Origin of the sequence: Mesorhizobium sp. IMUNJ 23232 (assembly GCF_044326205.1) — a bacterium.
Lineage (GTDB): Bacteria > Pseudomonadota > Alphaproteobacteria > Rhizobiales > Rhizobiaceae > Kumtagia.
Window position 1 is genome coordinate 227897 of the sequence record NZ_JBIRCY010000001.1, and the last position, 55219, is coordinate 283115.

58 protein-coding genes, 1 other RNA gene and 2 pseudogenes (2 of these 61 cut by a window edge) are annotated in these 55219 nt (G+C 63.9%); 20 read left to right on the top strand and 41 right to left on the bottom strand.

Annotation, left to right across the window (positions count from 1 at the left end):
- The 13 genes and pseudogenes from ACH196_RS01060 to tolQ form a co-directional block, all read right to left on the bottom strand.
- On the bottom strand, nt 1–227 hold the beginning of the coding sequence (locus tag ACH196_RS01060) for a branched-chain amino acid ABC transporter permease (protein WP_396644157.1). The gene continues 646 nt to the left of window position 1, outside the view; only the first 227 of its 873 coding nucleotides appear in the window; its start codon is at nt 225–227; its stop codon lies off the left edge, out of view.
- The gene (locus ACH196_RS01065; RefSeq protein ID WP_396644436.1) at nt 224–556 is read right to left on the bottom strand and encodes a hypothetical protein; all 333 of its coding nucleotides are present in this window, start codon (nt 554–556) and stop codon (nt 224–226) included. Before ACH196_RS01065 ends, ACH196_RS01060 begins: the two co-directional genes overlap by 4 nt.
- Before the next feature lie 135 nt (nt 557–691).
- A pseudogene (locus ACH196_RS01070) lies at nt 692–1786 on the bottom strand (AMP-binding protein); the annotation flags it as partial.
- 161 nt (nt 1787–1947) lie between these two features.
- Nucleotides 1948–3192, bottom strand: a complete 1245-nt coding sequence (locus ACH196_RS01075; RefSeq protein WP_396644159.1) for an ABC transporter substrate-binding protein — start codon at nt 3190–3192, stop codon at nt 1948–1950.
- A gap of 906 nt (nt 3193–4098) precedes the next feature.
- Nucleotides 4099–6042, bottom strand: a complete 1944-nt coding sequence (gene ftsH / locus ACH196_RS01080; protein ID WP_396644161.1) for an ATP-dependent zinc metalloprotease FtsH — start codon at nt 6040–6042, stop codon at nt 4099–4101.
- Nucleotides 6043–6150: 108 nt separating this feature from the next.
- Nucleotides 6151–7527, bottom strand: coding sequence for a tRNA lysidine(34) synthetase TilS (gene tilS / locus ACH196_RS01085; protein ID WP_396644163.1), 1377 nt, complete (start codon nt 7525–7527; stop codon nt 6151–6153).
- Nucleotides 7528–7673: 146 nt separating this feature from the next.
- Nucleotides 7674–8678 (bottom strand): tol-pal system protein YbgF, encoded by a 1005-nt coding sequence (gene ybgF, locus ACH196_RS01090; protein ID WP_396644164.1) that lies wholly within the window; start codon nt 8676–8678, stop codon nt 7674–7676.
- A 159-nt stretch (nt 8679–8837) separates the two neighbouring features.
- A complete protein-coding gene (locus tag ACH196_RS01095; protein ID WP_396644166.1) occupies nt 8838–9209 on the bottom strand; it encodes a hypothetical protein in 372 nt (123 codons plus the stop codon).
- 88 nt (nt 9210–9297) lie between these two features.
- Complete coding sequence (gene pal, locus ACH196_RS01100; protein ID WP_396644168.1) at nt 9298–9801, bottom strand: peptidoglycan-associated lipoprotein Pal; 504 nt, start codon at nt 9799–9801, stop codon at nt 9298–9300.
- Between the two features lie 225 nt (nt 9802–10026).
- Nucleotides 10027–11337: a Tol-Pal system beta propeller repeat protein TolB gene (gene tolB / locus ACH196_RS01105; RefSeq protein WP_396644170.1), complete on the bottom strand. Its 1311-nt coding sequence runs from the start codon at nt 11335–11337 to the stop codon at nt 10027–10029.
- Between the two features lie 23 nt (nt 11338–11360).
- Nucleotides 11361–12575, bottom strand: a complete 1215-nt coding sequence (locus ACH196_RS01110) for a TonB family protein (protein ID WP_396644172.1) — start codon at nt 12573–12575, stop codon at nt 11361–11363.
- 7 nt (nt 12576–12582) lie between these two features.
- A complete protein-coding gene (tolR, locus tag ACH196_RS01115; RefSeq protein ID WP_396644174.1) occupies nt 12583–13041 on the bottom strand; it encodes a protein TolR in 459 nt (152 codons plus the stop codon).
- A gap of 10 nt (nt 13042–13051) precedes the next feature.
- Nucleotides 13052–13768: a protein TolQ gene (tolQ, locus tag ACH196_RS01120; protein ID WP_396644176.1), complete on the bottom strand. Its 717-nt coding sequence runs from the start codon at nt 13766–13768 to the stop codon at nt 13052–13054.
- Nucleotides 13769–14119: 351 nt separating this feature from the next.
- Between tolQ and ACH196_RS01125 the strand changes: the two genes are divergently transcribed.
- Nucleotides 14120–14803 (top strand): acyltransferase, encoded by a 684-nt coding sequence (locus ACH196_RS01125; RefSeq protein ID WP_396644177.1) that lies wholly within the window; start codon nt 14120–14122, stop codon nt 14801–14803.
- Nucleotides 14804–14824: 21 nt separating this feature from the next.
- On the opposite strand, the gene ybgC is transcribed toward ACH196_RS01125, so the two are convergent.
- Complete coding sequence (gene ybgC, locus ACH196_RS01130) at nt 14825–15292, bottom strand: tol-pal system-associated acyl-CoA thioesterase (RefSeq protein WP_396644178.1); 468 nt, start codon at nt 15290–15292, stop codon at nt 14825–14827.
- A gap of 51 nt (nt 15293–15343) precedes the next feature.
- Between ybgC and ACH196_RS01135 the strand changes: the two genes are divergently transcribed.
- Complete coding sequence (locus tag ACH196_RS01135; RefSeq protein ID WP_396644179.1) at nt 15344–16594, top strand: glycoside hydrolase family 5 protein; 1251 nt, start codon at nt 15344–15346, stop codon at nt 16592–16594.
- A 20-nt stretch (nt 16595–16614) separates the two neighbouring features.
- On the opposite strand, the gene ACH196_RS01140 is transcribed toward ACH196_RS01135, so the two are convergent.
- Nucleotides 16615–17541, bottom strand: coding sequence for a metallophosphoesterase (locus tag ACH196_RS01140; RefSeq protein WP_396644180.1), 927 nt, complete (start codon nt 17539–17541; stop codon nt 16615–16617).
- Nucleotides 17542–17703: 162 nt separating this feature from the next.
- Between ACH196_RS01140 and ACH196_RS01145 the strand changes: the two genes are divergently transcribed.
- On the top strand, nt 17704–17856 hold the full coding sequence (locus ACH196_RS01145; protein WP_396644182.1) for a hypothetical protein: 153 nt from the start codon (nt 17704–17706) through the stop codon (nt 17854–17856).
- A gap of 87 nt (nt 17857–17943) precedes the next feature.
- Nucleotides 17944–18804, top strand: a complete 861-nt coding sequence (locus tag ACH196_RS01150; RefSeq protein ID WP_396644438.1) for a hypothetical protein — start codon at nt 17944–17946, stop codon at nt 18802–18804.
- A gap of 125 nt (nt 18805–18929) precedes the next feature.
- Here the strand turns inward: ACH196_RS01150 and ruvB are convergent, their stop codons facing one another.
- The 9 genes from ruvB to ACH196_RS01195 form a co-directional block, all read right to left on the bottom strand.
- Nucleotides 18930–19970: a Holliday junction branch migration DNA helicase RuvB gene (ruvB, locus tag ACH196_RS01155; RefSeq protein WP_396644183.1), complete on the bottom strand. Its 1041-nt coding sequence runs from the start codon at nt 19968–19970 to the stop codon at nt 18930–18932.
- A 37-nt stretch (nt 19971–20007) separates the two neighbouring features.
- Nucleotides 20008–20724, bottom strand: a complete 717-nt coding sequence (locus ACH196_RS01160) for a hypothetical protein (RefSeq protein ID WP_396644184.1) — start codon at nt 20722–20724, stop codon at nt 20008–20010.
- Between the two features lie 25 nt (nt 20725–20749).
- Complete coding sequence (locus ACH196_RS01165; protein WP_396644185.1) at nt 20750–21130, bottom strand: RNA ligase; 381 nt, start codon at nt 21128–21130, stop codon at nt 20750–20752.
- 237 nt (nt 21131–21367) lie between these two features.
- Entirely contained in the window at nt 21368–21988 is a 621-nt protein-coding gene (gene ruvA / locus ACH196_RS01170) for a Holliday junction branch migration protein RuvA (RefSeq protein WP_396644186.1), read from the bottom strand.
- Nucleotides 21989–22032: 44 nt separating this feature from the next.
- Entirely contained in the window at nt 22033–22545 is a 513-nt protein-coding gene (gene ruvC / locus ACH196_RS01175; RefSeq protein ID WP_396644187.1) for a crossover junction endodeoxyribonuclease RuvC, read from the bottom strand.
- 68 nt (nt 22546–22613) lie between these two features.
- Complete coding sequence (locus ACH196_RS01180) at nt 22614–23150, bottom strand: DUF1465 family protein (RefSeq protein ID WP_396644188.1); 537 nt, start codon at nt 23148–23150, stop codon at nt 22614–22616.
- A gap of 352 nt (nt 23151–23502) precedes the next feature.
- Complete coding sequence (locus tag ACH196_RS01185) at nt 23503–23886, bottom strand: hypothetical protein (RefSeq protein WP_396644190.1); 384 nt, start codon at nt 23884–23886, stop codon at nt 23503–23505.
- A gap of 165 nt (nt 23887–24051) precedes the next feature.
- Nucleotides 24052–25710 carry an acyl-CoA synthetase gene (locus tag ACH196_RS01190; protein WP_396644191.1) on the bottom strand — a complete coding sequence of 553 codons (1659 nt, stop codon included), beginning with the start codon at nt 25708–25710 and terminating at the stop codon, nt 24052–24054.
- Between the two features lie 74 nt (nt 25711–25784).
- The gene (locus ACH196_RS01195) at nt 25785–26417 is read right to left on the bottom strand and encodes a pyridoxamine 5'-phosphate oxidase family protein (protein WP_396644192.1); all 633 of its coding nucleotides are present in this window, start codon (nt 26415–26417) and stop codon (nt 25785–25787) included.
- Nucleotides 26418–26608: 191 nt separating this feature from the next.
- Between ACH196_RS01195 and ACH196_RS01200 the strand changes: the two genes are divergently transcribed.
- A complete protein-coding gene (locus ACH196_RS01200) occupies nt 26609–27526 on the top strand; it encodes a LysR family transcriptional regulator (protein WP_396644193.1) in 918 nt (305 codons plus the stop codon).
- Here ACH196_RS01200 and ACH196_RS01205 read toward each other — a convergent pair.
- A complete protein-coding gene (locus ACH196_RS01205) occupies nt 27483–28658 on the bottom strand; it encodes an OpgC family protein (protein WP_396644194.1) in 1176 nt (391 codons plus the stop codon). The genes ACH196_RS01200 and ACH196_RS01205 overlap by 44 nt on opposite strands.
- A gap of 157 nt (nt 28659–28815) precedes the next feature.
- Nucleotides 28816–29586 (bottom strand): sulfite exporter TauE/SafE family protein, encoded by a 771-nt coding sequence (locus tag ACH196_RS01210; protein WP_396644195.1) that lies wholly within the window; start codon nt 29584–29586, stop codon nt 28816–28818.
- 168 nt (nt 29587–29754) lie between these two features.
- Between ACH196_RS01210 and ACH196_RS01215 the strand changes: the two genes are divergently transcribed.
- Together ACH196_RS01215 and ACH196_RS01220 are read left to right on the top strand one after the other, a co-directional pair.
- Nucleotides 29755–30411, top strand: a complete 657-nt coding sequence (locus ACH196_RS01215; RefSeq protein ID WP_396644196.1) for a thiamine phosphate synthase — start codon at nt 29755–29757, stop codon at nt 30409–30411.
- A 3-nt stretch (nt 30412–30414) separates the two neighbouring features.
- Complete coding sequence (locus tag ACH196_RS01220) at nt 30415–31425, top strand: tetratricopeptide repeat protein (RefSeq protein ID WP_396644197.1); 1011 nt, start codon at nt 30415–30417, stop codon at nt 31423–31425.
- A 169-nt stretch (nt 31426–31594) separates the two neighbouring features.
- Here ACH196_RS01220 and ACH196_RS01225 read toward each other — a convergent pair whose 3' ends face one another.
- The 3 genes from ACH196_RS01225 to ACH196_RS01235 all read right to left on the bottom strand — a co-directional run bounded on the left by ACH196_RS01225 (nt 31595) and on the right by ACH196_RS01235 (nt 34035).
- The gene (locus ACH196_RS01225) at nt 31595–32431 is read right to left on the bottom strand and encodes an amino acid ABC transporter permease (protein WP_396644439.1); all 837 of its coding nucleotides are present in this window, start codon (nt 32429–32431) and stop codon (nt 31595–31597) included.
- A gap of 38 nt (nt 32432–32469) precedes the next feature.
- A complete protein-coding gene (locus tag ACH196_RS01230; RefSeq protein ID WP_396644198.1) occupies nt 32470–33261 on the bottom strand; it encodes a transporter substrate-binding domain-containing protein in 792 nt (263 codons plus the stop codon).
- A gap of 180 nt (nt 33262–33441) precedes the next feature.
- The gene (locus ACH196_RS01235; protein ID WP_396644199.1) at nt 33442–34035 is read right to left on the bottom strand and encodes a L,D-transpeptidase; all 594 of its coding nucleotides are present in this window, start codon (nt 34033–34035) and stop codon (nt 33442–33444) included.
- A gap of 85 nt (nt 34036–34120) precedes the next feature.
- On the opposite strand from ACH196_RS01235, the gene ACH196_RS01240 reads away from it, so the two are divergent.
- The 3 genes from ACH196_RS01240 to ACH196_RS01250 all read left to right on the top strand — a co-directional run bounded on the left by ACH196_RS01240 (nt 34121) and on the right by ACH196_RS01250 (nt 35827).
- Entirely contained in the window at nt 34121–34804 is a 684-nt protein-coding gene (locus tag ACH196_RS01240) for a response regulator transcription factor (RefSeq protein WP_396644201.1), read from the top strand.
- A 61-nt stretch (nt 34805–34865) separates the two neighbouring features.
- Nucleotides 34866–35321 carry a cyclic nucleotide-binding domain-containing protein gene (locus tag ACH196_RS01245; protein ID WP_396644203.1) on the top strand — a complete coding sequence of 152 codons (456 nt, stop codon included), beginning with the start codon at nt 34866–34868 and terminating at the stop codon, nt 35319–35321.
- A gap of 26 nt (nt 35322–35347) precedes the next feature.
- Nucleotides 35348–35827 carry a GNAT family N-acetyltransferase gene (locus ACH196_RS01250; RefSeq protein WP_396644205.1) on the top strand — a complete coding sequence of 160 codons (480 nt, stop codon included), beginning with the start codon at nt 35348–35350 and terminating at the stop codon, nt 35825–35827.
- 25 nt (nt 35828–35852) lie between these two features.
- On the opposite strand, the gene ACH196_RS01255 is transcribed toward ACH196_RS01250, so the two are convergent.
- Both ACH196_RS01255 and ssrS read right to left on the bottom strand, forming a co-directional pair.
- Nucleotides 35853–36659 carry an exodeoxyribonuclease III gene (locus ACH196_RS01255; protein WP_396644207.1) on the bottom strand — a complete coding sequence of 269 codons (807 nt, stop codon included), beginning with the start codon at nt 36657–36659 and terminating at the stop codon, nt 35853–35855.
- Nucleotides 36660–36752: 93 nt separating this feature from the next.
- A non-coding RNA gene (gene ssrS, locus ACH196_RS01260) (6S RNA) lies at nt 36753–36909 on the bottom strand.
- 121 nt (nt 36910–37030) lie between these two features.
- Between ssrS and ACH196_RS01265 the strand changes: the two genes are divergently transcribed.
- The 7 genes and pseudogenes from ACH196_RS01265 to ACH196_RS01295 all read left to right on the top strand — a co-directional run bounded on the left by ACH196_RS01265 (nt 37031) and on the right by ACH196_RS01295 (nt 42642).
- Nucleotides 37031–37864, top strand: a complete 834-nt coding sequence (locus ACH196_RS01265; protein WP_396644208.1) for an AAA family ATPase — start codon at nt 37031–37033, stop codon at nt 37862–37864.
- A gap of 624 nt (nt 37865–38488) precedes the next feature.
- A complete protein-coding gene (locus tag ACH196_RS01270) occupies nt 38489–38932 on the top strand; it encodes a GNAT family N-acetyltransferase (RefSeq protein WP_396644210.1) in 444 nt (147 codons plus the stop codon).
- 41 nt (nt 38933–38973) lie between these two features.
- The gene (locus tag ACH196_RS01275; RefSeq protein ID WP_396644211.1) at nt 38974–39675 is read left to right on the top strand and encodes a hypothetical protein; all 702 of its coding nucleotides are present in this window, start codon (nt 38974–38976) and stop codon (nt 39673–39675) included.
- The gene (locus tag ACH196_RS01280; protein WP_396644213.1) at nt 39672–40079 is read left to right on the top strand and encodes a hypothetical protein; all 408 of its coding nucleotides are present in this window, start codon (nt 39672–39674) and stop codon (nt 40077–40079) included. Before ACH196_RS01275 ends, ACH196_RS01280 begins: the two co-directional genes overlap by 4 nt.
- A 4-nt stretch (nt 40080–40083) precedes the next feature.
- The gene (locus ACH196_RS01285) at nt 40084–41274 is read left to right on the top strand and encodes a VWA domain-containing protein (protein ID WP_396644215.1); all 1191 of its coding nucleotides are present in this window, start codon (nt 40084–40086) and stop codon (nt 41272–41274) included.
- 107 nt (nt 41275–41381) lie between these two features.
- Nucleotides 41382–41783 (top strand): peptide-methionine (R)-S-oxide reductase MsrB, encoded by a 402-nt coding sequence (gene msrB, locus ACH196_RS01290; protein WP_396644217.1) that lies wholly within the window; start codon nt 41382–41384, stop codon nt 41781–41783.
- A gap of 58 nt (nt 41784–41841) precedes the next feature.
- A pseudogene (locus ACH196_RS01295) lies at nt 41842–42642 on the top strand (MBL fold metallo-hydrolase).
- Between the two features lie 4 nt (nt 42643–42646).
- Here the strand turns inward: ACH196_RS01295 and ACH196_RS01300 are convergent.
- The 4 genes from ACH196_RS01300 to ACH196_RS01315 all read right to left on the bottom strand — a co-directional run bounded on the left by ACH196_RS01300 (nt 42647) and on the right by ACH196_RS01315 (nt 44605).
- Nucleotides 42647–42991: a hypothetical protein gene (locus ACH196_RS01300; protein ID WP_396644218.1), complete on the bottom strand. Its 345-nt coding sequence runs from the start codon at nt 42989–42991 to the stop codon at nt 42647–42649.
- Between the two features lie 23 nt (nt 42992–43014).
- Nucleotides 43015–43419 carry a hypothetical protein gene (locus tag ACH196_RS01305; protein ID WP_396644219.1) on the bottom strand — a complete coding sequence of 135 codons (405 nt, stop codon included), beginning with the start codon at nt 43417–43419 and terminating at the stop codon, nt 43015–43017.
- 146 nt (nt 43420–43565) lie between these two features.
- Nucleotides 43566–43748 carry a 50S ribosomal protein L32 gene (rpmF, locus tag ACH196_RS01310; RefSeq protein WP_006203806.1) on the bottom strand — a complete coding sequence of 61 codons (183 nt, stop codon included), beginning with the start codon at nt 43746–43748 and terminating at the stop codon, nt 43566–43568.
- 149 nt (nt 43749–43897) lie between these two features.
- Nucleotides 43898–44605 carry a biosynthetic peptidoglycan transglycosylase gene (locus tag ACH196_RS01315; protein ID WP_396644228.1) on the bottom strand — a complete coding sequence of 236 codons (708 nt, stop codon included), beginning with the start codon at nt 44603–44605 and terminating at the stop codon, nt 43898–43900.
- 151 nt (nt 44606–44756) lie between these two features.
- Here ACH196_RS01315 and ACH196_RS01320 point away from each other — a divergent pair, with 151 nt between their 5' ends.
- Nucleotides 44757–45692 carry a polyprenyl synthetase family protein gene (locus tag ACH196_RS01320; protein ID WP_396644230.1) on the top strand — a complete coding sequence of 312 codons (936 nt, stop codon included), beginning with the start codon at nt 44757–44759 and terminating at the stop codon, nt 45690–45692.
- A 7-nt stretch (nt 45693–45699) separates the two neighbouring features.
- Here ACH196_RS01320 and ACH196_RS01325 read toward each other — a convergent pair whose 3' ends face one another.
- Complete coding sequence (locus ACH196_RS01325; RefSeq protein WP_396644232.1) at nt 45700–46113, bottom strand: hypothetical protein; 414 nt, start codon at nt 46111–46113, stop codon at nt 45700–45702.
- 239 nt (nt 46114–46352) lie between these two features.
- Here ACH196_RS01325 and ACH196_RS01330 point away from each other — a divergent pair, with 239 nt between their 5' ends.
- A complete protein-coding gene (locus tag ACH196_RS01330) occupies nt 46353–48683 on the top strand; it encodes a response regulator (RefSeq protein WP_396644234.1) in 2331 nt (776 codons plus the stop codon).
- A 23-nt stretch (nt 48684–48706) separates the two neighbouring features.
- On the opposite strand, the gene ACH196_RS01335 is transcribed toward ACH196_RS01330, so the two are convergent.
- The 4 genes from ACH196_RS01335 to ACH196_RS01350 form a co-directional block, all read right to left on the bottom strand.
- The gene (locus tag ACH196_RS01335) at nt 48707–49612 is read right to left on the bottom strand and encodes a lytic transglycosylase domain-containing protein (protein WP_396644236.1); all 906 of its coding nucleotides are present in this window, start codon (nt 49610–49612) and stop codon (nt 48707–48709) included.
- A 4-nt stretch (nt 49613–49616) separates the two neighbouring features.
- Nucleotides 49617–50870 (bottom strand): flavodoxin-dependent (E)-4-hydroxy-3-methylbut-2-enyl-diphosphate synthase, encoded by a 1254-nt coding sequence (gene ispG / locus ACH196_RS01340; protein WP_396644238.1) that lies wholly within the window; start codon nt 50868–50870, stop codon nt 49617–49619.
- 111 nt (nt 50871–50981) lie between these two features.
- Nucleotides 50982–51452: a RidA family protein gene (locus ACH196_RS01345; protein ID WP_396644240.1), complete on the bottom strand. Its 471-nt coding sequence runs from the start codon at nt 51450–51452 to the stop codon at nt 50982–50984.
- Nucleotides 51453–51468: 16 nt separating this feature from the next.
- A complete protein-coding gene (locus ACH196_RS01350) occupies nt 51469–52908 on the bottom strand; it encodes an FAD-dependent monooxygenase (protein ID WP_396644242.1) in 1440 nt (479 codons plus the stop codon).
- A gap of 76 nt (nt 52909–52984) precedes the next feature.
- Between ACH196_RS01350 and ACH196_RS01355 the strand changes: the two genes are divergently transcribed.
- Nucleotides 52985–53623 carry a TetR/AcrR family transcriptional regulator C-terminal domain-containing protein gene (locus ACH196_RS01355; RefSeq protein ID WP_396644244.1) on the top strand — a complete coding sequence of 213 codons (639 nt, stop codon included), beginning with the start codon at nt 52985–52987 and terminating at the stop codon, nt 53621–53623.
- On the opposite strand, the gene ACH196_RS01360 is transcribed toward ACH196_RS01355, so the two are convergent.
- Nucleotides 53620–55219, bottom strand: the 3' portion of a protein-coding gene (locus ACH196_RS01360) for an MFS transporter (protein ID WP_396644246.1). The gene runs 29 nt beyond the window's last position; 1600 of the gene's 1629 nt are visible here — the last part of the coding sequence; the start codon falls outside the window, past its right edge — the gene reads right to left on this strand; its stop codon occupies nt 53620–53622. The two genes, ACH196_RS01355 and ACH196_RS01360, sit on opposite strands and share 4 nt — an antisense overlap.

Below are 55219 nucleotides of genomic sequence, written 5' to 3' on the forward strand. Positions count from 1 at the left end.
ATGACGATTGCCGCGACCACGGCGGCGCCCAGATATTGCCAGACGAACCGCGGCTCGCGGCCCATCACTGCATGGGCGATATAGGCGCCGACCATGAAGAAGCTGCCATGCGCGAAATTGAAGACGCGCAGGATGCCGAAGACCAGCGTCAGCCCGGCCGCGACCAGAAAGACGGCCATGCCGAGGACAAGGCCGTTGAACGCGGCGAATGCCAGTTGCGTCGTCATCGCGCGGCGCCTCCCGGCCGCGGCGCTGTGATGGAAGATTTGCCGGCGAGCAGCTTCAGCTCGGATTTCTGCACCTTGCCGATCGAGTTGGTCGGCAGCCTTTCTAGGATATGCAGCTCTTCCGGCCATTTCTGCTTGGCAAGGCCGATCCTGCCGAGGAAGCCCTGCATATCCGCGAAGGTAAAACCGGCCCCGTCCTTGAGCTCGACGAAGGCAACCGCCCGTTCGCCTGTCCGCTCATTGGGAACGCCGACCACCGCCACCCGTTTCACCGCTTCGCATTCGAGCAATGCGTTCTCGGCCTCGAGCGGGCTGATGTTCTCGCCCATGCGGATGATCAGCTCCTTGCGCCGCCCCGTGATCTCCAGGAAGCGCCCGTCGACGACGCGCCCGATATCTCCGGTGCGGAAGAAGCCATCTTCGGTGAATTGCTCGCGCTCGTCGTCCGTCTCGAGATAGCCAACGAACGTGCTGCACGAGCGGGCGATGATGTCGCCCTCGGCGCCTTGCGGCAGATCTTTGCCATGCGTGTCGACGATCCGCACTTCCGCATCGATCTCGCCGTCCGTGGTCTGGCCATAGCCTCTGTCCTCGCGCGTCCGCACGCCGGGACAGATGATCGGCGATTCGGACGAGCCATAGGCGCGGGAGATGACCGCGTTGCGGAATCGGTCGGCGGCTTGCGCGATCAGCGCCGGCGGCACGCTGGCGCCGCCGCAGACAAAGCGGCGGAGCGAAGGCAGGGTCGTACCGGCAGCCTGCGCGCTGCCGACCAGGCCCTGAAGGAACGGCGTCGCCCCGGCGCAGAATGTCAGGCCTTCACCGTCGATCAGTTCGACCGCCACGGCCGGGTCCCACGATTCCAGCAGTCGGGCGGAGCAGCCGGTGAAGAAGGGAAGCTCGAAGGCATAGAGCGAGCCGCCGATATGGCCGACGGGAGAGGCGACCAGCAGCCGGTCGGCCTCGCCGAGCTCCCAGAAGGCGGCAGCCCTCAGAACTGTCGCATGCGCCGTGTAGTGGCTGTGCAGCACGCCTTTCGGCCTTCCCGTGGTGCCCGAGGTGAAGGTAATTGCCTTGACGCTGGCGGGATCGACCGCCGGCATGTCGACGATGGAAGGCTCCGCGAGAAGGTCTTCATAAGTTGTGCTGGCCTGCGAACCGCCGCGCACGGAATAGACGTCGATGGTCTGGCCGGTCTCTTTCAGCGCCCGTTGCAGCAGCGCCGCATAGTCGAAGCCGTTAAAGCTGGCCGGCTGGAACAGCATCTGGCAGCCGGTTTGCGACAGGATGAAGCCGAGTTCGCGCTCGCGGTACATCAGCAGCAGCGGCGTCAGCACATAGCCCTACAGCGCGCAGGCAAGGCTGATCACGCAGGCTTCCGTCCAGTTCGGCAACTGGAACGCGACCACGGAGCCCGGCCGAAGGCCGCGCCGGTAGAGCGCGCTGCCCAGCCTCATCGCCCTTTCCTGCAACTCGATGCGCGTCAGCCCTTCCTGGCTGTCGGAGACGATCAACCGGTCCGGTGCCTCCGCGACGCGCCGGCGCATGGCGTCGGCCATTGTTTCCCGTGTCCATTCGCCGGAGGCGAGATAATGCTCCACTCGATCAATTTCCGGCGGCAACACCCAGCCGGACTCCGTCTTCCTGCGCACGATCGGCTACCTCTGCGGGAACGGGAAGGGTGCGCAAATGCACGCCTTTCCCGTTCGAAGGATGGGCGCTAGTCGAACTTGATCGCTACGCCCGGCGTGGCCGGGCCGACCAAATCAGTGCCGTCCGCCTTGTAGAAGTCGGCCACCTTCCAACCCATCTCGCTGTCGTCCGGAGAGAGTTTTACATAGTTCACATCAGTGATCGCCTGATGGTCTTCGGCGCGGATCGTCAGCTTGCCCTTCACCGAATCGAAGCTCAGCCCCTCCAGCGCACCGATCAGCGCGGCGGTCGACAAATCGTTCGACTTGGCAGCCGCGGCCGCGACGGCGGCAATCGCTGTATAGCCCATGCCGACGAAGCCGTCGGGGAACTTGTCGCCGGTCTGCTCGACATATTGCTGGAGAACGTCTTTCGCCACCGGATTGTCCGGATAGGCGCCGAAATACCAGTGGTGGCCGCTCCAGTAGTTTTCCGGCAGGCGGCGACCCAGCGCCTTCGCCACCTGGAAATCGCTTCCGGAGGTAACGAACACCTTGGCTTGCGCGCCCAGGCCCAACTGCCCCGCCTGTTGCACGAAGCCGACCTCGTCGCCGCCGCCGACACCGACGAAAACCCCTTCCACGCCGGAGCTAAGCAGGGTCGATATGGCATTGCGGAAGTCGGTGGCGCCGAACTTGACGACGACCGGCTCGTCGATCGTCACCTCCGTCTTGTTGATCTCGCGATAGTATTTCGGCAGCCGTGCCTTAAACGTGGCGATGGTCGACCGGCCGATCTCGGCATCCGGGATGATCGCCCCCCATTTCGTCACTTGCGGATATCTTTCGGCCATGAGGCGGGCAACAGCCGAGATGCGCATGGCCGAATAATCGGTCAGCCGGAAATAGTTCTTGTGAAAATCCTGATGGGTCAGGTTGTTGCCGTGGGAAGCGGCATTTAGCAGGAAGCAGTTCATCTCTTCGGCAATGCCGCTGATGGCGAGCGCCACCGGGCTGGACAGCACGCCGGCAAAGATGTTGACGCCGTCTCCGGCCAGTTCGCGCACAGCCGCGACGGCCGTGTTGGGCGTCGACTGGTCATCGCGCGCGACGATCTCGATCTGCCGGCCCAGTATGCCGCCCTGGGCATTGAGCTTTTTGGCGGCGATCTCCATGCCCAGCAGTTGCGGCTTGCCGAGAATGCCCGCGGCACCCGACAGCGTCGTGATGCAGCCGATCCTAAGCGGTCCACTCTGGGCGATGGCAGGCATGCCGCGCAAGGCCGCCAGCGCGCCGATCGATCCGCCGAGCATGGTCCTCCGGTTGATTTTCATTGCTCCTCCCTTTCCCTGAAAGCATCACTGCTCGTATCGAGCATTCCACATCATGGCGACACGGATCAAGAGGCAAAGCGTGATTCGAAAGATTATCCCGTGAAGTTACTGACTTCTCCCATCACGAAGGAGAGAAAGATGTTCACCATATGGGATATCGACACGGCTGAGGGTTGCAAGTGGCAAGACTTCGCCCGGATCGAGTATCCGCGCGCCGCACGATGCTGTCGGCTCAAGGCGCAACCGGCGAGGAACCGGGCTGGAGTGGCACGGGAACGGGCACCGAGAGATTCGGGACACATTGAATCTGGAACGCGGGCAAGGCTGACGGTCCAGGTCCGGCATCGGCGGACCGTGTTCGGATGCCGATGATTGGAAGGATGTCAGCCGCAAGCACGCAGAGCACGTCCCGCAATCCCGGCAGCCGGTCAAACGGTTCGGCGTAGCAACCCCGGCCCTATTGTCCGGGCATCATCCGAGATGGCGACCGTTACAGGCAGGTCCTATTTCAGGGGCTGCAAGATTACGGCAGGTCTTTCCTGTGAGCGGGCATCGGAGATGATTATGGCGGCTATGCCTGCGCGCCTTCCGATCTCGTTGGCTACCCATTTGATCGACTCGGACGCCGAGCCAAAACACAATCAACGATAAGTTGCCTGCCACTGTCCGTTGGACAGGAAGATGGATGCGGATCGCCACATGCGTTTACGACCCGATGCGGGAAGAAGCGAAACTGCCTCGAAAGACCGGCCCCCCGACGGGTTGCATCTGGCGTGAAAAATCACCGTGCCACCGGCACGGCGAATTCGCTACGCGAACCGGTCCTGCCCTCCGCTACGGCTCCGGGCGTTCGTCGCTTCAATCGACAAATCGTTGTCGATTGATCGGCCTTCGGCCGACCGCTCCTCACCCCTGCGGCTGGGGTTCCATGCCGCCTTCGGATTCCTCGCCGCCCTTCTTGCGGCGGCCGCCGGTGGCGCCGGCCTTCGGCACGGCCGAGCCACGCGAAGGCGGCGTATCGTCGCCAAGGTCGCGCGACGGCTTCTGCCCGGCGATCAACTGCTTGATCTCGTCGCCGGACAGGGTCTCGTATTCGAGCAGACCCTCGGCGATCGCGATCCACGCCTTCTTCTGCTTGGTGATGACCTGCGTGGCAAAGGTATAGGCCTCGTCGATCAGCCTGCGCACTTCCGCATCGATGATCTGCGCGGTCTCTTCCGAAACGTTCTGCGTGCGCGCGACGGAGTGGCCGAGGAACACTTCTTCCTGGTTGTCGCCATAAGCAACCCGGCCGAGCTTGTCCGAAAAGCCCCATTGCGTGACCATCGAGCGGGCAAGTTTTGTCGCCTGGCTGATATCCGAGGACGCACCCGAGGTGATGTTCTCCTTGCCGAACTTTATCTCCTCGGCTACGCGTCCGCCCATCATGATGGCAAGCCGCGACACCATCCATTTGTAGCTGACCGAATAGCGGTCGCCTTCCGGCAACTGCATCACCATGCCCAGCGCCCGGCCGCGCGGAATGATGGTCGCCTTGTGCAGCGGATCGGCCGACGGCACGTTGAGCGCCAAGATCGCGTGGCCTGCCTCGTGATAGGCGGTCTTGGTCTTCTCTTCCTGCGTCATGGCCGAGGAGCGGCGCTCCGCGCCCATCATGATCTTGTCCTTGGCGTCTTCGAACTCCGCCATAGTGACCAGGCGCTTGTTGCGCCGCGCAGCCATCAGCGCCGCCTCGTTGACGAGGTTCATCAGATCGGCGCCGGAGAAGCCGGGCGTGCCGCGCGCCACGGTCTTGAGGTCGACATTCGGTGCCAGGGGAACGTTGCGGACGTGGACCTTGAGGATCTTCTCGCGGCCGATGATGTCAGGGTTCGGCACCACGACCTGGCGGTCGAAGCGGCCCGGACGCAGCAGCGCCGGGTCGAGCACGTCCGGACGGTTGGTGGCGGCGATCAGGATGATCGACTCGTTGGATTCGAAGCCGTCCATCTCGACCAGCAACTGGTTCAGCGTCTGCTCGCGCTCGTCATTGCCGCCGCCGAGGCCGGCGCCGCGATGGCGGCCGACCGCGTCGATTTCGTCGATGAATATGATGCAGGGCGCATTCTTCTTGGCCTGGTCGAACATATCGCGGACGCGGCTGGCGCCGACGCCGACGAACATCTCGACAAAGTCCGAACCGGAAATGGTGAAGAACGGCACGTTGGCCTCGCCGGCGACCGAGCGCGCGAGCAACGTTTTGCCGGTGCCGGGAGGGCCGACCAGCAACACGCCGCGCGGAATCTTGCCGCCCAGGCGCTGGAATTTTTGCGGATCGCGCAGAAACTCGACGATCTCCTCCAGATCCTGCTTGGCTTCGTCGACGCCGGCGACGTCCTGGAAGGTGACACGGCCATGCGCCTCGGTGAGCAGCTTTGCCTTCGACTTGCCAAAGCCCATGGCGCGGCCCGACCCGGACTGCATCTGGCGCATGAAGAAGATCCAGACGCCGAGGATGAGGATCATCGGCAGCCACGAGATCAGCATGCTGACAATGCCGCCCGAACCTTCGGTCTCGGGGCGGGCGGTTATGGTGACGCCCTTCTCCTCAAGCCGCGAAACCAGCGTCGGGTCGCCCGGCGAATAGGTCTGGAAACCGGCGGAATTGTCGGAATAGGAGCCGGTGATGCGGTCGCCGACGATGGTGACGGTCTTGATGCGGCCCGACGAGAGATCTTTCAGGAAATCCGAATAGGCCACTTCGGAAGTAGCCCCGCGCGCTGCCGGCCCGGTCTGGAAGAGATTGAACAGCGCGATAAGCAGTACGGCGATGATCGCCCACAGCGCGAGGTTGCGATAATTCGGATTCATCAAGCGTCCCGTTCACGCCCGACCGTGGGCATGCGTCCAGAGTGATATGAGGTCCCTCGTAACATAGGGAGAGCGGGCCATATTGCCAAGCAAAACCCCTCCAAGCGGTTAAGCTCGCCCGACATTGTGACCAGCGCATGGCGGGTCAGGAATTGGCGGCGCGCCTATGAGGGCCGAAATGGCGCGAGCAAGATCGATGTCGAAGGAGGGAAGGAACCGCGCATGGAGCGATGGGACAGGCGTAGCGTTCCAGCGACTTGTGAGATCGGCAGTTAAACTACGCATCTCCGCGGAATTCTCGCCATCATGCAAAAATACAGGCTGGGATGCTCTCGCAAGGCGGATCAGGCTTTTAGGCGCGCCGTGACGCTCCTCGATCTTGCCTAGTGAAGTGCCGCCGGCCGGTGCAACCGACGCCTCGTCCGGCGATCCGACCGCCGAAATGCGAAATCGCCCGTCCCAGATCATGCCCTCGCACGCCGGCCCGGGTTCAGGCAGTGCGCGCCCTTCGCGGCAGAACCAGACACCGTCGCGCCGGGAGGCGACGAGCGTCCGCGACAAAGTAGCGCGATGCGGCGGCTCGGAGATGCGGGCGGCCAAAGCGGCGGTTCGTTGTAAATCTGACAGATGCGGCATGCCGCCGGCAACGGCCAACAGGACGCGCAGCGCATGAATGGCCGCCTCCTCATCATCGTGGCGCAGAAAGCAAGGATCGAGATGGAGTAAGCCCGGTTCGGCCTCTCTGGCGAAGCGGGAGATCAGGGCCGCGGCACGGCAGCCGAGTTTTTCGCGCAGCGCCGCATTTTCGCGGGCGACGTGAAGAAGCGCTTCGATGCTCGAACCCGCTCCCTGCCAGCCGGTCAGTTCCAACCGGATTCGGACCCGCTCGGACCGCAGGTCGACATTGCTCGGATCGTCGATCCAACCGATGGAATTCTCCCGCAAAAAGTCGCGCAACGTCTCGCGGCGTGTGTTCAGAATTGGCCGTGCGATCCAAACCTTTCCGTCGAACAGCGTCACCGGCGCCATGCCCGCAAGACCCATGCCGTCGCCACGCTGCCGGCGCATGAACACCGTCTCCGCCTGGTCATCAGCGGTATGGGCGGTGAGGACCATGTCGGTGCCGGCATCCTCGGCGGCCGTTGCAAGGAGGCGATAGCGCGCCTCGCGCGCCGCGGATGCGATGCCGGTCGCAGGCTTCGGTCCGACCCAGCGCAAGGTGCGGTGCTCGACACCCAGCCGTGCAGCCAGTTTCCCAACGGCCAATGCTTCATCAGCGGCTTCCGGCCGCAACCGGTGATCGACGGTCACAGCGACAAGACGCACGGGAATGGCGGCAATGTCCATAAAACTCTTGAGCAGCAAGAGCAGCGCCGTTGAATCGCTGCCGCCGGAAACCGCGGCAATGACAGCGGAACGGTTTTCAAATCCGCATCTGGAAATTGCTTCGAACGGTTCGCCCGGCGGGCTTAGAGCAGTTTGCATTCAAGTCGATTCATTATGCCGGCGATGGTTTGGGCCAAGGTCGAGGGCTTCGTCGCAGGTCGGGCTGGCGGCCCGGACAAGACGAAGCCAGAAGGATTTGGACCAAACCGGCCCGGCAGAATGGGTCGACCTGAATGCAAACTGCTCTAGCACGCAGCGAGCGCCTGTTCCTGTTTCACGCGCTCCTTGAGCGCCGAGGAGATGTTGGGATAACGCTTTCCGACCTCGCTGAAGGTGGCGCAGGCGACTTCGCGCTGGTTCAGGCCGACAAGCGAGATGCCGAGCTTCAGCAGCATGTCGGGGGCCTTCTTTGACTTGGGATAGGCCTTGCTCGCAGCCAGGAAAGTTTCGGCCGCGTCGCGGTACTTCTTCTGGCCGAGCAGCGACTCGCCCAGCCAGAAATGCGCATCGGCGGTGCGCTCGTTCTGCGGGAAGCGCTCGATATGATCGCGAAAGCCGGTCTCGGCGGTCGAATAGTCGCCGGACAGGATGAACTGGTAGGAATTCCGGTAGAGTTCCTCCGGATCGTCGGTCGGCGGCAGCGCCGCCACGATCGACCCGCCGCCCTGCTTGGCAGCGGGCGCATCATTGCCCGCGGCGGGTGCCGCAGTGTCCGCCGGCGCAGGTTCGACGGAGCGCACATTGCCGTTCTTGTCGACGGTAATCGTCCCGAAGGTCTTTTGCGGCGCGCCGAGATTGGGATCGGTGGCGTTGGTCGTGTCGTTTTCGATGACGCCGGCGACGCTGTCCTCCGCGGGTTTGTCCTCCGCCGCCGGCGTATTGCCGGCGACCGCGCGGTTCGACTTGCCGGAGGCATCCGACTTCTTCTCGAGTTCCTGGAAGCGGAACTCGTTGTCTTCCTGCATCTTCCGGATCTGCTCCTGCAACTGCAGGATCTGGAAGTTCAGCTCCTCCATCGTGCCGTTCAGCGAGCGGATCTGCTCTTCTAGGGCCACCACGCGCGGGTCGGAGGCCTGCGCCATCTGGTAGCTGCCATCGGCCGGAAAGGCATCGAAGACACCGGGCAGCCCGGCGGCCGGGCGCTGCACGGCAACGCCGTGATCGGCAGCGGCGACGTCGCGCGCCTCGACGGCGGCAACCGAAAGGAGCATCGCGGCAAGCGTGCCGCTCAGGATCGATCGAAAATACATGGGCGTCTCATGGCTGATAAAGGCTGCGGGTTCAGCGGACCGCAGGAACGACGCAAAACGTTTCCGATGCGGCACGCATCGGCCTTTTATCAGGCCGCGAGACTTCGGCCAAATTTTGTTTCGCGCTTCACGACTTGATGAACCCGCTCCAGACCGGGCTCAATGCGCGTCGATGGCCGGCAGGTCGAGGTGCTGCTCGACCCGCCGCATGCGCGCTTCGAGTTCGCTGATCAGCACGCCATGGCCGATCACCGAGCTATGATATTCCATCACCGCGCGGCGCAGCCCGACGATCTGGTCGCCCAGTTCCTTGCGCGTCTTCTTGTCTTCGGCCTGCAAAGTGGCGATGTCGGAGGCGACGTCGGCGCGCAGCGAATGCATTTCCGATCGCAGGTCCGCCCCGAGTTCCGCCAAGTCCTGTTTTGTCGCCATCACGGCGCGCATGTCACCCATCTCTGAACGCATGTCGCCGATTTCCGCACGCATGTCGCGGAGCAGACGCAGGATGAGATTGTCGGGTTCGTCGCTCATGTGGCTTTCATACCACACTGTTGCATAAGCGCAAACGGCGGCCCGGAGGCCGCCGCTGCATGCTCGCCGAGCATGATTCGAAGGGCGATTAGCTTCCCGCTCCGCTCAGCGTCGTCACGGCGCGGCGGTTCTGCGACCAGCAGGAAATGTCGTCGCAGACCGCGACCGGGCGTTCCTTGCCGTAGGAGATCGTCTTCAGGCGGCCGCCGGCAACGCCCCTGGAGATCAGGTAATCGCGCGTCGCGGCGGCGCGGCGGGCGCCCAGCGCCAGGTTGTATTCGCGCGTGCCGCGCTCGTCGGCATGGCCTTCGACGACGATCGCGTAGTTACGGTACTTGTTCAGCCACTGCGCCTGCTTAGCCAGGGTCTGTTGCGCGTCGGCGCGGATGGCGGACGAATCGGTGTCGAAGAAGATGCGGTCGCCGACATTGACGGTGAAATCCTGCGCCGAGCCGGGCGTCGCCGCGCCCGCGCCAAGGCCGAGTTCGGCCGCACTGTTCGGCGTCTTCTTGGAGGCGCAGCCGGCGATGGCGAGCGTCGCGACCAGCGCGATCATGACAGGGTTCGTGGTGAGCTTTGCGATGCGGAGCATCCCGCCTCTCCTTAACATTCGAGTGAAATCATTGAGCGTTGAGTAACCACGTTTGGGTTAACCGTCGCTCAAGGGACATGGTTAACGCTCTCTTGCACGCCGCCGTCCTCGGCTTGCCGTTCCCCGTCACAAGTCGCCCGCACGCTGGGCGGAAATGCGACGAAAACGCGGCGAGGTCATGAAACTTCGCCGCGTCGAGACCAAATGCAGGCCGTGTTCGACAGCCTATTCCAGCAGTGGCGACCAGGCCGGATCGGATGCATAATTCTTGGTCGGGATCGCCTGCTCGTTGCGGCCGGTGAGATCGATCGAGAACAGCCGCGGCCCGCCGGAGCCGGCCGCTTCCTTGAAGAACATGATGTAGCGGCCGTTCGGCGCCCAGGTCGGCCCCTCCTGCTGGAAGCCACTGGACAGGATGCGCTCGCCCGAGCCGTCGGTGCGCATCACGCCGATTTGGAACTCACCTCCGGTCTGCTTGGTGAAGGCGATCAGGTCGCCGCGCGGCGACCACACCGGCGTCGAATAGGAGCCGCCGCCGAAGGAGACGCGCGTCTGGCCCGAGCCGTCGGCGCCCATCACATAGATCTGCGGCTGTCCGCCGCGGTCCGAGGTGAAGACGATCTGCGAGCCGTCCGGCGAATAGGAGGGCGAGGTGTCGATCGAGTTGGAGTTGGTCAGCCGCGTCGTCGTGCGGCTGCGCAAATCCATGGCGTAGATGTTGGAATTGCCGTCGTCGCGCAGCAGGCTCATGATCACCTTCTGCCCGTCCGACGAGAAGCGCGGCGCAAAGGTCATGCCCGGAAAATTGCCGACGAGTTCGCGCTGCCCGGTCTCGATCTGCAGGAGATAGACGCGCGGCTGGCCGCTCTCATAGGACATGTAGGTGATTTCCTGCCGCGTCGGCGAAAAGCGCGGCGTCAGCGCTATGGAACGGCCGTCGGAGAGGTAGCGCACATTGGCGCCGTCCTGGTCCATGATGGCGAGCCGCTTCTTGCGGTCGTTCTTGGAGCCCGATTCGTCGATGAACACGACGCGCGTATCGAAATAGCCTTTTTCGCCGGTCAGCCGCTCATAGATCGCATCGGCGATGATGTGGGCGACGCGGCGCATATTGGCCTTCGACGAAAAGAACTGTTCGCCGATGAGTTGCTGGCCGGCAAAAGTGTCCCACAGTCGGAATTCTGCCTTCAGGCGGCCGTCGGCCTCCTCGCTGACACGGCCGGTCACCAGCGCCTGGGCGTTGATGACCTTCCAGTCCTCGAAGCGAGGGGCGGCGTCCGGGTTGGAGATCTTTTCGATGAAGGCGCCCTTGTCGATCGGCGCAAACAGTCCGGAGCGCTGCAGGTCGGCGGCGACGATCTGCGAGATTTCCGATCCGGTTCCATCGCCCGACAGGAAATCGGTGATGGCAATCGGCAACGGCTCGACCACACCCTTGTTGACGTCGATCACGACCTCGGCCCGCGCCGGCGCCAGGGCGGCCACCGCGCAATAGAACAATGCGCTGCCGACAAGGACCGCCTTTACAAGTTTCATCATCGGCTCTTTGCCTCTTCGGTTCATAGGGAGAGCATTTCGCTGGGGTCGAAATTGACCACCAGATCAGCCCAAAGGTCCGCCTTTCCGGGAGGAACATTGAGCCCGTCCCGGTCGCATTTCATCATCGCGCGGATGGCGCTTTCGTCGAAGGCGCGGTTGCCGCTCGATTTTTCGACGACGGGCCTGCCGTCCAGCTTTCCGTCGGGCGTCAACTTGGAGCGGATCGTCGCGCGAAGGCCGGCGCCGTCCTCCATACCGATCGGCAATGCCCAGCAGCCGCTGAGTTGCTCCTTCAACGCGGCTTCCTCGCTATTCGAAAGCTTCCCGCCGGTCGTCTTCTTGCCGCCCAAAGCTGATGGCGCGGCAGAACGCTTGGCGCCGCCCCCCTTGTTTTTCTGCTCGTTGAGCAGTTCATTGATCTTGTCTTCAAGCCCGGTTTCATCGGACTGCGGCCTGGCCGCGGCCTCCTGCACCGGCTTCTCTGATGTTTTGCGGTCGGGCGCCTTAGGGGTCTGTGCCTCAGCCGGGCGCGGACGTGCCTGCGGCGCCGGCGCGGAATTGGGCAGTTGCACGCTGTCCTCGGCGGGCGCAGGTTGCTCAGCGATCGCTTCGGCGATGGCGTCGGGCTTGGCTGGCTCGATCGCCGCGACCTTCTGCTCCGGCTGTTCAGCTGGCTTGGGTTCCGGCTGTTTCACGGGCACCGGTTCTGGCTTGGGCTCCGGCTGCTTGACCGGCTCGGGTTCCGGCTGCTTGACCGGTTCCGGCTTCGGCTCGGGTTCCTTCACCGGCTCCGGCTTTACGTCCTGCTTCGGCGCCGGCACCGGAGCGACCTCCGTGGCAGGAACCGGCTTCGGCTCCTCCTTCGGCTTCGGGGTCTCTTCCGGCTTGGGTTTTGCCACCGGTTTTGGCGCCGGCTTGGCCGCTTCTGCGGTTTTCACAGGCGTCGGTTTGCCGTCGGGCGTCGGCGGATTGTCGGTATCGATGTCGTTGTCGCCGACCTTCTGGGCGTCGGCCACGACATCGGGACGCGTGCTCGGCGTCGGCGCGGCCTTTTCAGCCATCGGCGCCTTCTCGTCGCCCTGCTGGCTTTGCGTCACTTCCGAAAGCGGTACGATGTCGACCGGCAGCGCCTCGACGTCGGCGACCTTGAGCGGCGCGGGCGCCGACAGTGTGAACAGACCGAACGTCAGCAGCGCCGCGTGCAGGACAATCGAGGTTGTAAGGCCGGCCTTCATTCCAGACTCAGGTGCCCTGTTCCGGCAGGCTGACCAGACCGATGTTCTTGAAGCCCGCAGAGCTGATAACCGCCATGACCTTCATCACCGTGCCGTAGTCGGCCATCTTGTCGCCGCGGATGAAGATGCGTTCCTCGTAACCCGTCTTGGCGATCGCCTGCAGCTTCGGCACCACCTCCTCCATCGGGATCTCCGTTTCCTGGAGATGGATCTGGCCGGACTGGTTCACCGAAATGGTGATCGGCTGCGTCTCGGCGTTCAGCGCCTTGGCCTGCGTCTCCGGCAGGTCGATCGGCACGCCGACGGTGAGCAGCGGCGCCGCCACCATGAAGATGATGAGCAGCACCAGCATCACGTCAACGAAGGGCGTGACGTTGATTTCCGACATCAGGCCGTGATGGCGTCCGCGCCGCCTGTGGCCGCGCCCGCCCCGTCCAGCCCGTGCCGCGCCTACCGACATTCCCATCGTCTAATCCTCACGCAGCCCGCTGCTGCGGTATCTTTTCATCGATCTGGCGCGAGAGTATGGCCGAGAACTCGTCGGCAAATCCCTCCATGCGCACCGCCAGCTTACCGGCGTCCGACGACAGCTTGTTGTAGGCGATGACGGCGGGAATGGCAGCGAGCAGGCCGATCGCCGTGGCAAGCAGCGCCTCGGCGATGCCGGGCGCCACCACCGCGAGATTGGTCGACTTCGAGCCGGCGATAGCCTGGAACGAGGTCATGATGCCGACCACGGTTCCGAAGAGGCCGATGAACGGCGCTGCCGAACCGATCGTGGCGAGGAAGCCGAGGCGGCCCTCCAGCCGCTCCATCTCGCGGGTCAGCGCGAGGTCCATCGCCTTGTCGATGCGGTTCTGCAGCCCGATCGGCGATTTTGCGCCCTTCTCGAAACTCTTCTTCCATTCGCGCATCGCCGCGACAAAGATCGAGCCCATGCCGGTCGGCTTGCGTTCCGACAGGGTGCGGTAAAGATCGTCCAGCGACTGCCCCGACCAGAACACCTGCTCGAAGCGGCTGAGTGAGCGGCGCATGCGCCCATAGGCGAGGATCTTGTCGACCACGATCGCCCAGGTCCAGATCGAGGCGGCAAGCAGGCCGAGCATCACCAGCTTCACCACCCAGCCGGCCTGCAGGAAGAGCGCCCAAACTGACAACTGCACGCCCGGCTCGGCGAGAGGTAGGTTTTCCATCGTCAGACAGTCCTTAAAAGATATCCGGGCGACAGCCCCCGGCCAGCCCCTTGGCAGCATTCCGTTTCGTGTCGCGGCGCGATAGGCGCGCCCGCCCTGAAATGTGCCGATGCGGCCTTTTCGGGGCAAAGTTTGGTGAAACGAAGGCGTGGCGAGGCACCATCGGTTTTCACCAAATCCTTCATGGACCGTTAGGGTTAACGAGAGGTTAGGATCGGGCGCGCTCAACTCAGCACGATCCGCGCGACATGATGGACGTGCAACCGCGAGGCACCCAGCGTCAGGCCGCATCGAAAAAATCTGGGCAGGTGCTGCCCGCGCCTGTCGGGGTTGCAGTATATGCAAACCATGATGACCAAGAAACTTCGCGCGATTCTTGAGGCGCTGAACCGTACCCTGTCGTGGCCGCTGTTCAACCGGATGGGCTCAAGGGGCCGTCTTGTCGCCGGCGAGGCTAGATCCCTGCGAGGCCGGGCATTCGTCACCACCGGCAATGGCAATTTGGTGGAGATCGGAAAGGGCGCGCGTTTTCACGGCAGCATCAAATTCATGGGCGACAACAACAAAGTGCTCATCGGCAATAATTGTTTTTTCAACGGCAGGATCACCCTGAAGGGAAGCGGCCAGACCGTCGTATTCGGCGATCAATCCACCGCCCAGGACGTCCATATTGTCTGTGTCGAAGATTGCGACGTCCATATCGGGAAATGGTGCATGTTGTCCCGCGAGATTGAGATCCGAACTTCGGACGCGCATTCGATAATCGACCCCAAGACCGGCAAGCGGGTGAATTCACCGGCTTCGGTTCAGATCGGCGACCATGTCTGGGTTGGCACGCGGGCGATGGTCAACAAAGGTGCAATTGTTCCGTCCGACAGCGTCGTGGCGGCTATGGCCTTCATGAATGGCCAATTCGAGGAGCAGGGCGTGATCCTGGCAGGTGCGCCTGCCAAGATCGTCAAGCGCGGAGTAACCTGGAACAACGTCCGAAAGTCCACATTCGACAAACGGGAGATGGATCGCTGGAAACGGTGAGGTTTTCAGCAATTCGGGGACTCAGCCCTTCGGCATGAAGGCCGGCAGCCACTCCTTCGGGAAACGCCTCGGCCGCCCGTTCTCGCCGACGATCGCCGCCTCGACCCGCGCCTTCACCAGTACCTCGCCGCCGCGCGAAAGGGTCTGCGCCATGAAGATGCGGGCGCCCGAAATATCTTCCGTGCCGGTGTCGATGGTCAAAATGTCGTCGATGCGGGCTGGCGCGGCGAAATCGATCTCCATGCGCCGCACCACCCAACTTATGCGCTCGCCATGCTTTCCATCGGCCAGTTCCGTATGGTGCACGCCCGCCATGCGCAAAAAGTCCGAGCGGCCGCGTTCCAGGAATTCCAGGTAGCGGGCATGGTAGACCACGCCGGAAAAATCGGTGTCCGCATAATAGACGCGCGCCGCCAGCCGGTGGCCTGTTCCCGTGAGTATGCCGGTCAGCCCGGCGGTGAGGGCGGATTCTTCACCATGATCGCCCATCGCTCTTTCCTTTTGCCCGCCTTGCTGACACCTATCGCGGCGGCCAACCGGATGACATCTATGCTTGGGATATTCAAGGCCTGCCTGGCGGCGGCCACGCTCGCCGCCTGTCTGGCGTTTCCGGCCGCCGCCGCCAGCTTTTCGGCCAAGCGCGGCATCAATCTCGACATCTGGACCACCTGGCCGCCGGAAGAAAAATGGGGCGATCCCGGCGTCCTCCTGCCCTTTCCCGAATGGCGGAAATTCCTGAAAGCCGCCGATCTCGAGGCGCTGAAGGCCGACGGTTTCGACTTCGTGCGCATGCCGGTCGATCCCGTGCCGTTCCTGTCCGAGCGCTCCGCCGATTTGACCGAAGACCTGCTGCTCTCGGTTCGCGACTCGGCGCGCCTGGTCAACGCCGCCGGACTGAAGGTGGTGGTCGACATGCACATCGTGCCGGCCGGCGGCAACCGCAGCATCGGCACCAAGGAGGTGCTGGCCGATGACGCGATGTTCGACAGTTACGTCGAACTGCTGCGCCGCATGGCCCGCACGCTCGCCACGGAAGACCCGTCCATGGTGGCGCTTGAATTGATGAACGAGCCGACGCTGGGCTGCGAAGGCGCGGAGGCCAAGGCATGGGCCGACAGGCTGCACCGGCTGTTCGCGGCGGCGCGGGCCTCAGCGACGCGGTTGACGCTGGTGCTCACCGGCGCCTGCTGGAGCAGCGCCGAAGGCCTCGCCGCGCTCGACCCGAAGGCGTTTCCCGACGACAATCTGATGTGGGGTTTTCACGCCTATGATCCGTTCATCCTGACGCACCAGGGGGCGACCTGGACCGGCGACTTCATCAGCTACGTCTCCGGCATCCCCTACCCGCCAGATAGCGTGCCGCGCGAAACGCTCGACGCGGCGATCGCCAGGGTCAAGGCGACCATCGACGCCGAGGCGCCCTGGTCGAAACGCGCCGGCGAAAAGTCCTATCTCGACGAGTTGATGGGCGAGATCGACACCAGGGAAAAGCTCAATGCTGCGATGGAAAAACCCTTCGCCACCGTCGCGGCCTGGGCGAAGAAGAACGGCATCGGGCCGGAAGACATCCTGTTCGGCGAGTTCGGCATGATCCGGCAGGAATACAACAAGTCCTACATCGCACCCGCCGACCAGCGCGCCGCCTATTACCGCGACATGATCGCCCATGCGGAGAAGCATGGCTTTGCCTGGTCGATCTGGAGCTATGGCGGGGCGTTCGGCGTGGTCGAGGAGTTCGGCGGCAAGAAGGCGGAGCCCAACGTGCTGGACATGGTGAAGGGGCTACGCTGAAGCCGGCGGGAATTTCTGGCTCATGAGGTGTCAGCGGGACCTGGGTCGCCAAGATCGATCTGCACGATTTCCGGGGGCATGCCGAACCTGACAGGCAGGATGCTGCATCCCAGCCCGCCCGAGACGATCAGATGCCGGCCGTCCTCCTCGATATGGCCGTAGGCGTAGCGGTTGCCGAAACGCGACGGCACCACCGGCGCATAGCCGAACAATCTCACCTGCCCGCCATGTGTATGCCCCGACAGCGTCAGCGAAATCCGCTGCCGGACTTTTGGGAAAACATCCGGCTCATGCGCCAGCAGGATCGCCGGCGCATGGTCGGTGATCTTTGCCAGCATGGCATCGAGATCGTCCACGCCGTGAAATCCCTTGCGCCCCCAGCGCTTGCCGGGGCGCAGCGCCAACTGGTCGCCGAGACCGGCGATCCAGAACGGCTTTCCGTCCTTCTCCAGCCGCACCGCATCGTTTTCCAGCACCGGCACTCCCGCTTTCTCCAGCGCCCGGCGGGCGATGACCGGGCCCTGCCCGGCCTTCTGCGCGGCGATATCCTCCCACCAGTCGTGGTTGCCGAGCACCGCGTGAACGCCGAGCGGCGCCGTCAGCCCGCCCAGCACCGGCGCCCATTCGTCCGCATTCACCCAGTCGACGGCCGACGACATGCCGCTGACGTAGTCGCCGAGCAGCACGATCACATCCGGCTCCAGCGCATTGGCGCGCTCCACCAGTTTTTCGATGCGCTCCGGCGGCATCCAGGGCCGGCAGGCATGGATGTCGGCCAGCGCCACAACGCGCAGTTTCAGATCGCCCGGCCAGCCCGGCGGCTCCAGCGCGTAGCGCTTCACCCGCGTCAGCAACTGCGGTTCGACGCCGAAGGCGTATCCGCCGAGCGCCAGCGTCGCCAGTAGCGACCCGCCGAAAAGTTTCAGAAAGCCGCGTCTGGTTATCATGGTATCGCCTCTCCATCCGCCGGCAAACCTGCTGGCGTCGGCAAGAAGCCGGACGAAAGTGGAGGTATTTGGCCGATGGTCAGCAGATTTTGATGAGACGATGGGAGGGTGGCGGAAAGTCCGTGGCAATGCTTGACCGGTCCATGAGGGTTTGACACGGAATTGAATGAACCGACCCCGGATTCCAGCGCCAAAACGGGGATGAAAATCACCCCCAAATCGAAAAATTTTCTTGGTCGTCAGATCGCCAAGGCTGGCAAGTTATTGTTTTTGCTTGTTTTGCCTTCTCTCGCCCGACACGCAAAACGCCACTGAACAATATTTTCATCCCCCTCCCCAAAACCTGCTCCATACTTGCCGCCAGTTCCTTGGCGGGAACGGAAGGAGGCAACGGTGGACTTGATGGACGGCAGTGCGGCAATCGAGCGGAACCTGGAGGCGCTGAAGCGCATCCTCGCCATGCTCGTCGGCATGACCGCTATGGGCAGCGGAACAACGCTTCCCCGCCACCTCTACCGCGCCATCCTGCGGCTGCTGCGCCCGGCCGAATCCGCCGCACGGCGGCTGATCATCGCGACAGCGCGCGGCCTGGTGGTCGACCTTCCGCCGCTGCGCCCGCGAAAGCCCAAGCCAAAAATTTCCGACACGGTGGCCGCCATGCGCCGCCTCGGCCTCGCCGTCAATTTGTCGAAGCAGGACTTTGCCCGCTACGAAGCCGAGCGTAAAGCCGCCGAACGGCGCGCTGCCAGGCCGCGCACAATCAGTCTGCCGCTGTTCGATCCCCAAAAATATCCGTTCCGCCTCCGCCGCAAATATGTGCCGGCGCAGGGCGTGCCGCGCATCTCGGTTCCCGGCTTCAGCGAGCGGGCGGCGCTGCCTCCGCCTCCGTCGCCGACATTGCCGAACGACCCGATCGATGCGGCGCGGCTCGGCTTGCGGCTCCAGGCACTGGGTGCGGCGCTTGACGACCTGCCAAGACAGGCAAGACGGTTCGCCCGCTGGAAGGCGCGCTGCGACGCGGCGGTCGCGGAGATGCGGCAGATCGGCAGCGGCGTAGTGGTGCGCGGCAGGACGGCGCGCGGCACCATCCGTTTCCAGCGGACCCGGCCGCTGTGGCTCGGACGTCCGCCCGGCGGTCGGCTGTCGCCCTACGATCCCACCGCGACGCACCGCCGCGGCATCCGCGAGATCGACGAGATTCTGGCGCATGCCCATGCGCTGGCCCTGGACGCTCTGGATCAGCCGCGCGCCGATACGTCATGACGGCGCCGCCGGTCGGACATGACGAGCGAAGCATCGACGGCCAGCGCGGATTTTTTCGCGGTGAGGCGGCAATAGGTGCTATCGAAAAAATGCCGTTGCCCACTGGCGATGCCGGCAGAACCCGTTCAAGCATCATCCTCGAACAAACTGGCCTGGATCGCCGCCAGATTGCGCGGCGGCTCCAGCCCCAGATGTTTCCAGGCGTTGGCCGTCAGCACGCGGCCGCGCGGCGTGCGCTGGATGAAACCCTGCTGGATCAGATAGGGCTCGATGATGTCCTCGATGGCGTCGCGCGGCTCCGACAGGCCCGCTGAAATCGTCTCGATCCCGACCGGGCCGCCTCCGAAATTGCCGGCGATCATCGTCAGATACCGCCGGTCGAGCTGGTCCAGCCCCAGCGCGTCGACATCGAGCCGCAGCAACGCCTCGTCGGCCACTTTTCGCGACACGCTCTCGACGCCGTCGACGCTGGCGAAATCGCGCACCCGGCGCAGCAGGCGGCCGGCGATGCGCGGCGTGCCCCGCGCCCGCTTGGCGACCTCCAGCGCCCCATCGTCGGCGATCGGCATCTGCAGGATGCGCGCGCCGCGCCGCACGATCTGCTCCAGTTCCTCGACCGAATAGAAATTGAGCCGCACCGGAATGCCAAACCGGTCGCGCAGCGGGTTGGTCAGCAGCCCCAGCCGCGTGGTGGCAGCGACCAGCGTGAAGCGCGCCAGCTCGATCTTGACCGAGCGCGCCGCCGGCCCCTCGCCGATGATCAGGTCGAGCTGGAAATCCTCCATGGCCGGATAAAGAATTTCCTCCACCGCCGGATTCAGCCGGTGGATCTCGTCGATGAACAGCACGTCGCGGTCCTCGAGATTGGTCAGCAGTGCTGCGAGGTCGCCCGCCTTGGCGATGACCGGGCCGGAGGTCGAGCGGAAATTGACGCCGAGCTCGCGCGCCATGATCTGCGCCAGCGTCGTCTTGCCCAATCCGGGCGGGCCGACGAACAGCACGTGGTCCAGCGCCTCGCCGCGCGCCTTCGCCGCCTCGATGAACACTTTGAGATTGGCGCGCGCCGCGGCCTGGCCGACGAATTCGTCCAGCGTCTGCGGGCGCAAGGTCGCCTCGGCGTCCTCGCCGCGCTTTTCGGCCGAGATCAGGCGGGCAGGCTGGCTCACGCCCCGTCCGCCCCGGTTGCGATATCATGCATGCGAATCATCCGACTTCCAGAACGAAGTCTCCCGGTTGCCAACTCATATTGTACAAGTCGCGGATGCTGTCCACGCGCGTTTCGCTGATGCTGGCAGCCTGCAACTGGCGCCGCAACGCCTCCAGCCCGTCCTTGCCGTCCAGCATCAGGAAGACGACGGGCTGCAGACGCCGGTCGAGTTTTGCTCTCGCTGCCTCGGCAAAACTCCGGCGGTCGAGTGCGGCGTGTTCGGCGACGAAGGCCGCGGCCTGCTCGAAGTTGCGCGCCAGACCTCGGACGATTCGGCTCTGATAGGCCCGTACCTTCTCCGCCATCAACGGCGAAAGCAGCGGCACCACATCGTCCAGCACGTCCTCCGCCACCCATGCCAGCACGTTCTTTTCGAAGGCCAGTCCGGACAGCGCCTTGTGCCGCAACGCGTAGTAGGCCGTCTTCAGCTTCAGGCGATGGCCGTCCTCGAAGGCGATTACATAGCCTTCGATGCCTTCCTCCTGTCGCACCTCCTCGACCAGTTTCATGGTCGAAAGATCGCGCGCCGCCATCGCCACCACCGGCACGCCGTACCGAACCGAAATATCCGCCAGTTCGGACGACATCAGATATCGACCGCTGCGCTTTTCGCGCCCGGCAAGCAAGGTGAGCGTCGGCTGGTCATAGCCGATCACCACGCGGTTTTCCGCCGAGGTGAACTCGAAGATCACAGTGATGCCCGCCTCGTCCATGTCGCCTGCCAGGCGCAGGAGGTTCTCATCCGCGTGGCGCAGCGCGGCCCGCCTGGTCGGTGACGCCCATGCGGGTCATGAACACCAGCTCGCCTTTGATCCGGCACGGATGGACCATCGATCCGTCGAGCTTCGACATCACGACATGCGGTTTTGCCCAGTCGATGCTGCCGGGCTGCTCGCGTTCGCCAAGATTGAAGAACTTGTGGAATGCGCGCGCGATCAGCTTTCCATCCTTGGAAAACTTCAGACCGCGGCACTCCAGCGCCATTGGGCTGGTAAAGGTTTCATCGCCGACGAAGCCGTAGTCGATGACGTCGTAGTCGTCGAAACGGGTGACAAAGAAGCCGATATTGCCGCCGATGTACGGCAGGACGTCGTCGATGGTGTCGATGATAGGGAACATCTTCTTGCTCCAACAAAAAAGCCGCCTCGGATCGAAGCGGCTTTGGCAGGCGGATTGCTTATTACAATACTATCGTCGCCAAAGCCCTCGGTCATGCGCGCACACGCCAAATCCGGCACGGGGGCCGGACAGCGTATACGCGGCGATATTATTCAGGGTTTGGGGCACGACGATTTCACTCCACAGGAACAGCCAGAATACCAAAGCTGACGTTGTGTCAAGGGAATCGCCTTCGCCTCACCGCGCCAGTTCCTTCAATCCCAGCCGGATGAGTTTCGCCGAATCCGCGCCCTCGCCCGCGGCCTTCAGCGCAGCCGCCACGGCATTTGCCGCCGTATCGCGCGAATAGCCGAGATTGGTCAGCGCCGAGACCGCGTCGGCAACTGGCGCTGGGGCTACGCCCTCGCCGAGCTCCTGCTTCAGCCCAATTGTGCCGGAGGCGGCACCCGCGAAAGCCGGCGCCTTGGTCCGGAGCTCAGTGACGATGCGTTCCGCCACCTTCTTGCCGACGCCGGGGGCACGCGAAACCATGGCGATGTCGCGCAAAGCGATCGCGTTGGCGAGGTCCGCAGGCTCCAACGTCGACAGCACCGACAGCGCCACCTTGGCGCCAACGCCCTGCACATTGCCCATCAGCAGGCGGAACCACTCCCGCTCCAGTCCGGTGCGAAAACCGTAGAGGCGGATCATGTCCTCGCGCACATAGGTCTCGATGAACAGCGTCACCGCCTCGCCGGCGCTAGGCAGCGAAGCCAGCGTGCGCGTCGAGCAATGCGCGACATAACCCACGCCGTGCACGTCGACGGTGCAAGAATCCTCGCCGATCTCGTCGACCACGCCCTTGAGCTTGCCGATCATTCATATGCCCCCTTGGCCCAGGACAACTCCTACTCCGTGCAATGTCAGCCCGCCAGCGCCGCCAGCCGGTAGCCGATGCTTTGCCGGTGATGCGCGTGGCAGATGGCGACGGCCAGCGCATCCGCCGCGTCGTCGCCTTCGAACGTCGCCTTGGGCAGCAGCACCTTCACCATCATGTGGATCTGCCGCTTCTCCCCATGGCCGACGCCGATCACCGCCTTCTTCACCGCGTTGGGTGCGTATTCGGAAACCGGCAGCCCGGCGCGCGCCGGCACCAGCATGGCGATGCCGCGCGCCTGGCCGAGTTTTAGCGTCGCCGTCGCGTCCTTGTTGACGAAGGTCGCCTCGACCGCGGCTTCATCGGGCGCATGCGTCTCCAGCACCGCGCAAAGTCCGTCGTGAAGCTGGCAGAGCCGCGAAGCGAGATCAGCCTTGTCGTCCGACGTCACCGTGCCGGACGCCACGAAGCGCAGACTGTTGCCCTGCTGCTCGACGAGGCCCCAGCCGGTCCGTCTCAGGCCCGGATCGATGCCGATGATTCGAATCGTTTCCCGCATGCGCGAACCCTATCCGTTCGCGGCATCCGTGTCAGGAAAATGTGAACGAAACGAAAACGAAACGCAGATCAGCCGCGTGCAAAGGCCGTGTTGAGCAAGCTGATCTGGTCGGAGACCGGGTTGCTGCGGCGTGGCGGCGGCATGTCTGCCGTGCCGGCGTTGCGCCCATAAATCTCCTCGTCCATCAGCCGCACGAGATTCTGCAGGCTGAGCGAGCTGTTGACCAGCGTCATGAACGCCTCCGGCAGTTCATCCCAGCCGACGGCGTGTTCCGGCGCAGAGGCCGTATCCAGCCGCACCTTGGATTTTTCCGAGGCGACCTGGTCGCGCGTCATCTCGCCGGAATTGGCGGCGCGCTGCAAAAGCAGCCAGGAGGCGATCTGCATCAGCCTTGTGGTCAGCCGCATCGATTCGGCGGCGTAGAGCGTCGCGGCCAGCCTCGACAGTTTTCGCGCCTCGGCGCGGCCCGGACCGTCGAGATATTCGGCGGCACGTTCCACCAGGCTCATGCCCTCATTGTAGAGCGGCTTGAAGGAATCCGAGAACACCCGGCGTTCCGCCAGCTTGATCGGCTGTCCGCTTCCCATCGAAAGATTGCCTGTCATCCCTGCCCCGGCGGAGAAAATCCGGCTCCGGCGTTTGTTTGCCAACTGCGCCGCTTTTTGCCGATTCCCCTCGTCCGCGAAAGATGCCCCCGCGCGCTTGCGAAGGCAAGGACATGTTTAATAAAGGGTTAACGGCGGGGTGGCGGTGAATAGACAAAAAAAGAGCCGCTGAAAGCGGCTCTCGAGAGTTTAACAGGGAGGCGTCAAACGAAGTGGCTCCAACCACTCGGTAAGAATCCAGATAACTGGATGCCCACAGTTAACACCGTTAATGCTTAACATATGCTTAACGGGCTGCGGAATTCTTTACCGACCGGCCCCACCCTGTGCCATACGGAGACAAATATTAGGCCTACCGGACCGGCTTGCGCATCGATGTGAGCGCAATGAAAGCGAACAGCAGGATGCCGGCATAGAAGACCAGGGAGCCGATCGCCACCACCGGTTCGATCGCCGTGTTGCCGGCCAGCAGGAAGTAAAGGCCGACGATCAGCATCAGGCCACTGACCGCCGTCAGCCAGAAATGCACCATCGCCAGCCGCGACGAACCCGCCGTCGGCACGAGGTGATAGAAGAAGGCGAACACCGCCGACATCAGCCATCCCGCCACCATCGCATGGGCGTGCACCGGCATCTGCGAGTGGTCGTGGGTGATCGACATATGCAGGCCGAGCGCCATGCCGCAGACCGCGTAGAGGATGGCGAGCGTAAAGAAATTCCGTGCAACGCCGTGCATTGCTTTGTCCTTTTCATATCCAGATACCGAGGGAGCTACGCCGCCCGCCCCGCGCGGAGCGGCTGTCTGTCGGCCTGTGCCGCCAGAGTCCGTTTCAAGACCTGCTCTTAGACATCCGAACTGTTTCGGACCTATGCCGGCGCCGGCAAAATACGATACAGGCCGTTACGGGCCGGTTACGATACCGGGAGTTTTGGCCATCTCCCGCAGCCTGAATTTTTGGATCTTCCCCGTGGAAGTCTTGGGGATTTCGGCGAATGTCACGCTCTTCGGGATCTTGAAACGTGCGAGCAGCTTTCGGCAGTGCTCGATGATCTCCACCTCGGTCGCCGACTTGCCGGGTTTCAGCTCCACATAGGCGACCGGCACCTCGCCCCATTTGTCATCCGCGCGGGCCACCACCCCGCAGGAGGCGACGGCGGGGTGTTTGTACAGCGCCTCCTCCACCTCGATCGAGGAAATGTTCTCGCCGCCTGAGATGATGATGTCCTTCGACCGGTCCTTGAGCTGGATGTAGCCGTCCGGATGCATGACGCCGAGGTCGCCGGAATGGAACCAGCCGCCGGCAAAGGCTTCGTCCGTCGCCTTGCGGTTCTTCAGATAGCCTTTCATGACGATGTTGCCACGGAACATGACCTCGCCGATCGTCTCGCCGTCGGCGGGTGTGTCCGCCATCGTTTCGGGGTCCATCACCGTCAGCCCTTCGAGCGAGGCATAACGCACGCCCTGCCGCGCCTTCTTTGCCGCGCGGCCGCCGCGGTCGAGTTCGTCCCATTCCCCATGCCACTCGTTGACCACGGCGGGCCCGTAAGTCTCAGTCAGGCCGTAGAGATGGGTGACGGCGAAGCCAGCATCCGCCATGCCAGACAGCACGGATTCGGGCGGCGGCGCGGCGGCGGTGTTGAAGGTCACCTGCTGCGAGAAGCTGCGCTTATCCTTCTCCTCGGCGTTGATCAGCGTCGCCATGACGATCGGCGCACCGCAGAGATGGGTGACTTTGTGGTCGGCGATGGCGTCGTACATCGCCTTCGCCCGCACCCAGCGCAGGCAGACATGCGTGCCGGCCTGCACGGCCAGCGTCCACGGAAAGCACCAGCCATTGCAATGGAACATCGGAAGCGTCCACAGATAGACGGCGTGCTTGCCCATGCCGGCGTGGATGGTGTTGGTGTGCGCCATCAGCGCCGCGCCGCGATGGTGATAGACGACGCCCTTGGGATTGCCGGTGGTGCCCGACGTGTAGTTGAGCGAGATCGCGTCCCACTCGTCGTCCGGCATTTGCCACGCGAAATCCGGGTCGCCGGACTGCAAGAACGCCTCGTAGTCGAGCGTGCCGATTGGATCGCCCTTCGGATAGGGCGCGTCAGCGGGATATTCGGGGTCGTCATAGTCGATCACCAGCGGCTTCACCTTGGCCAGCGCCAGCGCCTCCCGCATCACGGCCGAGAATTCGCGGTCGACGATGACGATCTTCGATTCGGCATGATCGAGCTGGAAGGCAATCACAGCGGCGTCGAGCCGCGTATTCAGCGAATGCAGCACGGCCTTGACCATCGGCACGCCGAAATGTGCCTCCAGCATGGCCGGCGTGTTGGACAGCATGACAGTGACGGTGTCGCCCTTGCCGATGCCTTTTTGCGTCAGCGCCGAGGCGAGCCTTAGCGAACGCCGCCAGAATTCGCGGTAGCTGGTTTTCGCCTTGCCATGGATGATCGCTGTCTGATCCGGATAGGTTTTCGCCGCGCGCTCCAGCAGGGTCAGCGGCGTCAGCGGCTGGTGGTTGGCCGCGTTCCGGTCCAGGCCGATCTCGTAGATATTGGTCAAGATGTCCCCCGTCAGTCTCCTGAGGGGAAGCCTAATGCATGCTCTTGAAAAATTGCAGGCCTTTCGGCTGCAATTCACTTGCCTTGGGAGGAAGTCTTTTCCCTCAAGGCCGCGATCTCGGCCTCGAGCGCCGCGATCCGGCCGTCCCGCTCGGCGAGCGCCGCCGCCACGTCGGCGGCCTCGAAACGTTGCGGGATATGCTGCGGGCAGTTGGCGTCCCAGGCGGCGACCGAAAACAGAATCGCCTGCTCGCCACGCGCCCGGTATCCCTGCGGCATCAACCGTTCCATCAACTCCGGATCGTCCTCGACCACCCGCGCCGTACCCCAGATCTTGATACGCCGCCTATGCGCGTAATCGATCAGGAACAGATAGGCCTTGGCGTTTTCGGCGAGATTGCCGGTGGTGATATACTGGCGGTTGCCGGCGAAGTCGGCGAAGGCGATGGTCGTATCATCCAGCACCTTGAGGAATCCCGCCGGGCCGCCGCGATGCTGGATATAGGGCTGGCCGTCGCGGCTCGCCGTCCCGAGGAGCACGCTGGTCTGCGCCGCCACGAATCCCGCAAGGTCCGGCGTGATCCGGGTCTGCCAGCCGCCATTCGCCTCGACCCGCTCATAGGCGTGGCGCGATCCCTTGCGGGTCTGCACGGCCTTCACCGAGGGCGTGAAGCCGACATCGGTCGAATAGGTTCGATGGCTGTCCATGGCGGTATCCTCTGGCACGCGGACCGAACTGACTGACTGCCTTGAAGGCCGAGACCGCTCCGCGGCAGTCGCCAAGTTGGGCTTCAGGAAAAGGGATCGAAGCGGTTCCGCGACCTGGAAGCTATGTCCTTCCACGCAACGGAAATAGATGGTAAGATTGGCATTCACCTTTCCAATTTCCGGAAGAAATGATGGATCGTCTGGAATCCATGACCATCCTTCTGGAGGCTGTGGATGGCGGCAGCCTCTCGGCGGCCGGGCGGCGCCTGGGCATGCCTCTGGCCAGCGTCAGCCGGAAGATCTCCGACCTGGAGGCGCATCTGAAGGCGCGCCTGCTCAACCGCTCGACGCGCCGGCTGACCTTGACCGAGGCGGGCAGGTCCTATGTCACGGCCTGCCGGCGCATCCTTGAACAGGTCGGCGAGGCCGAACGGATCGCGGCCGGCGAATACAGCGCACCGCAGGGCGAGCTGACCCTGACCGCGCCAGTCGTGTTCGGCCGCCTGCATGTCTTGCCGGTGGTGTCGGATTTCCTGAAGACTTACCCCGAGATCGCCATCCGCCTGGTCCTGTCCGACCGGGTGGTCCACCTTCTCGACGACCACATCGACGCCGCCCTGCGCATCGGACAGCTTCCCGACAGCAGCCTTGTCGCCATACGGCTTGGCACTGTCAGGCGCGTCACCTGCGCCAGCGCCGACTATCTCGCCCGCCGTGGTACCCCTAAGACGCCGGCCGACCTAGCCGCGCATGACTGCGTGACCTTCGAGGGGCTGATCTCGCCGCTGGCCTGGACCTTCGGCGCCGATCAGTCCGAGATTTCGGTGCCCATCAAGTCACGGCTCACCGTCAACACCGCCGAGGCGGCCATCGACGCTGCCGCCGCCGGCGTCGGCATCACCCGCGTCCTGTCTTATCAGGCGGCCAGCGCGGTCGAGGACGGACGGCTTGCGGTCCTGCTACAGGAATTCGAGCCCTCGCCGTCGCCGGTAAGCCTGGTGCATGCCGGCCAAGGGCTTCTGCCGCTGAAACTGCGTGTCTTCCTCGATTTCGCCGCGCCGCGGCTCAGGGAGAGGCTCGCACGAAGCCGGCTTGCATCCCCCGCGTGACCTCGGCAGCACGCGGCGCAGCGGCGGGGCGCTTGCCGCCCCAACCGATCGTCGGCAGCCATTCCAGCCAGTAGGCAAGCGCGAACTGCAGCGCGAGTCCGGCGGCAATCAGGCTGGTGTCGAAAACGAAGCCGCCGCCATAGACCGCCTTAAGCACCTGGCCGATCATCGCCAGCACCGTGCCGGCGATGAACACCGGCAGCGAGTGCTTGCCCAAAATGGCCAGTGCGTTCGAACTGCTGGTGCGGGCGAGGTTCGACAGCGACGGGATCGCCACGATGAGATAGGCCAGCGCCAGCACATGCAGCAGGCGCGGCAGCGACAGAAATGTCTTGTCGAAGCCGGCGAGCACCAGGGGAAGGTCGAGTTTCGCCTCCAGCCCCCACAGCGACCAGCGCACCCAGACCAGCGACAGCAGGATATAACCTAGCGAGATCGCCGCCAGCGGCGCGCTGTAACAGATAGTGCCGCCGCGCCGCACATGCATCATCGCGGCCATGCCGATGACGAACAGGAACTGCCAGGACAGCGGATTGAGGAACCAGAACCCTTCAGTCGGATAGTTTTCCGGCGCGACCTGCCAATAGCCAGCGGCGAACCAGATCAGGCCAGACACGGTAACCATCAGGATGAGGTTGATGCGGCTGAGCAGCAGGAACAGAGGCAGCATCAGCAGCACCACGGCATACATCGACAATATGTTGTTGTAGCCGACCTGATGGCCAAGCGTAGCAAGGCCGACCAGCGCCTGCGGCGCATCCTCGACCAGCGCGGTAATGTTGATCATCTCCAGCAGTTTCGGCCGGGCGAACCACAGCGCCGCCGCCGAGAAGATGGCGAGGGTGGCAACCGTCGTCACGATATGGGCAACGTAGAGCGTGCCGGCCCGCCGCCACGCCTTCAGCGTCAGCAGCAGCCGGTTGCCCGGCTCGAACTTCAGCCCGTAGGCGAGGCCGAGCGCGATGCCGGAGATCAGCACGAAAGCTTCGGCCGAATCGGAGAAGCCGAAATTCTTGTGCGTGATGTGCTCGAAGATCGTTCCCGGCACGTGGTTGACGAAGATCGTCAGCAGCGCGAGCGCGCGGAAAACGTCGATGCGGGTGTCCCGCTGTGTGGTCGCACTTGCAGTCATCGCGGCGTAAAGTTCCTCGTCCGGATAAAGTTCCCGCCGCGCTGCCCGAAACCGGACTGCGGGTTGCATGCGGCGGTTGTGTGGCGAGGTCGGCGTTTCCGCTTGCGCCCCAATTACGAAATGTCGTCCGGAAATGTCTTGGTGCTCGGCAAAGGCGCTAAAACAACTGCGCGGCGCCGTCCCACAGCAGCTTCACCGCGATCAAGGCTACCGTCGCATAGGTGAACGGATAAAAAATCTCCGGCCGCATGCGGCGCACCAGCCATGCGCCGGCCAGCGTTGCCAGCGGCGCGATCGGCATCAGCACCGCCGAGGCCGAAAGATTGGCCGTGTCGAATTGGCCGAGCGCGAAATAGGGGATGAGTTTTACGGCGTTGCTGACAGCGAAGAAGATGGCGCCGGTGCCGGTCAACACCTTCGGATCAAGCCTGAGCGGCAGCGCATAGACCTGGAAGGGTGGGCCACCGACATGCGCGACAAAACTCGTGAAGCCGGCGACGGTCCCCCAGAACGCCGCCATGACCCGGTTGCGCGACGCCTTGTGGGCGGCGCCGTGGCGGATCTGCTGAAAAACCCAGCGCAGCACGAAAACCAGCGCGACGGCTCCGACGATTAGCCGCACCATGTCAGCCGTCACCAGCGCGGCGGTAAGCCAGCCGGCGCCGATGCCGACCAGCGACCCGGGCAGCATCGACCACAGCACCTCGCGGTCGAACACACCGCGCCACGTCCACAGCGACACGATGTCCATCAGCACCAGGATCGGCAAAAGAATCGCCGCCGCCTGCACCGGCGACATCGCCAGCGCCATCAGCGGCACGCCGACGAAGCCCACCGCACCGCCGAAGCCACCCTTCGACAGGCCGACAAGGATCACGGCAGGGATCGCTGCGGCGTAGAACCACGGGTCGGTGAGGAGAGGGAGCATGCGGAGGGCCTTGGGACGTATTCGTGCCATAGCGCGCGCCGCCGGCTTTGGCGAGTGCGGCCTGTTCAAATCGGATGGCCTCGTCTATGCCAAAATGCAAACACGATCGCGCGGCATGGCTGCGCGCTTCCGGATAGTTCGAACCACAAGGCGCTCCGCCGCATCGACATGACCGACAGATCGCCCCCCAACCGCTGCCGCGTCGTGCTGATCGCACCGGCCGACGAAAGCGCCGAACGCTTCGGGCCGCGTCTCATGGAGGCCGCGGCGGGCGGCGATATCGCTTCGCTGATCATTCCGGCACGCGGCGACGAGGCTTCGTTCCAGGATTTCGCAGCACCCATCGTGCGCATCGCCCAGACGGCGGGCATCGCGGCAATCGTCGCCGACGACACGCGCATTGCCGGCCGGGTCGGCGCCGACGGCATCCATCTGGAAAGCGGCAAGGACGAGTTGCGACAGGCGACCGAGCGCTGGCAGGGCAAGCTGATCGTCGGCGCCGGCGGCGCCACCACCCGCGACGACGCGCTGGAACTCGGCGAGACCCAGCCGGATTATATCTTCTTCGGCCGTTTCGGTTTCGACAACAAGCCCGAGCCGCACCGGCGTAACCTCTCGCTCGGCGCCTGGTGGGCCGGCGTGGTGCAGATCCCTTGCGTCGTGCTGGGCGGGTCAGACATTGCCTCGGTCGAGGCCGTGGCCGCGACCGGCGCGGAATTCGTCGCCTTGTCCAGTGCCGTCTTTGGCGATGGCGTCGAACCGCGTGCCGCGATCGAGCGCGCCAACGACATCCTCGACCGCACCGCGCCATCGTTCGAGGATTAGACGATGGACTCGATCCGCCGGACGTCGATAGCCCTGCTCGTTTCGGCGCTCGCAGCCGTAGCAGCCGTGCCAGTGCAAGCCGTCGAGACGAAAGACGATCAGGTGGGACTGAAGCCCGCCGATCCCGAGCGCTTTTCCGGCGGCCTGACGCGCGACGGCAATGTCGACCCGGAGCGCTTCGGAGCAAAACTGCCGGACCCCGCCTATGGCGCGTTCCAGCGCGGTCTTTACATCACCGCCTACAACCTCGCTTTGCCGCGTGCGGAAAATGGCGACCCGGCGGCGCAAACCCTGGTCGCGGAGATATTGTCGCGCGGGCTCGGTATGAAGCGCGACGAGGCCAAGGCGGCGGAATGGTATGCGCTGGCCTCCGAACAAGGCATTCCGGAAGCGCAGTTCCAGTATGCGCTGCTGCTGCTCGACGGCCGCTTCGTCAAGAAGGACGAGAAGGAGGCTTACGCGCTGATGCAGGCCGCCGCCGAGGCCGGCAATCTTTTCGCGCAGTTCAATTTCGCCCAGATGCTGGTAAAGCGCGAACCGGACGATCGCGGCCTGAAAAAGGCCGTGTCCTATTACCGGCGGGCGGCCGATGGCGGGCTGGCCGACGCGCAATACGCGATGGCGCAGGTTTTCGCCAACGGTACCGGCGGCGAACGCAAGGACGACGCAGCGGCACGCCGCTGGCTGCTGCTCGCCGCCCGTCAGAATTTCGACACGGCGCAGCTCGATCTCGGCCGCTGGCTGATGGCCGGGCGCGGCGGCGAGCGCAATCGCAAGGAAGGTTTCGGCTGGCTGCTGCGTGCGGCGCGCGGGGGCAACGTCGCCGCCCAGAACGACGTCGCAAAACTCTACATGCAGGGGATCGGCACCGACCCGGACACCGCCGCCGCCGCATCCTGGTACATTTTGGCCCGCCGCGCCGGGCTAGTCGACCCCATCATGGAGGATTTCTTCGACGGGTTGACCGAAGAGGAGATCAAGCAGGCGCTGGAGCGGGCGAACAGGCTGAAATAGGGTTGGTAGGGATCCTGTTCGAACTCCGGCTTCCGGGCCAAAAGCAGACCGGCAAGGAACAGTGTATGAAGAGACCCGCCGGTATCAGGCTTTCTCGCCGTTTAAGGCCAGCCTGTTTGAGTTCAAAATCGCCGGCCGTTTCCGCTTCGCCCCAAAGGCGGCCTGGCGTTCATCGCTGCGCGCGCCGCATCCTCTGCTCCAGCGCCCGCAGCATCAGCGACAGGCTGACCGTCAGCAGCAGGTAGATATAGGCGACGATGGAATAGGTCTCGAAGAAGCGGAACGAGCCGGCCGAGTAGATTTTCCCCATCTGCGTGATGTCGGCGACCCCCAGCACCGAGACGAAGGACGAGTCCTTCACCATGGTGACAAAGTCATTGCCGAGGGGTGGCAGGATGGTGCGCATCGCCTGCGGAAAGACGATCAGCCGAAAACGCTGGGTGCGCGACAGACCGAGCGCTTTGGCCGCCTCAATCTGGCCGGGGTCGACCGACTGGATGCCGGCGCGAAAGACCTCGGCGATGAAGGCGCCATAGCCGATCGTCAGCGCGATGATCGCACGCCACAGCAGCGAGACGTCGCGCACCAAGAGTTCGCCGACCAAACCGGCTTCCCTGAGCGGCGTCATGACAGAATTCCACAGCGCCACAAAGGCCGGCACGCCGGCGAAGGCGATCCAGAACAACAATACGAGGAAGGGAATGCCCCGGCAGAGTTCGGTATAGAAGCGCGCTATCTGCCGTAGCCAGATGGAACCCGACAGAGCCATCAGGGCAAGGCACAGGCCAAGAGTAGAAGCCAGTGCGAAGCCGACGATCGTCACATAGATAGTGATCCACGTTCCCTGGACCACGGTCATGAAGATCTGGCTGTAGAGGTCGCTTGCCGCAATCGCGATTGCCGCAGCAATCGCAATCAGGATCAGGGCGACCAGCCAGTACGGAAAATCCTGCGTGCCGGTCCGGGCCGGCCGAACACGGTCGGCCGCTATGCCGCCTGCTGGCATTTCCTCCAAGACTGTCTATCCGGCCGATACGTCGAAATTTACGGCTTGTAGTCGACGAACCATTTCTGGGTTAGCCGGTCGAAGGTGCCGTCGGCCTTCAGCGCGGCGATGCCGGCGTTGATCGGCGCGACGAGATCGGAACCCTTCGGGAAGATGAAGCCGAATTCCTCGGCTTGCAGCGGCGCGCCGATCAGCTTCAGCTTGCCGCCGGAATTGTCGGAGAGCGCCTTGCCGGCGGCGCTGTCGGTCAGCACCAGGTCGACGTCGCCGGCCTGCAACGCAGCGACCGTCGAGGCAAATGTGTCCATCAGCTTGATGCGCGGGTTCTGCTCGTTGCCGTCGAGCACGTTGTAGACGGCGACGTAGAAGGGCGAGGTGCCGGCCTGCGCGCCTACCAGCAGCTTGTCGTTGGCGGCAAAACTCTTCGCGTCGGTGAAGCGGCTTTCGTCGCCGCGCACCAGCATGAAGATTTCGGAGAGCATGTAGGGATCGGAGAAATCCACCTTCTCCTTGCGATCGTCCTTGATGGTGATGCCGGTCATGCCCATGTCGTACTGCTTGTCCGACACGGCCTGGATCATCGCGTCCCAGGAGGTGTTCTGGTATTCGGCCGTGAAATTCAGCTTCTTCGACAGCGCCTCGATTGCATCATATTCCCAGCCGACCGGCTTGCCCGTTTTGGGGTCGACGAACTGCAGCGGGAAATAGGCGTTCTCGGTGACGATCACCACCTTCTTGCCGCCGAGATCGGGCAGCGCCTGGGCAAAGGCCGCGAGCGGAAACAGCATGAGAGCCGCCAGCGTGGCGAGAACAAATTTCAGACGGGTCATGACGCGCTCCTGAGAAGCTGCTTTTATCGGGATCGGCGGAATTTTCGCGACTTTAGCGGGCTGCGGGAAGGTTGCAAGCTACTCGCATCGCTTCGAACGACGACCAGGTTTCAGCGATTGCGTTTTATCGGGAGAATGCGGAAAATTCGCGCGAAACCATATTCGACGGTAGAATTATCGTCAGCGCCTTACCTCCAGCACCGTCCGGCGCGACAGATGCGGCAACAGCCTTGCCATCACCCGCGCCGTCACCGCCACGCACCCTTGCGTCGGCGAAAAGTCGGGGCGGGCGAGGTGGAAGAAGATGGCGCTGCCGCGCCCGCGCCTGCGCGGAACAATGTTCCAGTCGAGCACGATGCAATAATCGTAGAGCGGGTCATCCCGGCGCATGGTCTCGTGGCTCGCCGCATAGGGCATCTTGACCGGGCGATTGTAGTTGCGGTCGTCCGGCACCTCGCACCAGCCGAGGTCGGCTGATATCGCCTCCATTACCAGCCGCGTGCCGCCGATGCGGACATGGTCATTGCGGAAATAGCCGCCGAGCAGGCGCATCCGCGCCAGAGGGGTGGCGCCGTCGCCCTCGCGTTTGTTGGCGGAAATGCCGCCGCGTCCCAATGCGCAGGGAAACACTGCCGGGCCGGCCTGCAAGAGCCCTTGAGTGGGCACGCCAGGGCGCGGGCGCACCACCAGCCGGCTCAGTCCCGCCACACCTGTTCCAAATGACTGCTTGCGCTCACGTTTTTTGGAGTATGATCGCATGCGCCGACAAATCACCGTGATCAGGCTGTTTGTCGGTGCAGGTTCCGCATAAACGGGCGGCGGTCAACCGAATTATGCTTGCAGGACAACGGACTGGACCATGACATCACGCACCATCCTGATCGTCGACGATGATGACGACCTCCGCGGCACGCTGGTCGAGCAGCTTTCGCTCTACGAGGAATTCGACGTGCTGCAGGAGGCGACCGCCGCAAAGGGCGTCACCGCGGCGCGCGGCGGCATGATCGACCTTCTGATCATGGATGTCGGACTGCCCGACATGGACGGGCGCGAGGCGGTGAAACTGCTGCGCAAGGGCGGCTACAAGGCGCCGATCATCATGCTGACGGGGCATGACACGGATTCGGACACGATTCTGGGGCTCGAGGCCGGCGCCAACGACTATGTGACAAAGCCCTTCCGCTTCGCCGTACTGCTCGCCCGCATCCGCGCCCAGCTTCGCCAGCACGAGCAGAGCGAGGACGCCACCTTCTCCGTCGGCCCCTACACCTTCAAGCCCAGCCAGAAGCTTCTGCTGGACCAGAAGGGCGCAAAGGTGCGGCTGACCGAGAAGGAAGCCTCGATCATCAAATATCTTTACCGGGCCGGCGAAAAGGTGGTGACCCGTGACGTGCTGCTCGAGGAGGTGTGGGGCTACAATTCCGGGGTTACCACCCACACGCTGGAAACCCATGTCTACCGGCTGCGCCAGAAGATCGAGCGCGATCCTTCCAATGCCGAAATTCTTGTGACAGAAAGCGGCGGTTACAAGCTGGTTCCCTGACCGGTGGAGGCGGTGGGGGAACCGCCTCGGGGAGAGAGCCGGCCACCGAATTGGGGACTGGATGGCGCTGGATGACGATATTCGCGTCCTGTCCGGCGTGAGGCTGTTCGAGGGCTTCACCGCCGAACAATTGCGCCTGCTGGCCTTCGGCGCCGAGCAGGTCTCCCTTCCCAATGGCAGAAGGCTGTTTCGGGAAGATGACGAGGCGGACGCGGCCTATGTGGTGGTGAGGGGGTCGATCAGCCTGTTCCGCGAGGGCGACGACGACCGCCTGCCGGTCGGCCGGGCCGGGGCGGGAGCGATGATCGGCGAGCTGGCGCTGATCGCCGACACGCGACGGCTGACAAGCGCGGAGGCGGCTTCCGATTCGGAATTGCTGCGGCTCAGCCGCCGGACCTTCCGGCGCATTCTGGAAGAATATCCGGATACGGCGGTCATTCTCTACCGCCGCATCCACGCCGATTTCCAGGCGCTCATCGAGCAGATCGAGGGGCTGGCGCCCCGCTTCGCGGGCTGAGCATCGAAAACAAGCAGGATATAGATTTGCAACTCACTCGTGCCATTGAAACCGACCTGCCTTTCATCATGGCGACCGAGAGGCTTGAAGGCTACGACGCTCTCGTCGGGCGCTGGGACGAGGCACGGCATCGTGCCGCCTTCCACGACGGAAGCCACGCCTATTTCCTCGGGCTGGACGGGCAGACACCCGTCGGTTTCGTCATGTTTCGGTTTTGGGCGTCGCCCGAGCGCGTAACGCCGGTCAGGCGGATAGCCGTCGTGACGCCGGGGCAAGGACATGGCAGGCGGCTGCTGACGGCGGCCGTCGCCAAGGTGTTTGAGGAAACCGACGCCTACAGGGTGTGGATCGGCCATTTTCCCGAAAATGTTCGCGCCCACCGCGCCTATGAGGCCGTGGGGTTCGTTCAGGAAGGGATCGCCCGCGGCAGCGCCTATTTCGGCGGCGCCCACAGGGACGAGGTGATTATGTCCCTGCTGCGGCCGGAGTGGGAAGCGCTCCGCTGAACGCCGCGGCGATCTCTCGAAAGCGCTACTCCAGATCGAACCGCGCAATCACCGGCACATGGTCGGACGGGCGGTCCCAGCCGCGCGCGGCGCGCAGAATCTCGTAGCCTTGGAAGGCCGGCACGAGGTTCGGTGACGACCAGACATGGTCGAGCCGCCGGCCGCGGTCCGAAGCCTCCCAGTCCTGGGCGCGATAGCTCCACCAGGTGTAGAGTTTTTGCTCGTAGGGGATGTTGAGGCGCATCAGGTCGACCCAGTCGCCGGCCTTGCGCATCGCCTCGAAATTCTCGGTCTCGACCGGCGTGTGGCTGACGACGTTGAGCAGTTGCTTGTGCGACCACACGTCGTGCTCCAGCGGCGCGATGTTGAGGTCGCCGACCAGGATCGATGCGGAAGCGTCGCCGGCCTCGGCGCGCACCGCGTTCATCTCGGCGACGAAGTCGAGCTTGTGCTTGAACTTCCAGTTGATGGCGGGGTCCGGCTCGTCGCCGCCGGCGGGCACGTAGAAATTATGCACCAGCAGCGATTTCCCGCCCGCAGGGAATCGCACGGAAACATGCCGGCAGTCCTGCATGTCGCAGAAACGCCGCCGGTCGACCACCTCGATCGGCCGGCGCGCCACGGTCGCCACGCCGTGATAGCCCTTCTGCCCGCTGATCGCCAAATACTCGTAGCCGAGTTTGCGGAACGCGGCGGAGGGAAACTGGTCGTCCGGGCATTTGGTCTCCTGCAGGCACAGCACGTCCGGCTGGTGCTCGGTCAGGAAACGCTCGACGATCGGCATGCGCAGGCGGACGGAATTGATGTTCCAGGTGGCGATCGTGAGCGGCATGGAAGAGTCCGGATGGAAGGCGACGGGAAACTGGCAGCAGGGCACGCCAAAAGCAAGACCGCGCGGCCACAGTCACGATGGGGAAAGGGGAAGCGACGATCCAGGCAACCGGTGAAGAAGTCGATCCCGGGAACCTACAAAGTAGGTGGGCGCCATATGTCCGAACCCACGGGTCCGGCCAGGGACAGCTCCCTTCGAGATCGATAAGGCCCCGGGGAAATGTCTCTCCTGCCGCGAAGCCCAGACCGTCGGGAACGAATATAAGCCGGCGGGCCATCGCCCGCCAGTGCCATCTTCGCGAAAGCGCGACTTGCGCACCCGTCTATCCCTACCTATTCACCGTCTGGACCTATCGGCTGGAAGGACGAAGAATGCGTTTCGAAGGAACGGCGGCCTATGTCGCCGACAAGGACCTGATGGTGGCCGTCAACGCGGCGATCGCGCTGGAGCGGCCGCTGCTGGTCAAGGGCGAGCCCGGCACCGGCAAGACCGAGCTGGCGCGGCAGGTGGCGGCGGCCCTCGGCCTCGACCTGATCGAATGGCATGTGAAATCCACCACCAAGGCGCAGCAGGGCCTTTACGAATATGACGCGGTCAGCCGGCTGCGCGACAGCCAGCTCGGCGACGCGCGCTTCAACGACATCCACAATTACATCAAGCGCGGAAAGCTGTGGGACGCGTTCGCCGCCGACCGCAAGGTCGTGCTCTTGATCGACGAGATCGACAAGGCCGACATCGAGTTCCCCAACGACCTTTTGCAGGAACTCGACCGCATGGAATTCTTCGTCTACGAGACCGGCGAGACGATCTCGGCAAGACAGCGACCGATCGTCATCATCACGTCGAACAACGAGAAGGAACTGCCGGACGCATTTTTGCGCCGCTGCTTCTTCCACTACATCCGCTTTCCCGACGCCGAGACGCTGCAGAAAATCGTCGACGTGCATTATCCCGGCATCAAGCAGGCGCTGGTGCGCTCCGTGCTCACGCAGTTCTACGAGATCCGCGAGGTGCCGGGGCTGAAGAAGAAACCATCGACCTCCGAGGCGCTGGACTGGATAAGGTTGCTGATGGCCGACGACGTGGCGCCGGAAGATCTGCGCGCCGACCCGAAGAACATGCTGCCGAAACTGCACGGCGCGCTGCTGAAGAACGAGCAGGACGTGCATCTTTTCGAGCGGCTGGCGTTCATGGCGAGGAGATAGGGGTAGCCGCCAATGTCACGGGTCGATAATTTGCTGAGCTGCGGCCGGGCGAGAATCGGCCCGAACATATTGTGCGGCTTCTTCGAAAGGGTTTGAACGGCCTCAAAACGGGGACGGAAATCCGCAAATTTTTTTGCATCTTAAGAAAAATCCTTTCACAATCAGAAGCTTGCACGATCGCGTCGGATTTTTTCGTCGATTTTTCTCCCCGCCGATTCATTGTCCCTCATAATCCCGGCCATCGCCCTCGCGGGAACACGGGTCATGAACCGGATGAGCGTGGAGGGGGACGGCGCCGGGGTGGCTGCGTAACGGTGCGCGGCTTGGCATGAGCCTTCAGACCCGGGCCCCAGTTCGCGACGACAAGCCTCGGATTGAGCCGGGGCGGTATCAGCGGTCGGGCAAGCACGCCGGCGGGGCGCAAGGTTCGCGCCACGTATCTAACTTTTGAGAGGCTCGGCCTCGCGCCCCGCTTCCCGACTACCCTCGCGAATGAGGGCGTTCTTTGACAATGGCCAGACGCGAAGGCGGGCGTGGCAACGACAAGACGCGGCTGGCGCTATCGCCTGTCGACCGCACCATGCTTACAATCGACCGACCGCCGCCCGATCCTGTGAGGAATGCATGCCGATCACCATTCGCCCGCTTCAGCAATCCGACCACGCCGACTGGCACCGCCTGTGGACTGCCTACCTCACCTTCTACGAGACCACCCTGGCGGACGACGTCTACGCCAGCACCTGGCAGCGCCTGTTCGACGGCGGCGAATTCGAGCCCAAGGGTCTTCTCGCGCTGCTGGACGGCAGGCCGGTCGGCCTGACGCATTATCTCTACCATCGCTCCTGCTGGGCGAAGGTCGACAATTGCTACCTTCAGGACCTGTTCGCCGATCCCGAGGTCCGCGGCAAGGGAGTTGGCGCGGCGTTGATCGAAGCAGTGCGCAAAGCAGCGGACGAGAAGGGCGTCACCAACGTTTATTGGATGACCCACGAGACCAACACCACGGCGCGCCGGCTTTATGATCGGGTAGCGAGGCGGACGGGGTTCATCGAGTATGATTTGTTGTAACCGGGATTCTGTGCCCAGTCGGAAGGTGATATGGTTCGGGTATGGATCAGCGCAATCATCACGTTGATACGGAGAGCTTGGTCGGCGTGGGTTTGTACACGCCCGCCGAAGCGGCGCGCCTGCTACGAATCCCCGCCGGCAAGATCGTACGCTGGCTGCATGGCCACGCAGTCAAAGGCAAGTGGTACGACAGTCTTTGGTCGCCGCAGGTCGAACTTGGCGACGGCAAGACCTACCTTGGATTTCGGGATTTGATGGAGTTGCGCACGGCAGATGCCTTCATGCAGGCCGGCGTCAGCGCGATCATGATACGTCGTGCAATCGTCGAGGCTCAAAAATTCATTGACGAAGAGCGGCCGCTTTCCACGACCAGGTTCGTGACGGATGGCCGGTCGATCTTTCTTGAGATCGCGGATCAGACGGGCGATGCAAAGCTGCTTGACCTGTTCAAGCAACAATACGCTTTCAAGCGCATCGTGGAGTCGAGCCTCAAGGGTGTCGACTTCGAAGGCATCGCACCGATCCGCTGGTGGCCGGCGGGCAAGAACCAGAAAATAGTCGTCGACCCTGAACGATCATTCGGCCAACCGATCGAATCGGACAGTGGTGTACCGACTGCCGCTCTGGCGGCGGCGGTTGCGGCGGAAGGCAGTGCTGAAGCGGCCGCGAGGATTTGGCAGGTGCCGGTGCAGGCCGTCGCTCGGGCCGTCAGATTCGAGAGCGAGTTGGCGAACGCTGCATGAATGTGCTGTTCGACAACTGCACATCACCGGTCATGGCTTCTACACTAAACGGATTCATCGGAAACGACGGCCATCGTGCGGTTCATCTGCGCCAATTGTCGATGCAGAATGCGAAAGATATCGAGTGGATGAACTATATTTCGGCAAGCGGAGGTGAATGGCTGGTCGTCACCGGCGACCAGAGGATCAGGAAGAACAGGGCCGAGGCACAGGCATTCCGTCGAGCAAGGCTGCGCGGCGTGGTGCTGGCTCCCGCCTATCAGAAAAGCCCGATGCACCGTTGCTGCGCGGTGCTGATTGACCAGTGGCCGCGGCTATACGAAACCATCCAGCGTTTCGATCCTCCGTTCATGCTAGAACTGAGCATCAATTTTCGCGGCAATTTCAAGCAACTGCCGATTTGACACCATGTTCCTCCCCTTCTTCCTCGAACTCAAAGCCGCCCGCGTCCCGGTCTCGCTCCGAGAATACCTGACCTTGCTCGAAGGCATGGAAGCCGGGTTGGTCGACTATGACGTCGAAGGTTTTTACTATCTGGCCCGCTCGGCGCTGGTTAAGGACGAGCGTCATATCGACCGCTTCGACCAAGTTTTCGCCCATGTCTTCAAGGGCGTCGAGGCGCTGGCCGGCGAGGCGGCGATCGATGTTGCCACGCTTCCCGAGGAGTGGCTGCGGCGGCTGGCGGAAAAGCATCTCACCGACGAGGAGAAAAAACTCGTCGAAGCGCTCGGCGGCTGGGAAAAGCTGATGGAGACGCTGAAGAAGCAGCTGGAGGAACAAAAGGGCCGGCATCAGGGCGGATCAAAATGGATCGGCACGGCTGGCACCTCGCCCTTCGGTGCCTATGGCTACAATCCCGAAGGCATCCGCATCGGCCAGCACGAGAGCCGCAACCGGCGCGCGGTAAAAGTGTGGGACAAGCGCGAGTTCAAGAACTTCGACGATTCCGTCGAGCTTGGCACCCGCAACGTCAAGGTGGCGCTGAAGCGCCTGCGCCGCTGGGTGCGTGACGGAGCGGTAGAGGAACTGGACCTGCCCGGCACGATCCACGCCACCGCCGAACACGGCTATCTCGACGTGAAGACGCGGCCGGAGCGGCGCAACGCGGTGAAGCTGCTGATGTTCTTCGATGTCGGCGGCTCGATGGACGACCATATAAAAATCGTCGAGGAACTGTTCTCGGCGGCGCGCGCGGAATTCCGCCAACTCGAATATTTCTATTTCCACAACTGCCTCTACGAGGTTGTCTGGAAGGACAACCGCCGCCGCCATGCCGAGGTCATCCCGACGCTCGACGTGCTGCACAAATACGGCCACGACTACAAGGTTATTTTTGTCGGCGACGCCTCGATGAGCCCCTACGAGGTGACCATGGCGGGAGGCTCGGTCGAACACTGGAACCCGGAAGCCGGCGCCGTCTGGCTGGCTCGCGTGCTCGCGCAATGGCCGAACGCGGTGTGGCTGAACCCGGTCCCACGCAAGCACTGGGACTACACGCACTCGATCGGCCTGATCCGCGAGACATTTTCTGACCGCATGTATCCGCTGACACTGGCCGGCCTGGAGGCGGCGACAAAGGAACTGTCGAGGAGGCATTGAGACACGCCAACACAGGAAGATGATCCTGGCCCATGGCGGGCAGGCGAAACGAATGCCTATATTTGGCGAACAGCACACATGACAAATTTCCGAGCCAGGAGACTGCAATGGACAGCCACAGCTATCCCGTGACCCGCACCGACGCCGAATGGCGCGCGCTGCTCAGCCCCGAGCAATATGCCGTGATGCGCAACCACGGCACCGAGCGGCCGGGCAGTTGCGCGCTGCTTCATGAAAAGCGCGCAGGCACCTTCAAATGCGCGGGCTGCGACCAGCCTCTGTTCGAATCCAAGCTGAAATTCGAGAGCGGCACCGGCTGGCCGAGCTTCAACGACCCGGTTCCGGGTTCGGTCGAGACGACGACCGACCGCAGCTACGGCATGGTGCGCACCGAGTGCCACTGCTCGCGCTGCGGCAGCCATCTCGGCCATGTCTTCGAGGACGGTCCGCCGCCGACCTATCTGCGCTACTGCATCAACGGCGTCGCGTTGAATTTTGAGCCGGCGTGAGCGCCTGACCGGGCACGCGGCCGGTCTGCTCCGCATCCTCGACGACAGGACAGATGTCATGGCCCATTTCATCTGCGTGACCTGCGGCGTCCAGTTCGCCGAGAGCGAAACGCCGCCCACCCATTGCCTGATTTGCGAGGACGAGCGGCAATGGGTGTGCTGGGAAGGTCAGGCCTGGACGACGCCGGCCGAAATCGCCACCGGGCATGGGCTGGACATGCGCGAAGATGTCGGCGTGCTCGGCTTCGGGATTTCGCCGCGCTTCGCCATCGGCCAGCGCGCGCTGTTGGCCGAAACGCCGCACGGCAATGTGCTGTGGGACTGCGTCAGCATGGTCACCGACGAGGCGGTCACCGAGATCGGGCGGCGCAGCGGATTGCAGGCGATCGCCATCTCCCATCTGCATTTCTATTCGGCGATGGTGGACTGGAGCCGGGCCTTTGACGGCGTGCCGATCCACATTCATGAGGCAGACCGGCAGTGGGTGATGCGCCCCGATCCCGCGATTCACTTCTGGGAAGGCGAAACGCTGGCGCTCAACCCGTCGCTGACGCTGGTGCGCTGCGGCGGTCATTTCGCCGGCGGGCAAGTTTTGCACTGGAAACGCCAGGGCAGCAATGCCCTGTTTGCGGGCGACATCGTCCAGGTCACGCCGACACGCCGACGCGTCTCCTTCATGTACAGCTATCCCAACTAAATCCCGCTCAACGCACGCACCATACGGGCAATAGAGGCAGCGCTCGCGCGTTTTGAGTTCACGGACATTTACGGCGGCTGGTGGGACAACAACGTGATTGGCGGTGCCCGGACAGTGCTTGCGGAATCGGTTGCGCGATATCTCGCGGCCATAGCCGACTGAAGCGTCAGATCACGATCGCGGCGATCAGCCAGAGCAACGATATTGTCTGGCAGAAAAATCCGGCCCAGCCGCCCCGGCGATCGGCGGTGCGCCACACCGCGAAGGCCAGGAAGAGATTGTAGGGCAGCGGTCCGAAATGGACGGCGAGCGCGACAGAGAGCGGCACCTTCGCGGCGAGCAGGCCGACCGAGGCGAGGGTCGCGGCGATGTTCACGGCGGTGCCGATGACGATCATGTCGCGCCAGAACAGTTTTTCCAGCGGCACTTCGCCCTTCCAGCGCGCAGTGAAGAACCCGCCTATGCCGCTCCTCGCGGTATCTGTGCGGTCGGTGCTCTCTCCTGCGGCCATCTCCATGACCTTCGTTGGATCGGTCAGTCGACGTTCAAGTCTCGGCCTGCCGTACGGATCGTCACCGAGAAGCCGGCCAGCACGTCGATCAGCGTGATCATCATCAGCAGGAAGAAGACCGGATGCGCCGCGCCCCGCACGAGCAGGAACTCGACGAGGAAGGCGACGAAGACGAAGGTCGAGAGCAGATGGTCGACGATCGAGGCGTTGGAAGAGCGCGTCGATTTCATCATCTCGACGAACAGCAGCACCAGGGCGATGACGACGAGGAGATCGCCAGCCGACATGCTCCAGACGCCGCCGGACATCATGGTCACCGAGAAAATCTCGGTGGCGAAGGGATCCGCTTCCGTTCTGCCGAACAGGCCGGCAAGGCCGAGATTGTAGAGCAGGAACGGGATGATCAGCAGCGGAACCATACCCAGCATTTTTGCGAACCTCGGCTTTTCGGACCCGACCTATTCCAGTCAAGCCGCAGTCGCGTCAAGCCCGGTGGTCCGGCGGCACGGAGCCCAGACGCAAAAAGACCGGCGCAAGGCCGGTCCCTTCAAACCAGTCCGAAAGCCGAAAATGCTCAGCTTTCCTTGGGCTCCAGAACCTGACGGCCGCGATACATGCCGGTCTTCAGGTCGATGTGGTGCGGGCGGCGCATCTCGCCGGAGTTCTTGTCCTCGACATAGGTCGGGGCCTTGAGCGCGTCTGCGGAGCGGCGCATGCCGCGCTTCGACGGCGAAGTCTTTCTTTTTGGCACAGCCATTGTTGTATTCCTTCGGTCAATGGACCCGGCTGCTCTGGCAAAGGGAGCCGCGCGTTCCGGGCCGGTATGAGAAATCCGGCGTGCCTATACACGCGCGAAAGGGTTTTGGCCAGCGCGGCGGCTAACATTTTTTGCCGCAGCGCCCGGCTTCAGTCGATACATTGCACATAGTCGCCCGAGCGGGAGGCAAGGCGCTGCACGCGGTTTGCGAGAAAACGCATGTCCCGGGACGGTTTTGCGGGGTTGCGCAGGATCGGATTGGGCAGGGTCACCGCCAGCAAAGCCGCCTGCTTGCGGGTGAGGTTCTTCGCCGAGACGCCGAAATGATGCTGCGCGGCGGCCTCGATCCCGTATATGCCCGGCCCCCATTCGGCGATGTTGAGATATATTTCCATGATCCGGCGTTTCGACATCACCAGATCGACATAGGTGGCGTAGGGCAGTTCGAGAAGTTTCCGAACGGTTCCGAACGGCCGAGGCCACAGATAGAGATTCTTCACCGACTGCATGGTGATGGTCGACGCCCCTCGTGATGGGCCTCTCGGGTCGAGGATGACCTTCTTGAGCTCTCCCAGATCGACGCCGTAATGGTTACAGAACTGGCCGTCCTCCGACATGATGACGGAGTGGATGAGAACCGGCGAAACGTCGTCGATCGAAACCCATTGCCGGTCATAACCCTTCAGCATCACGAGGTCGGCAAGCATCAGCGTCGAGACGGGCCTGACGAAGGGCGGCAGATAGAGGATCGTCAGCACTACCGGGATCAGCGCCAGCACCACGGCGATCTTGAGCAGGCGGCGTAGCCAGAAGCGGATGCCGCGCCGGCTCGCCTGGCCGCCGTCCTTCGCTGCCACCTCCCCGGTCTCCGATTGAACGGTTTCGCCCAAGCCACCCGCCTTCGCGTCCTGTCTCCATCGGAATAATGGTCACTGGCCGCAAGCGCAACGCCTGCCGCCATATAAGCAGCGGCTTGACCACGGCGGCGTATCGCCTAAACGGGGCGGCATGACGACCTCGACCGCTCCCGCCTTCGAAGAACTCCTCGACCGCCGCGCGCGCCAGATCGAGGAGAGGCTGCGCGAGTTGCTCGCCGACAAGTCGCGCGACGGCGAAATCACGCGGCCGGCAACGCTGCTTGCCGCCATGCGCCACGGCGTGCTCAACGGCGGCAAGCGGCTGCGGCCATTCCTGGTGCTGGAAAGCGCGGCGCTGTTCGGCCGTGACGGATCGGCGGCGCTGACGGTCGCGGCGGCGCTGGAATGCGTCCATTGCTATTCGCTGATCCATGACGACCTGCCGGCCATGGATGACGACGACCTGCGGCGCGGTCAGCCGACGGTGCACCGCGCCTTCGACGAGGCGAGCGCCATTCTTGCGGGCGACAGCCTGCTGACGCTCGCCTTCGACATCCTCGCCGAGACCTCGTCGTTTCCGTCGCGCGATGCCGGGCCGTCGGCGCTGCGACAGCTCGAACTGGTGCGGGGTCTGGCCCGCGCCGCCGGTGTCGGCGGCATGGCGGGTGGGCAGGCGCTCGATCTCGCCGCCGAGAAAAAAACGCCCGACGAGGCGGGCATCATCACGCTTCAGGCGATGAAGACCGGTGCGCTGATCCGGTTCGCCTGCGAGGCGGGCGCAATCGTTGCCGATGCGGGTTCCGCCGATCGCGAGAGGCTGTCCGAATTCGGCTCGGCGATCGGGCTGGCCTTCCAGCTTGCGGACGACCTTTTGGACATCACCGCCACGCCGGAAATCGTAGGTAAGGCGACCGGCAAGGACGCCGCCGCCGGCAAGGCGACGCTAGTGGCGCTGCACGGCGAAGACTGGGCGCGAAAACAGCTCAGCGGTCTGGTGGAGCAGGCGCATGACCTGCTGGCGCCCTATGGCGACAGTGGCGGAACCTTAAAATCCGTCGCCACCTTCATCGCCGAGCGGAAGCACTGACTGCGGCTCAGCCGACCACCCAATTGAACGGCACCGGTTGCGTCGTGGGCACCATACCGGGCTGAACGCTGCCGGTGCCGCTGGCGCCTTTCACCGGCGGCATGTCGAACTGCGACATCGCGGCCACAAGCCGCCGGTGCCCGGAACCCGGCACAACGACCCACAGAAAGAGTTTTCGGTCGCTCTGGTCCCAGTCCCACTCGCCCTTATCTGTTCCCGTTCGCCCGAGCAGGGCGAGGATGCCCCACCAGTCCCCCTTTGGCGACAGGCTCAGAAGCGTCGGATCCCAGGCAATGTCGATGGGAATCCTGCTGTTCACCCAACTGGGCGTGATGTGGATCGTGGCACCCTGCAACATGTTGGTCGCCTCACAAGGGCCGCCATGGAAGCGGCCGGCCGGTGCGTCCGGCAAAAGCGGCATGTGTAGCTGCGGACCTCAGCACATCCGGATGCGCAGGCATCCGGAATGCCCCTCACATCAAGGATGCTCCCGCCGGAACGTGTGCGCAAGATGCGCCTCTCTGGGACATGGAATACCGAGCCGAAGGCCGGACAAGACCGCATACGCAACCTGGATAGAGCTGCCCTGGAACGGATTCTTAAGGACAATAAAGCGTAATCCGGCTCGGCGAAATTTTAGCCGATTTCCGGGGGCGGGGCGTGCCGAACTATTCGACTTTCATCCGATCGGTACGCTTACGTTATCTATCCGGGCTGGTGCTTTTTGCCGTGAGCACCGCCGTGATCATGTTCATGCTGAACAACCTCAATGATTTCCGCCGCAGCGTCGATCGTATCGGGCTCGACCTCGCGACCCTGGCGCGCGATCTGAACAGTGCTGCCGGCTTTGCCGATGGCGCCAGCAGCACCTGGCGCGACGAGACGCGCGCCGACCTCGGCGCGGCGGCGGCCGGTCACGCCTCCCGGCTCTCCGCCGAAATCGATGCTCTGTCCGCGCAGCTTGAAGCGGTGCGTCCCGGCCTTTCATCCGAGGTCGAAAGCGAAGTCGAATCCTCTTCGGTCAACGGCGACCTGTTCTGGTCGTCGCGCGACATCATCCGCAATCTTGGTTCGCTGGCCGGAGCCAGGCAGGCCGACGAATGGAGTTCCCGCGAGATCCGCAACCAGAACTCGCTGTTCGCCCAGCCATTGCTGATGCGCGCCCGCGCCGCGCTTGACGCCGAGCGCGTGGCAGTGGCTGAACGTGCGGACAGACTGCTTGCCTATTCCAGCGCGCTCATGCTCGCGGTTCTGGCCTTTGTGGCACTGTGGATCTTCCGGCCGATGGAGAATGCCATCCGCCGCGCCTTCGCCGAGACGAAACGCCTGCTCGATCTTGCCGAGGCGGCCGACCGGGCGAAGTCCGAATTCCTGGCCAATATGAGCCACGAGATCCGCACGCCGATGAACGGCGTGCTGGGCATGGCCGAATTGCTCGCCAGGACCGACCTGACCCCGCGCCAGAAGACTTTCACCGATGTCATCGTGAAGTCCGGCAACGCGCTGATCACCATCATCAACGATATTCTCGATTTCTCCAAGATCAATGCCGGACAGTTGACGCTGGATACAGCTCCGTTCCCGCTGGCCGAGGCGGTCGAGGATGTCGCGACGCTGATCTCGAGTCGCGTGGCGGAAAAGAATCTTGAGCTGATCGTTCGCGTCGACCCGCGCCTGCCGACGCATGTCGTCGGCGACGCCGGCCGTTTCCGCCAGATCGTCACCAACCTGCTCGGCAACGCGGTGAAGTTCACCGAACGTGGCCATGTGCTGGTCGACGTCTCCGGCGAAACGGCGGATGGCAAGCTGATGCTGAAGCTGCGCGTCGAGGACACCGGCATCGGCATTCCGGCCGAGAAACTTCAAACGGTGTTCGAGAAATTCGCGCAGGTCGACGGCTCCTCGACCCGTCGCCACGAGGGTACCGGCCTGGGGCTCGCCATCGCGGCACGGCTCGTCGACCTGATGGGCGGGCGCATCGGCGTCGAAAGCGAGGTCGGGCGCGGCTCGGTTTTCTGGTTCAGCGTACCGCTGCCGATCCATCAGGTCGGCGCGGTCGGCGATACGGTGCCGGTCGACATCACCGGCGCCCGTGTGCTGGTCATCGACGACAATCCGGTCAACCGTGAGATCCTGCTGGAACAGTTGCGGAGCTGGGGGTTTGACTGTGCCGCCGCCGAGAGCGGGGCGATCGGCCTCGCCTTCCTCGACCGCGCGCAGAAACTCGGCGCCTCGGTGGATTCCATCATCCTCGACTACCAGATGCCGGGCATGAGCGGCAGCGACGTGGCGCGGGCGCTCGCCGCCGATTCCCGCCTGTCGGCCATTCCGGTCGTGCTGCTCACGTCCGTCGACCAGATCGATTACGCGCGCATGATTGTCGACTACGGCATCGCCGCCCACCTGACCAAGCCGGCCCGCTCGGCGCAACTGCTGGGGACATTGGTGGCGGTCATCCAGAAGGCGCGGACGCAGGCCGGACGGGTTCACTATGTCCGCGAAGCGGTCCCGCATCCGCCGCGCGAGACGCCGGCCTTCACGTTGCTGCGCGGCCCGACGCCGGCCATGCGCGAGGTTAGTGCCACGCCGGCCAATGTGCCAATCGAAATCCTGGTTGCCGAGGACAATGAGGTGAACCAACTCGTCTTCGGCCAGATTCTCAACGGCCTCGGCCTTTCCTACCGCATCGCCGGAAACGGCCGCACGGCGGTCGAAATGTATCGCACGCTCAGCCCGAGGCTGATTCTGATGGACGTGTCGATGCCGGAAATGAACGGCTATCAGGCCTGCCGCGCCATCCGCGACCTGGAAGGGACATCCGGCAAGCACACGCCGATCATCGGCGTCACCGCGCATGCGCTGAAAGGCGACCGTGAAAAATGCCTGGATGCCGGCATGGACGACTATCTGCCCAAACCGGTCTCGCCCGACCGGCTGAGCGCCAAGATCGGCACGTGGCTTGGCGAGACGGTGATGGCGAAGACGGCTTAGCGCGCCGGCCTCGACCTACCACATCATCGATTGCGCATCACGATACAGGAGCCGCCGGCCGAGCGCAAAGTGGCGCAGATCTTATTGGCCGTCGCCCGGTCGTCGGCGCCGATACGCACGGCGTAGATGCCGCGCCGGCCGCGTGGCGTGCGCACGCGGCTGACGACGGGGTCGGGATTTTTGAGGATCTTGCCGAAGCGACCGGCGACGCGTTGCCATTGTTTAATCGCAGCCGCGCGGCGGAAATTGCCGGCGACCTGCACGCCCCAGGGTTTTGTCGCAATGGTCGCCATGGCGATGGTCTGGGCATAGATGGTGCGCATGTTGCGGCAGGCTTCGTGGAACGCCCGCTTCGGATCGAGAGGCCGTATCGTGCCGAGGTAGCTGCGCTCCGAAAAATTGTCGGCGGGTTCGCCCATGATGTCGAGAACATACTCGTCGGTCTCCAGCGGCAGGAAGCCGCCCGACGTCAGCCAGCGGGTCACCCGCGTTTCGCCGGCATTGTAGGCTGCCGCGGCGAGCCCGAGGTTGCCGAAGCCCGTCTTCAATTCGGCAAGATATTTTGCGGAGGCGGGAAGCGCCTGGGTGACGTCGAAGGAATTTTTCAGCTTCCGCATCTTCGCGGTGCCCGGCATGAACTGGGCGATGCCTTCCGCCCCGGCCGGACTGACGGCATCGGGATCGAAACGACTCTCCTTCCAGATCAGCCGTGCGAAGAAGTCGCGCGGCAGGCCGTTGGCGCGGGCATGGATGTCGATCATGTCGCAGATGCGTGCCGTCGTCATGATGCGGGATTTCGGCGGGTCGGCGAGGGCCGTGCCGTCGCCGAGACAGAACCCGAACAGCAGGGCGAGCGGCGAAACCCGCCAGAACCGCACATGGAAAAGCCTTGGAAGCGACAGCCCGATATGGACCGCGCGCCCGAGCATACTCTTACTCCGCCGCCTGCCTGCCGGACTGGCCGAAACGCGTCTCGATGTAGTCGGCGACCATTTTTTCGAAATCCTGGGCGATGTTGGGGCCGCGCAAGGTGGCCGCCTTGCGCCCGTCGATGAAGACCGGGGCCGATGGCGTTTCGCCGGTGCCGGGCAGCGAGATGCCGATGTCGGCATGTTTTGATTCGCCAGGGCCGTTGACGATGCAGCCCATGACGGCGACCTTCAATTCCTCGACGCCCGGATATTTGTCGCGCCACACCGGCATGTTCTTGCGCAGGTCGGCCTGGATGTTCTGGGCGAGTTCCTGAAACACCGTCGAGGTGGTGCGGCCGCATCCAGGGCAGGCGGCTACGACCGGCACGAACTGGCGGAAACCCATGGTCTGCAGCAGTTCCTGCGCCACCTGCACCTCGCGGGTGCGGTCGCCGTTCGGCTCGGGGGTCAGCGAGATGCGGATCGTGTCGCCGATGCCTTGCTGCAGCAAAATGCCCATGGCGGCCGAGGACGCAACGATGCCCTTCGAGCCCATGCCGGCCTCGGTCAGGCCGAGATGCAGCGCATGGTCGGAGCGGCTGGCGAGTTCGGTATAGACGGCGACGAGGTCCTGGACGCGGCTGACCTTAGCCGACAAAATGATCTTGTCGCGCGGCAGGCCGATTTCTTCCGCCGCCTCCGCCGAGAGCAGCGCCGAGCGCACGATGGCTTCGCGCGTCACCTCGTCGGCGGTGAGCGGCGCACCGTTCTTCTGGTTCTCGTCCATCAGGGCCGTCAGCAATTCCTGATCGAGCGAACCCCAGTTGACGCCGATACGGACCGGCTTGTCGTAGCGGATCGCCATCTCGACGATCGCGCCGAACTGGCGGTCCTTCTTCTCCTTGAAGCCGACATTGCCGGGGTTGATGCGGTATTTCGCCAGCGCCTCGGCGCAGGCCGGATGGTCTGCCAGCAGCTTGTGGCCGATATAGTGGAAGTCACCGACCAGCGGCACGTTGATGCCCAGCCGGTCGAGCCTTTCGCGGATGCCGGGAACGGCCGCGGCGCTCTCGTCGCGGTCGACGGTGATGCGGACAATCTCCGAACCGGCCTTGGCCAATGCGGCGACCTGCGCCACCGTGCCGTCGACGTCGGCGGTGTCTGTGTTGGTCATCGACTGGACCACCACCGGCGCGTCGCCGCCCACCATGACGCCGCCCACATTCACGCCGACGGATCGCCTCCGCGGCAAGGGGAAGGATTGGTATCCGGTCATGGCCGGCTGGCCTCGTCGTCGATGAAATCCGCCCATGAGGTGGAGGATGCTGCAATACTTGTCAATGGCGCGCGCCGTCGCGCCATCGATGGATAGGAGCGGCGCGCAGCCTCAAAGCGCGCCGCCCAGTTCGAAACGTCCCAGGCGTCGCCACCGGAGCACCGGACAGAGGCCGGTACAGCCCACAGATACCAGCGCATCGATCTCGACGAGCCATTCGGGCATGGCGAGCGTTTCCACACCGATCCATGTGCTGGCGCAGACAGGCCAGTCCTCGCCGAAGACGTCGTGACCGGCGGCGAAGATCAGCGGGACGAGGTCGGGCCTATGTCCGACGACATGGATTCTCATCTGCAGCATATCATGCGTGCTGGCGTTGAGGGCGGCGAGCGCCGCGCGAATGTTCGTGAAGCACTGGCGCGCCTGTGCGGCATGGTCGGCGCCACCGACAAGGGCGCTAGAGGCATCGATTGCCACCTGTCCGGAGATCGCCGCGAGACGGGCGCCCGGCGGGCCAACGGCGATCTGCGCGATGAGATGCGAGAAGGCTTGGGTGAGTTCCACGGGATTGAGCTTTTCCACGAATGTCATCTCCGGCTTAATGGCGGGCGACCGCGGCGGCGTAGCCGTCCGGGCGAACGAGAGCGGCCCGGACGCCGGCAAAGATGCCGTCGTCCTTCGGCGTGGCGGAGACGGATCGGACGGCGTTCGCATCGAGCCATGCCGGCGAGGGGGCTTCGGCCCCGGCATCGAATGCCAGGTGCAGCCAGTCGCCCGCCTCCAGCAGCCGATACAGGTTTCTCTCCCTCTCGCCTGTTGTCGTCAGGCTCACATCCGGCACGCGCCCGCCTGCAGCGAGATGCCCGCTGGCGCGGGTCGTCGCCATCCAGGCCCCGTAGGCCAGGTCGAAACCCGATAACTCTCCGGCTAGGCGACGATTGGCGGCGGGGATGGCGAGCAGGTCGTTCAGCGTGGCGCGCAGCGCCAATGTCGCCGGATCGAAGCGGGTAACGAGCCCGGCCTGTGCCAGCGTGTTGGCGTACAGCGTCTGGCCGACCGGACGGCGCTCCGCCTCGTAGGAATCGAGCAGGATTTCCGGTGCGCGTCCCCTCACCACGGCTGCCAGCTTCCAGCCGAGGTTCATCGCATCCTGGATGCCGACATTCATGCCCTGTCCGCCCATCGGCGCATGAATGTGCGCGGCGTCTCCGACCAGCATCACCCGGCCCTTCCGATAGGCGGACGCCAGCCGCGTCTCGTCGGTGAAACGCGACAGCCAGATCGGATCGCCCGGCTGGCAGTCGATGCCAAGGATGCGCTCGGCGGCTGTGGCCACCTCTTCCAGCGTCACCGGTTCGGATCGGGGCACATGCATGCGTTCGGGATCGACCAGGACAATGCGGTGATGGACCCCGTCGCCCAAGGGGGCGATCATCACCGATCCATTCTCGTCCGTGACCGAGACGACAGGCCGTGCCGGCGGCACGCCCAGAACGACATCAGCCAACATCATCGTGTTACGGGCGGCAACCCCCTCGAAGGCGATTCCTGTCTGTTCGCGCACGAGGCTCCGCGCACCGTCGGCGCCGACGACGTAAAGCGCCGAGCAGGCGCCGCCATCGGTCGAGACCAGGACATGGTCGCCACAGTCCTCGATGCCGGTCACCGCCGTGCCGCGGAGGATATCGACCCCGAGTTCGGCGGCCCGCGTCTCCAGCCGCTCCTCCGTCGCCGCCTGCGGGATGAACAGCGTGTAGGGGAAACTCGTCTCGAACGGCGAAAAATCGAGGCGCGTGTCAAGCGCGGCGTAATGCCCCGTCGGAATCGGCTTGCCGGTTGCCAGGAACCGGTCGGCGAGACCGCGCAAGGCGAATATCTCCAGGGACCGGCCATGCATGGTGAGGGCGCGCGACTGCCTGCTTCGCTCGGCGCGCCGCTCGATCACGGCGACATCGACACCCGCGAGCCGCAATTCGCAAGCCAGCCAGAGCCCGGACGGGCCTGCTCCGGCGACGATGACTTCATAGGTTTTTTTCATGTCGAATACTCCAATCTAACGTTGTTAGATTTCCCTAACGATGTTAGGTTGTCAACCGGAAAAAGGAGAACGCCGGATGCGCATCGTCAAGGAGGAGGTCGTCGCGGCCGCCCTGGACCTGCTGGATGATGTCGGAATGGAGGGGTTGACCATGCGCAAGCTGGCCGATGCGCTGCGGGTACAGGCGCCCTCGCTCTATTGGCATTTCGCCAGCAAGGAGGTGCTGCTGGAAGGCATGGCGGACGCCCTGATGGCGCCGGTGGCGCGGCAGGAACCGCCGGGCGAAGCGTGGCACGCGCGCCTTCAGCGCGTGGCCGGCGAGGTGCGCCGGGCGCTGTTGTCCCATCGCGACGCCGCCCGTGTCTTTGCCGGTACCTATCCCGTGTCCGAGAACGTGCTCCGGGTTGGTTCCGTCATGATAGAATGCCTCAAGGAAGCCGGCGCCGATGACCGGACGGCGAGCTGGGAGGCATTCGGCATCGTCTATTTCGTGATCGGCTTCGCGATCGAGGAGCAGTCACTGTCCATGAAGGCCCACAAGGCTGGCCTGTCCTCCGAGGAAGGCGATCTGCTGGCCCGGTATCCGGCGGCGGCTCTCGCCATGCGCGAAATCACCGCCGGCAACGCGGACGCACGCTTCAATTTCGGCCTGCGCCGGCAGATCGAATCCTTGCGGGTCCGCGCGGCCGGGTGGGAGGCTTCGGCAGCCGGTTAGCCTATGTCCACCGGCGGCTTCACCTGCAGGCCGGGTTCGGTCCAGTCGGTGGGGCGCATGACCATGCGGTGCACTTTCGGCGGTTCCCCACCGCTGTGCAGCGCGCGGATGCGGTCATCGACGACGGCGTCCGCATGGGTGCGGCGCTGGTTGTGGCGCACGTAGTCGTTCCAGGTTGGCACGTGGTACGACTCGATCCATTGTTCCGGTTTCTCGGTGTCGCGCAGTAGCTCCCATTGTCGCGCGCCGTCGCGGCGGCGGATGCGTTCGCGGTCGTGCATGGCCTCCAGGAAGGCCCGTGTGTCCCGCTCGCGGATAATATATTCGATCAGGATAGCGACCGGCCCGCTGCGCCCGCGCAGATCGAGCGCGACGTTTGGAACTTGCCAGCGGTTGAGCGGGTCGAGATTGTCGGATGTTTTTTCCGGCAGCGCCAGCTTGAAACCGATCGCGGCACCGAACAGCAGGACGCCGGCGGCCGAGAGCAGCGCGATGTCCGTACCGCGTTCTTCCGCCACCAGCCCCCAGACCCAGGCGCCCAGCGCCATGCCGCCAAAGGTTGCGGTCTGGTAGAGCGATAGCGCCCGGCCAAGCACCCAGCGCGGTGTCGAGAGTTGCACGGTCACATTGAACATCGACAGGGCGAACACCCAGCTTGCGCCGCCGATCGCGACGCCCAACCCGGCGATCCAGGCATTCGGAGCGAGCGAGATGGTCGTCGCACTGGCGGCGAAGGCGATGAAGGCGGCGCGGGCGATCGCTTCGTTCGACCAGTTCTCGCGCATCCGGCCACCGAGGAAAGCACCGCCGATGGCCCCTATGCCGTAGCAGCCGAGCAGCAGGCCGTAGAGCAGCGGACCGCCGCCCGGCAGGTCGCGCGCCACCAGCGGCAGCATCGCCAGCACGACGATGGCGCTGAAGCCGAAGACGAAACCGCGCAGCATCACCTTTTCGATGTGCGGCGACATGGCGACGTAGCGCAGCCCCGCCGTCATGGCGGGGCCGAGCGTCTCCGGAGGGAGAGTGCTCGGAACAATGTCGCGCTTCCAGCGCGCGATGACGAAGATCAAGGGCAGGTAACTCAGCACGTTGACCGCGAAAGCGGCAGCCGCGCCTGCAGTGGCAACGATAATGCCGCCAATCGCCGGCCCGACGCTGCGCGTCAGGTTGAAGTTGACGCTGTTCAGGATCACCGCGGCTGAGAGCAGGGGACGCGGCACCATATCGCCCACGGAGGCCTGCCAGGACGGATTGTTGAGCGCCGTGCCGCAGCCGATCAGGAACGTGAAGACCAGCAGCAGCCAGGGATTGAGGATATTCAGGTAACCGCAGACCGCCAGCAGGATCGATACCGCGAACATCAGCAGTTGCGCGGCGAGCATTACCTTGCGGCGGTCGAAATTGTCGGCGATGGCACCGGCGGCGAGCGAGAAGATCATGATGGGCAGGGTGGTCGAGGCCTGGACCAGCGCCACCATGTCATCGGAAGCGGAAATGGACGTCATCAGCCATGCGGCGCCAACCGACTGGATCAGTCCGCCGAGATTGGATGCAAGGCTGGCGAACCATATTGCCCGGAACACGGGATGCCCCATG

Coding starts and splice junctions, on each gene's coding strand:
- ACH196_RS01165 (WP_396644185.1), bottom strand. CDS start 21,130: ATGTTCCCTATCATCGACACCATCGACGACGTCCTGCCGTACATCGGC.
- ACH196_RS01275 (WP_396644211.1), top strand. CDS start 38,974: ATGGATCAGCGCAATCATCACGTTGATACGGAGAGCTTGGTCGGCGTG.
- ACH196_RS01140 (WP_396644180.1), bottom strand. CDS start 17,541: ATGATAACCAGACGCGGCTTTCTGAAACTTTTCGGCGGGTCGCTACTG.
- rpmF (WP_006203806.1), bottom strand. CDS start 43,748: ATGGCTGTGCCAAAAAGAAAGACTTCGCCGTCGAAGCGCGGCATGCGC.
- ACH196_RS01125 (WP_396644177.1), top strand. CDS start 14,120: ATGACCAAGAAACTTCGCGCGATTCTTGAGGCGCTGAACCGTACCCTG.
- pal (WP_396644168.1), bottom strand. CDS start 9,801: ATGCTCCGCATCGCAAAGCTCACCACGAACCCTGTCATGATCGCGCTG.
- ispG (WP_396644238.1), bottom strand. CDS start 50,870: ATGACCGGATACCAATCCTTCCCCTTGCCGCGGAGGCGATCCGTCGGC.
- tolQ (WP_396644176.1), bottom strand. CDS start 13,768: ATGGAAAACCTACCTCTCGCCGAGCCGGGCGTGCAGTTGTCAGTTTGG.
- ACH196_RS01270 (WP_396644210.1), top strand. CDS start 38,489: ATGCCGATCACCATTCGCCCGCTTCAGCAATCCGACCACGCCGACTGG.
- ACH196_RS01280 (WP_396644213.1), top strand. CDS start 39,672: ATGAATGTGCTGTTCGACAACTGCACATCACCGGTCATGGCTTCTACA.
- ACH196_RS01300 (WP_396644218.1), bottom strand. CDS start 42,991: ATGGCCGCAGGAGAGAGCACCGACCGCACAGATACCGCGAGGAGCGGC.
- ACH196_RS01225 (WP_396644439.1), bottom strand. CDS start 32,431: ATGCCAGCAGGCGGCATAGCGGCCGACCGTGTTCGGCCGGCCCGGACC.
- tilS (WP_396644163.1), bottom strand. CDS start 7,527: ATGCAAACTGCTCTAAGCCCGCCGGGCGAACCGTTCGAAGCAATTTCC.
- ACH196_RS01245 (WP_396644203.1), top strand. CDS start 34,866: ATGGCGCTGGATGACGATATTCGCGTCCTGTCCGGCGTGAGGCTGTTC.
- ACH196_RS01180 (WP_396644188.1), bottom strand. CDS start 23,150: ATGACAGGCAATCTTTCGATGGGAAGCGGACAGCCGATCAAGCTGGCG.
- ACH196_RS01205 (WP_396644194.1), bottom strand. CDS start 28,658: ATGACTGCAAGTGCGACCACACAGCGGGACACCCGCATCGACGTTTTC.
- ACH196_RS01065 (WP_396644436.1), bottom strand. CDS start 556: ATGGGCGAGAACATCAGCCCGCTCGAGGCCGAGAACGCATTGCTCGAA.
- ftsH (WP_396644161.1), bottom strand. CDS start 6,042: ATGAATCCGAATTATCGCAACCTCGCGCTGTGGGCGATCATCGCCGTA.
- ACH196_RS01305 (WP_396644219.1), bottom strand. CDS start 43,419: ATGCTGGGTATGGTTCCGCTGCTGATCATCCCGTTCCTGCTCTACAAT.
- ACH196_RS01230 (WP_396644198.1), bottom strand. CDS start 33,261: ATGACCCGTCTGAAATTTGTTCTCGCCACGCTGGCGGCTCTCATGCTG.
- ACH196_RS01350 (WP_396644242.1), bottom strand. CDS start 52,908: ATGAAAAAAACCTATGAAGTCATCGTCGCCGGAGCAGGCCCGTCCGGG.
- ruvC (WP_396644187.1), bottom strand. CDS start 22,545: ATGCGGGAAACGATTCGAATCATCGGCATCGATCCGGGCCTGAGACGG.
- ACH196_RS01095 (WP_396644166.1), bottom strand. CDS start 9,209: ATGAGCGACGAACCCGACAATCTCATCCTGCGTCTGCTCCGCGACATG.
- msrB (WP_396644217.1), top strand. CDS start 41,382: ATGGACAGCCACAGCTATCCCGTGACCCGCACCGACGCCGAATGGCGC.
- ACH196_RS01215 (WP_396644196.1), top strand. CDS start 29,755: ATGACCGACAGATCGCCCCCCAACCGCTGCCGCGTCGTGCTGATCGCA.
- ruvA (WP_396644186.1), bottom strand. CDS start 21,988: ATGATCGGCAAGCTCAAGGGCGTGGTCGACGAGATCGGCGAGGATTCT.
- ACH196_RS01210 (WP_396644195.1), bottom strand. CDS start 29,586: ATGCTCCCTCTCCTCACCGACCCGTGGTTCTACGCCGCAGCGATCCCT.
- ACH196_RS01320 (WP_396644230.1), top strand. CDS start 44,757: ATGACGACCTCGACCGCTCCCGCCTTCGAAGAACTCCTCGACCGCCGC.
- tolR (WP_396644174.1), bottom strand. CDS start 13,041: ATGGGAATGTCGGTAGGCGCGGCACGGGCTGGACGGGGCGGGCGCGGC.
- ACH196_RS01285 (WP_396644215.1), top strand. CDS start 40,084: ATGTTCCTCCCCTTCTTCCTCGAACTCAAAGCCGCCCGCGTCCCGGTC.
- ACH196_RS01195 (WP_396644192.1), bottom strand. CDS start 26,417: ATGGACAGCCATCGAACCTATTCGACCGATGTCGGCTTCACGCCCTCG.
- ACH196_RS01335 (WP_396644236.1), bottom strand. CDS start 49,612: ATGCTCGGGCGCGCGGTCCATATCGGGCTGTCGCTTCCAAGGCTTTTC.
- ACH196_RS01185 (WP_396644190.1), bottom strand. CDS start 23,886: ATGCACGGCGTTGCACGGAATTTCTTTACGCTCGCCATCCTCTACGCG.
- ACH196_RS01325 (WP_396644232.1), bottom strand. CDS start 46,113: ATGCCGCTTTTGCCGGACGCACCGGCCGGCCGCTTCCATGGCGGCCCT.
- ACH196_RS01355 (WP_396644244.1), top strand. CDS start 52,985: ATGCGCATCGTCAAGGAGGAGGTCGTCGCGGCCGCCCTGGACCTGCTG.
- ybgC (WP_396644178.1), bottom strand. CDS start 15,292: ATGGGCGATCATGGTGAAGAATCCGCCCTCACCGCCGGGCTGACCGGC.
- ybgF (WP_396644164.1), bottom strand. CDS start 8,678: ATGTATTTTCGATCGATCCTGAGCGGCACGCTTGCCGCGATGCTCCTT.
- ACH196_RS01160 (WP_396644184.1), bottom strand. CDS start 20,724: ATGGACGAGGCGGGCATCACTGTGATCTTCGAGTTCACCTCGGCGGAA.
- ACH196_RS01110 (WP_396644172.1), bottom strand. CDS start 12,575: ATGAAGGCCGGCCTTACAACCTCGATTGTCCTGCACGCGGCGCTGCTG.
- ACH196_RS01265 (WP_396644208.1), top strand. CDS start 37,031: ATGCGTTTCGAAGGAACGGCGGCCTATGTCGCCGACAAGGACCTGATG.
- ACH196_RS01150 (WP_396644438.1), top strand. CDS start 17,944: ATGGACGGCAGTGCGGCAATCGAGCGGAACCTGGAGGCGCTGAAGCGC.
- tolB (WP_396644170.1), bottom strand. CDS start 11,337: ATGAAACTTGTAAAGGCGGTCCTTGTCGGCAGCGCATTGTTCTATTGC.
- ACH196_RS01135 (WP_396644179.1), top strand. CDS start 15,344: ATGACATCTATGCTTGGGATATTCAAGGCCTGCCTGGCGGCGGCCACG.
- ACH196_RS01240 (WP_396644201.1), top strand. CDS start 34,121: ATGACATCACGCACCATCCTGATCGTCGACGATGATGACGACCTCCGC.
- ACH196_RS01220 (WP_396644197.1), top strand. CDS start 30,415: ATGGACTCGATCCGCCGGACGTCGATAGCCCTGCTCGTTTCGGCGCTC.
- ACH196_RS01255 (WP_396644207.1), bottom strand. CDS start 36,659: ATGCCGCTCACGATCGCCACCTGGAACATCAATTCCGTCCGCCTGCGC.
- ACH196_RS01075 (WP_396644159.1), bottom strand. CDS start 3,192: ATGAAAATCAACCGGAGGACCATGCTCGGCGGATCGATCGGCGCGCTG.
- ACH196_RS01200 (WP_396644193.1), top strand. CDS start 26,609: ATGGATCGTCTGGAATCCATGACCATCCTTCTGGAGGCTGTGGATGGC.